Source organism: Stenotrophomonas sp. K-6, assembly GCF_056861555.1.
The window spans coordinates 568,702-626,372 of the sequence record NZ_JBSPUC010000002.1 but is presented as its reverse complement, the minus strand read 5'-3'; the positions used below and the strand labels follow the sequence as shown (position 1 = coordinate 626,372).

Below are 57,671 nucleotides of genomic sequence, written 5' to 3'. Positions count from 1 at the left end.
TCCTGGCGCCAGGCGCGCTTCTCGCCGTCTTTGCTCGGGCGTGCCGGCGGGATCAGCTTTTCCAGCTTGCCCAGGTCGGTGCCGACCAGTTCCTTGACGTCATCGGCGTAGGGATCGAACGGGTGACCGCTGAGGTAGAAGCCCAGCGTTTCGCGCTCGCCTTCCAGCAACTGGCCCAGCGCCCACTCTTTGGCTTCGGGCAGTTCCAGCTGCATCGCGGTGCTGACCGGATCGGGTGCGCCAAACAGCGAGTTCTGGCCGGAGGCCTTCTCGCGCGCCATCTGGTCGGTGGCCTTGAGCACTTCGGGCAGCTGCAGCATCAGCGAGGCGCGGTTCTTGCCCAGCCCGTCCATCGCGCCGCAGTTGATCATCGCTTCCAGCGTGCGGCGGTTGAGCTTGCCCGATTCGGCGCGCATGCAGAAATCCAGCAGCGACGCATAGCGGCCGCCACGCTGGCGTTCTTCCACGATCGCTTCGCAGGCGCCCTGGCCGACGCCCTTGATCGCGCCCAGGCCGTACACGATGGTGTCGGCGCTGGAGGCTTCGAACATGTACGCCGATTCGTTCACGCGCGGCGGCAGTACGGTCAGGCCGAGGTTGCGCACTTCGGCGAGGAAGCCGACCACCTTGTCGGTGTTGTCCATGTCCGAGGACAGCGTCGCGGCCATGAACTCGGCCGGGTAATGACGCTTGAGCCAGGCGGTCTGGTAACTCACCAGCGCGTAGGCGGCGGCGTGCGACTTGTTGAAGCCGTAGCCGGCGAACTTCTCCATCAGGTCGAAGATCGCGTCGGCCTTGGCTTCGACGACACCGTCCTTGGCCGCACCCTCGCGGAAGATCTCGCGGTGCTTGGCCATTTCCGCCGGCACCTTCTTGCCCATCGCGCGGCGCAGCAGATCGGCGCCGCCCAGCGAGTAGCCGCCGACGATCTGCGCCATCTGCATCACCTGCTCCTGGTACACCATGATGCCGTAGGTGTCTTTCAGGATCGCTTCGGTGCGCGGATCGGGATAGATGATTTCTTCCTGCCCGTGCTTACGCGCGTTGAAGGAAGGAATCAGGTCCATCGGGCCGGGGCGGTACAGCGACACCAGCGCGATGAGATCTTCGAAGCGGTCAGGGCGCGCGTCTTTCAGCAGGCGGCGCATGCCCGAGGATTCGAACTGGAACACCGCACCGGTATTGCCGTTGGCGAAGATGTCCTTGTAGGTGGGCACGTCATCCAGCGGCAGCGCGGTGATGTCCACCGGCGGAATGCCGGCGCGCTCGTGGCGCTTGTTGATCGCCTTGACGGCCCAGTCGATGATCGTCAGCGTGCGCAGGCCGAGGAAGTCGAACTTCACCAGGCCGATTTCTTCGACGTCGTTCTTGTCGAACTGGGTGACCGGGTTGCGGCCGCGGCCGCCTTCGTCATGTTCGGCGAACAGCGGGCAGAATTCGGCCAGCGGCTCGGGCGCGATCACCACGCCACCGGCATGCTTGCCGGCGTTGCGGGTAAGGTCTTCGAGCTGGCGCGCCAGATCGATCAGGTCGCGGACGTCGTCTTCGTTCTGGTAGCGCTGGATCAATTCCGGCGACGCCATTTCCGAATCCTTGCCTTCGCCCATCGCATCCTTGAGCGAGATGCCCAGGATGTTGGGGATCAGCTTGGAGACGCCGTCGACCAGACCGTACGGGAAGCCCAGCACGCGGCCGGAATCGCGCACTACCGCCTTGGCCGCCATGGTGCCGTAGGTGATGATCTGGCTGACGCGGTCGCGTCCGTATTTACGCGCAACGTAGTCGATGACTTCGTCGCGGCGGTCCATGCAGAAGTCGATGTCGAAGTCGGGCATCGACACGCGTTCTGGGTTGAGGAACCGCTCGAACAGCAGGTTGTACGGGATCGGATCCAGATCGGTGATCTGCAGCGCCCAGGCCACCAGCGAGCCGGCACCGGAACCGCGGCCGGGGCCGATCGGAATGCCCTGGTTCTTTCCCCACTGGATGAAGTCGGCCACGATCAGGAAGTAGCCGGGGAAGCCCATCTTGATGATGGTGGCCAGTTCGAATTCGAGTCGCTCGAAGTAGTCGGCGCGGGTCTTGCCCGGTGCCAGCGGATTCTTTTCGAGGCGGGCTTCCAGGCCCTTGCGCGATTCGCTGCAGATCCAGCTGTCGAGGGTTTCGTCCTCGGGCACCGGATAGTTGGGCAGGAAGTAGGTGCCCAGGCGCATCTCGACGTTGCAGCGTTCGGCCAGCGCGAGCGTGTTGTCGATCGCATCGGGGATGTCGGCAAACAGCGCGCACATGTCCTCGGCGGACTTCAGGTACTGCTGGTCGCTGTAGTCGCGTGGGCGTTTGGGGTCGTCCAGCACGCGGCCGGAGGAGATGCACACGCGCGCTTCGTGGGCGTTGAAGTCTTCCGGCTGCAGGAAGCGCACGTCGTTGCTGGCGATCACCGGCAGGCCGCGCTGGCCGGCGGCCTGCAGGGCGAACTGATTGAAGGCTTCTTCGCCGTCGCGGCCAGTGCGGGTCAGCTCCAGGTGGAGGCCATCACCGAACACGCGCTGCCAGTCGGCGAGCTGTTGCTCGGCCAGGTCATGGCGGCCGTCGCCGGCGAGGCGGCCGGCGAGGCTGTCGCGGCCGGCCAGTGCGAACAGGTTGTGGCAGCCGGCTTTGAGCCAGTCCGGGTGCACGGCGACGCCGCCTTCGGGGCGGTGGCCTTCCATCCAGGCGCGGGTCAGCAGCCGGGAGAGGCTCAGGTACCCTTCGCGGTCGCGGCAGAGCAGGGTCATGCGCCAGGGCGTCATGCCTTCTTCGGCGATCATGATGTCCGCGCCGGCGATGGGCTTGATGCCCACGGTTTCGGCGGCTTTGTAGAACTTGACCAGCGCGAACAGGTTGTTGAGATCCGTCACTGCCAGTGCGGGCAGTTTCAGTTCGACCGCGCGGCTGAGCAGGTTGGCCTGCTTGGCTTTTTTCGGGTCAGCCTGATCCGGCTTCGCCGGGACACGGATGGTCGAATCCGCCAGCGAAAATTCGGTGTGGACGTGGAGATGTACGAAACGGGAAGTGGACATGCCGAACCAATGTGATGCCCGGTCAGGGTAGCGGTGGCGGTGGTCGCTAACAAGGCTTGACAGGGGTGTTGCGGGGGCGCGGGTTGGCGGTGGGGTTCAGGTTTGCTTCGGCGGTTGCAGCGGTTGCAGCGGTTGCGGGGTTTGGCGTTGGTGAAGCAAGTGCAGGAGCGGTGGGCTCTGTGGTGCTGCGGGCTGGGACGGCGGGGGCAGAGTCGCGGGACGCGCTGTGAATACGTCCGTGTAAGCTCGTAGGCAGCATCCATGCTGCCTAACGGTCCCGCGCCTCTACCCCCGCCACCCCTCTGACACATGGCCGGTGCGTTGGGGCAGGCGACAGCGGCCCTTCGACAGATGGCCGGTGCGTTGGGGTTGGCAACGGCCGATCCTTCGATAGATGGCCGGTGCGCAGAGGCAGGCAACCGTCAGCCTCCGAGAGCGATCTGGTACACGGGGGCGAGGAAGCGCCGTGCTTGGTAGCCTTGGCTGATACGTAGCGGCGGCAGTCGCTGTGTGTTCGTTGGTGCCGTGCCGGGCACGTGCCGCGCTCAGGCGGGGAGGCTGTTGCGCTCAAGTCCCAGGCAGGCGCGGACGGGGGCGAAGCTGCGGCGGTGCTGGGGGCAGGGGCCGTGGTTGCGCAGCGCGGCGAGGTGGGCGGGGGTGCCGTAGCCTTTGTGCTGGTCGAAGCCGTATTCGGGGTGGGCGTCGTGCAGGGTCTGCATGAAGCGGTCGCGGCTGACTTTGGCGAGGATCGAGGCGGCCATGATGGCGCGGTCGAGGGCGTCGCCGCCGATCAGGGCTTCAGCGGGGCAGGGCAGGCCTTTGGGGACGACATTGCCGTCGATGCGGGCGAACTGGGCGACGTGGGCGACGCCTTCGACCGCGCGGCGCATGCCGAGCATGGTGGCCTGGTAGATGTTGAGGGCGTCGATCTCGCTGACATCCACCATCACTACGTGCCAGGCCAGGGCGCGGTCGAGGATCCTGTCGTAGAGCTGGTCGCGGCGGGCCGCGGTGAGCTGCTTGGAGTCGTCCAGGCCGTTCAGGCGCGGTCGGTCGGGGCAGAACACCACGGCGGCGACGGCGACCGGGCCGGCCAGCGGGCCGCGTCCAGCTTCATCCACGCCGGCCACGTAGCGCGGCGCGACGGTGGCCAGGGCGGCACCGTCGAACAGGGCCAGTGACGCGGCGGCGGCGTGGCGGCGGCTCATGCGGCGCGACGGCTGCCCGCGGTGCGTTCGAGCAGATCGGTGACGGCATCGGCGGCGCGTGCGGAGGCGTCACGGCGCAGTTGCAGGTGCAGGCGCTCGTACGTGTCCTGCAGGTCGATCACGCGCTGGGGGTGGTCGAACCACTGCAGAATGGCGGCGGCCAGTTTGTCCGGGGTGCAGTCGTGCTGCATCAGTTCCGGAGCGAGGTCCTTGCCGGCGAGGATGTTGGGCAGGGCGAAACGGTCGACCTTGAGCAGGCCCAGCGCTTTGACGATGCGGTAGGTGAGTTCGGCCACGCGGTAGCCGACCACCATCGGGCGTTTGACCAGCATGGTTTCCAGCGTGGCGGTGCCGGAGGCGAGCACGACGACATCGGCGGCAATCATCGCGGTGCGGGCGTTGCCGTCAAGCAGGTGCGAATGCGCAACCGGCAGCGCCGAGGCGGAGAGTTGCTCGCTGATCAACTGGCGACAGGCGGCGTTGGCAGCCGGGACTACGACGTGCAGGCCGGGGATACGTTCGGAGACCTGCCAGGCCGCTTCGAAGAACGGTTCGCCGAGCTTGCTGATTTCACCCAGACGACTGCCGGGCAGCACCGCCAGCACCTTCGCGTTGGAGGGCAGGCCGAGCTCGGCACGCGCCTGTTCGCGGTCGTTGTGCAGGGGGATGTCATCGGCCATCGGGTGCCCGACGAAGCGGGCGTCGATGCCGTGCTTGGCATAGATCGGTGGTTCCATCGGAAACAGGCACAGCACCAGGTCGGCGCTGGCCCCGATCTTCTCGGCACGTTTTTCGCGCCAGGCCCAGACCGAGGGGCTGACGTAATGGACGGTGCGGACGCCACGTTCTTTCAGCCAGCGCTCGACGCCGAGGTTGAAGTCGGGCGCGTCGATGCCGATGAACACGTCCGGCTGCCACTCCAGCGCACGCGCGCGGAACTCGCGGCGCAGTTTGAGCAGGCGCGGCAGGTGGCGCAGGATTTCGGTCAGGCCCATCACCGCCAGCTCGCTGGCATCGAACCAGGTCTGGCAGCCGGCGCTGCGCATGGCATCGCCGCCGATGCCGGCGAATTCGGCATTCGGGAAGCGCAGGCGCAGTTCGCGGATCATGCCGGCACCGAGCAGGTCGCCCGAGGCTTCGCCGGCCACCAGCGCGATGCGCACCGGCCGGTCGGAGGTGCGCAGCGCCAGCGTCTGTTCGACGCTGGTCGCCATCCCAGCGAGCGGAATGATCTCGGCGGTCGTCATGCCCGGGGTGTGCCCGCCTGGACCCGTCATCGCAGCAGAGGCCTCTCGGCGCTTTCGATGAAGTCCAGCAGATCCTTCACGTCGGCGCTGTGGCTGGCCTGTTCGACCAGCTGCACCTTGGCTTCGGCCAGCGGCAGGCCGGCCACGTACAGCGTGCGGTAAGCGCGTTTGATGCTGGCGATGCGCTCGGCATCGAAGCCGCGGCGCTTGAGGCCTTCGCTGTTGATGCCGCGCGGGCGGCCCAGGCTGTCGCTGCCGACCATGGTGAACGGCGGAACGTCGCCATTGGTCAACGCGCCCATGCCGAGGAAGGCGTGGGCACCGATACGACAGAACTGGTGGGCACCGGCGAAGCCGCTGATGATCACGTAGTCGCCCACGGTGACGTGGCCGGCCAGCGTGGTGTTGTTGGAGAACACGCAGTGGTTGCCGACGTGGCAGTCATGCGCCACGTGGGTGTAGGCAAGCATCCAGTTGTCGTTGCCGACCGTGGTGATGCCGCCGCCACCGGCGGTGCCGCGGTTGATGGTGACGAATTCGCGGATGACGTTGTCATCACCGATCACCAGTTCCGTGCGTTCGGCCTTGTACTTCTTGTCCTGTGGCTCGCCACCGATCGCGGCGTGGCCGATGAAACGGTTGTTGCGGCCGATCCGGGTCGGGCCATGGATCGAGCAGTGCGGACCGATCTCGGTACCGGCACCGATCTCCACGTCCGCGCCGATCAGGCAGAACGCACCCACGCGCACATCCGCAGCCAGCGACGCCGACGGGTCGATGACCGCGGTGGGGTGGATGAGAGGGGCGTTGTCACTCATTGCAGATCTCCTGCCTGGATCATTCGCGGGTGCCGGCGCACAGCACTTCGGCGCAGGCGACGACTTCGCCATCGACCTTGGCCACGCAGTCGTACACCGCCATGTTGCGGATCACGCGCTTGATCTCCACGTGCATTTCCAGCACGTCGCCGGGCACGACCTGCTTGCTGAAGCGTGCCTTGTCGACCTTGACCATGTAGAACAGCTTGGACTGCGCATCGCGACCCAGGGTGAGCTGGGTCAGTACGCCACCGGCCTGCGCCATCGCTTCGATGATCAGCACGCCGGGCATGATCGGCTGGCCCGGGAAGTGGCCCTGGAAGAACGGCTCGTTGATGCTGACGTTCTTGGTGGCAACGATCTTCCGGTTCTCGAAATCGAGCGAGATCACCTTGTCCACCAGCAGGAACGGATAGCGGTGCGGGATCAACTGCTGGATCTGGTTGATGTCCGGCAGATTCTGGTTGTTGCTCATTCCTTCTCCTTGCTCACAGACAGGATGCGCCGGGCGAGCGCATCGAGCTGCTTGAAGCGCGCGGCATTTTTACGCCACGTGCGGTTGTCGGTCAGTGGGGTGCCGGAGGAATACTCGCCCGGCTCATGAATGGAGTTGCGCACCACCGATTTGCCGGTGATGACGACCTTGTCGCAGATTTCGAGGTGACCGACGACGCCGACGGCGCCGCCCAGCAAGCAGTAGCGGCCGATCTTGGCGCTGCCGGCGATGCCGGTGCAGCCGGCGATGGCCGAGTGGGCGCCGATCTGGACGTTGTGGGCGACCTGCACGAGGTTGTCCAGGCGCACATCGTTCTCGAGGACGGTGTCTTCCAGGGCGCCGCGATCAACGCAGGTGTTGGCGCCGATTTCGCAGTCGTCGCCGATGCGCACGCCGCCGAGCTGGGGCACCTTGATCCAGTGGCCGGCATCCATGGCCAGGCCGAAGCCGTCAGCACCGAGCACGGCACCGGGATGGATGCGCACGCGCTTGCCGAGCTTGACGCGGGTGACCAGGGTCACGCGGGCAATCAATTCGCAGCCGGTATCCAGGGTGCAGTCTTCGCCGATGATGCTGCCGGGGCCGACGATGCAGTTCTCGCCGACGACGCTGCGGGCGCCGATGGTGACGAACGGGCCGATGTGGGCGCTGGCGGCGACCTGGGCGTCCGGATCGATGCAGGCGCTGGGGTGGATGCCCGGGGCGCGCGGCGGTGCGATGTCGAACAGGGCGGCGATCTTGGCGAAGGTGGTGTACGGGTCCTTGGCGACCAGGGCGGCGCCCGGCGCGGCCTCGGCATCCTCGGCGCGCAGTACGACGATGGCCGCCTGACTGTCGGCCAGCTGCGCGCGGTAGCGCGGATTGGCCAGGAAGGTGAGCTGGCCGGGGCCGGCATGGGCGAGCGTAGCCACGCCATGGATGGCTACGCTGCCATCACCATGGACCTGCAGGCCAAACTGCTCGGCGAGTTGCTGGGCGGTATAGGTAGGAGTGTTCACCGGGGGAGTTTACCGTGTGCTGCCGAAACGGTCATGCGGGGCGGGGGTTTTGGGGTGTCTTGGTCGGTTTGGTGCGGCGTGGCGCTTCGGTTGCCATCGCGCGGGGTCATGGCGGGCAGCCCCGTCCAGGACGCGCCGTGAACCCATCCATGGGGGCTCGTGGGCCGCATCCATGCGGCCCAACGGTCCTGGCCAGGGCTACCCGCCACGACCCCCGACGGTTCAACGCGCGCGCGGCTGGGTAGTGCCGGCCGCTGGCCGGCTCTAGATGATGTCGGTCGTTCGTACCGACCAACGGTCGGTACCTACCTGAAGCGGCACCGGGCAACGATCAGTCCCAACCGAAAGCAGCATCGGGCAACGATCAGTCTCAATCCCAAAACGAAAACGCCGGGCAATGCCCGGCGAATGCGTACCGCGTCTTGTGGAGAGCCCCCTTCTGTTGAAGGGGGCGCGCCGAAGGCGCGGGGATGAGGTGGAATGCGCGGACGAACTGCGAAGCAGTTCGTCAGAACTGACCGCCAAAGGTGAATTGCAGACGCTCGACTTCATCGCCATCTTCCTTCTTGAGCGGGAAGGCGTAGCTGATCGAGATCGGGCCGACCGGGGCGCGCCACAGCAGGGCCACACCGGTGGACACGCGCAGTTCGTTGGCCTTGAAGTTGTCCACGCCGGTATAGACGTTGCCGAAGTCCACGAAGGCCGAGATGCGGGCCGACGGGCTGTCGAACAGACGCGGGAAGTAGGCTTCGACCGAACCGACGGTCTTCAGCGAGCCACCCAGCGGCTGACCTCGGTTGTAGCTCAGGGTCGGTTCCGAGCGCGGGCCAAGCGTGTTGTCCTCGAAACCACGCACCGAATTGGTACCACCGGCGTAGAAGTTCTCGTAGAACGGCAGGCCCGAGGCGGTCACCACGCGGGTGCTGCCATCCGGGTTGGTGATTACGCGGGAGGTGTCATTGCCGTAGCTGTCACCGTAGCCGACTTCGGCGCGGGTGTTGATGACCAACTGCGGGATGATCGGCCAGTACTTGGAGAACTGGTAGTTCAGCTTGTAGTACTCGACGGTCGAACCCGGCAGCGTGGTTTCCAGACCGACGCGCTGGTAGGTGCCGCGGGTCGGCATGAAGTAGTCGTTACGGGTATCGCGCGCCCAGCCCAGCTCGCTGCGCCAGGAGTGGAACGTGCGCTGGCCGATGGCATCGATGTAATCGATGATTGCCTGCGGGGTCGAGCCCGGGTACGTGGTGATCTGGTTGCTGTCGATGCCCACCATCAGCGAGACGGTGTCGTTCTCGGTGATCGGCACGCCGAACACCACCTGTGCGGCACCGTTGGTGCTGTTGTACTGCGCGGTGTTGAAGTCGGAGTAATCCAGTTCGCGCCAGGACAGGTTGTAGCCCAGCGAGACGCCGTCATCGGTGAAGTACGGGTTGGTGTAGCTGAAGCCGTAACGCTGCAGGTAGCTGCTGCGCGAGGCCTCGACCGACACGCGGTTGCCGCCGCCCAGGAAGTTGTTCTGCGACAGCTGCACCGAGGTGGTCATGCCGTAGGACTGCGAATAGCCCAGGCCGAACACGAAGCTGCCGGAGGTGGTTTCCTTGACGTTGTAGACCACGTCGACCAGGTCGTTGCTGCCGGTGACCGGCGGCGTTTCCACGTCGACCGATTCGAAGTAGCCCAGGCGCTGCAGACGGATCTTGGAACGGTCGATCGCGGCCTGCGAGTACCAGCTGTTCTCGAACTGGCGCATTTCACGACGCAGCACTTCGTCGGAGGTGCGGGTGTTGCCCTTGAAGGTGATGCGGCGCACCGACACGCGCGGGCCGGGAACGACCTGCATGTTGATGGCCACCGTGCGGTCGGCACGGTTGCTGGTCGGAATCGGGTTCACCTTGGCGAAGGCGTAACCGATGTTGGACAGCGAATTGGTGATCTGGTCCGAGCTGAATTCCAGCAGGGCACGCGAGAACGTATCGCCGGACTTCTGGATCACCATGCGCTCGACATCTTCCTGCGGGAGGATGGTGTCGCCGGTGACCTTGATCTCGGAGATCTTGTACTGCTCACCCTCGGTCACGCCGGCGGTGATGAACATGTCGCGCTTGTCGGGGCTGATCGAGACCTGGGTGGAATCGATGCTGAAATCCACGTAGCCGCGGTCCAGGTACCAGGAGTTCAGCTTTTCCAGATCGCCGGACAGCTTTTCCTTGGAGTACTGGTCATCGCGGCGATACCACGACGCCCAGTTGTGCTCCTTCGATTCCCAGGTTTCCAGGATGTCTTCGGAGGCGAACTTCTCGGTACCGACCAGGTTGACGTGCTGGATCTTGGCGGCCTTGCCTTCCTTGATCGCGATGGCGATGTCCACGCGGTTGCGGTCCAGCGGGCTCACCGTCGGGGTGATGTCCACGTTGTACTTGCCACGGTCGTTGTACTGGCGGCGCAGTTCCTGCGTCACGCGGTCCAGGCTCAGGCGATCGAAGGTGCCACCCTCGGTCAGGCCGATGTCGCTCAGGCCCTTGAGGAGCTGATCGCTCTTGATGTCCTTGTTGCCGGTGACGGTCAACTTGTTGATCGCCGGGCGTTCCTTGACCGTGACGACGAGGATGTCGCCCTGGCGCTCGAGCTGAACGTCTTCGAAGAAGCCGGTCTTGTACAGCGCACGGATGGTTTCACCGACCTTGTTGTCGGTGATGGTGTCGCCACGTTCCACCGGCAGGTAGGTGAACACGGTACCGGAGGTGATGCGCTGCAGACCATCCACGCGGATGTCGCTGACGGTGAAGGGCTCGGCTGCCTGCGCCAGGGCGGGCGCGCCGAAACCGGCAACGAGTGCGAGGGCCAGCAGGCGGCGATTGGGGAGTCGCGTCATGTCACGTCCGGTTGGAGTCGATTTCAACATTGCGGGATGCCGGCGCATAAGACGACGACAAAAGGATAAAAGTTCATCGCGGGACCAGACCGAGGATGTCGTTGTAGAACGCCAATCCCATCAGTCCGGCCAGCAGGGCCAGGCCGACATACTGTCCGGCGGCCATGGCACGCTCGCTCAGCGGGCTGCCCTTGACCAACTCGATAAGGTAATACAGCAGGTGCCCGCCGTCCAAGATGGGGATGGGCAACAGGTTGATGATGCACAGGCTCAGGGACAGCAAAGCCAGGAAATACAGGAACCAGTCCAGGCCGCGCTTGGCCGAGACATTGGCGACCCGGGCGATCGTGACCGGCCCGGAAATGTTCTGCAGCGAGGCATTGCCGGTGACGATGCGTCGCATCATGCCCAGCGAATCGCCAGCCATGCGGGCGGTTTCACGCAGGGCGACCGGGACTGCCGCAAATGGCCCGAACTTGAGTTCGGCGTCATACGCCGGGGCATGGGTCTCCGGGAAGCCGATGCCGATCTGCCAGGTCGGCTGGCCGCGGCCATCCACGCCCTGGCGGGGGGTGATTTCCAGCGCCAGGCGTTCGCCGCCGCGCAGGACGTCGATCATCCCGGGGCCGCCACGCTGGCCCAATGCGGCGATCTGGGCCGGCACCTGGTCGGCGCCCTCGATGCGCTGGCCGTCCACGGCCACGATCAGGTCGCCCGGCACCAGCACGCCCTGGGCGGCGCCATCGGGCAGTACCTTGTCCACCAGGGCCGGCTGCAGCCAGAACTGCCAGCTCAGGCCGGCCAACTGCGGCACGCGGCGCTCGTCGAAGCCAGCCGGCAGTTGCGACAGCGGCACGGTGCGGGTGCGGGGCTGATCCAGCCCATCCAGGACCTCGACCTTGGCGTCCTGGCGGTCCATGGCCGCCGTGGTCAGGGCCATGCTGGCCTCACCGGCGGTGGCCACGCTGCGGCCGTCGACCTTCACCACGCGGTCGCCGGCCTGCAGCCCCGAGGTCTGCGCCATGCCGGTGGTGCGGCCGATGGTGGCCGAATAATCCTGTTTGCCGATCACGAACATCGCCCACAGCAGGGCGATGCACAGGATCAGGTTGGCGGCCGGACCAGCGGCAACCACGGCGATCCGCTGCCAGACCGTCTTGTGGTTGAACGCCTGGCCGCGCTCGGCCGGATGCACCTCAACCTCGCGCTCGTCCAGCATCTTCACGTAGCCGCCGAGCGGAATGGCGGCGATCGCGAACTCGGTGCCATCGCGGTTGCGGCGCGACCACAGCGGCTTGCCGAAACCAACAGAGAAGCGCAGCACCTTGACCCCGCAACGGCGGGCCACCCAGTAATGACCGAATTCGTGGAAAGTCACCAGCACGCCAAGGCTGACGATCATCCACCAGACGGATCCGATGAAATCACCCATGGTGATCAGCGCTGTAAGGGGACGTGTCGGGCATTCAGGCGTGGTCGATGGCGGCTTGGGTGATCTGGCGGGCGCGCTGATCGGCGGTCAGCAGGCCCTCCAGTGTATCGGCGGACTCGGTCGACAGTGTTGACAGAGCGTTAGCGACCAGCGCGGGAATGGCAAGGAAAGCTGCCCGCCCCTGAAGAAACGCTGAAACAGCTACTTCATTGGCCGCATTGAGGATGGCCGGGGCGGTGCCGCCGGCGGCCATGGCCTGCCAGGCGAGCGTCAGGCAGGGGAAGGCGTCGGTATCCGGCGCTTCGAAATCCAGCCGCCCCTGGGTGAGCAGATCCAGCCCGCCGACCCCCGAGTCGATCCGCTGCGGCCAGCCCAGGCCCACGGCCAGGGTGGTGCGCATGTCCGGCAGGCCCATCTGGGCCAGGGTCGAGCCGTCGACGAACTCGACCAGCGAATGCACCAGGCTCTGCGGGTGGACCAGCACGTCAATCCGCTCGCCGGGCACGCCGAACAGATGATGGGCTTCGATGACTTCAAGCCCTTTATTCATCAACGTCGCCGAATCCACCGAGATCTTCGGGCCCATGGACCACTTCGGATGGGCCACGGCCTGGGCCGGGGTGACCTCGGCAAGCTGCTCGCGGCTGCGGCCACGGAACGGACCGCCCGAGGCGGTCAGGATGATCCGGCGTACGCCGGCGCCCTCCAGGCTGGCATCGCGCGAGCGCAGGCACTGGAAGATCGCGCTGTGCTCACTGTCGATCGGGATGATCTCGGCACCGGCGGCAGTGGCCTGGCGCATCAGCAGTTCGCCGGCGAGCACCAGCGATTCCTTGTTGGCCAGCAGGATGCGCTTGCCCGCAGTGGCGGCCGCCAGCGTCGAGGACAGCCCGGCAGCGCCGACGATGGCCGCGACGAGGGTGTCGCAGAGATCGCTGGCAGCCAGCGCATCCAGCGCTGCGGCGCCTGCGTGGGCCTGGGTGGCCAGGCCGGCGTCACGCAGGCCATCGCGCAGGGCGGCGTACAGCGACGCGTCGGCGATCACTGCATGGGCCGGACGATGCACGGCGCACAAAGCGACCAGCGCATCGACCTGACGGCCTGCGGCCAGCACGGTGACCCGGTAGCGGTCCGAATGGCGCGCGATCACATCCAGCGCGGATGCGCCGATGGAACCGGTGGCGCCAAAGACGGCGACCTGGCGGGGGGCGGAAGCGCTGGACATGGTTAGAACCCGAAGATTTCCTTGCCGAGTGCGAACACCGGCAGGGCGGCGAGTACGCCGTCAATGCGATCCAGCACGCCGCCATGGCCGGGGATGATGTGGCCCGAGTCCTTGGCACCGGCATGGCGCTTGATCAGGCTTTCGTAGAGATCACCCAGCACCGAGGCGAATACGGTCACCACGGCGGTGATGACCAGACCGACCAGATGACCGCTGTCGATGCCGGCCAGCCAGCCGAAGCCCAGCGCCACGATCAGGCCGGCGACCATGCCGCCACCGAGGCCTTCCCAGGTCTTGTTGGGGCTGATGCGCGGGGCCAGCTTGGTGCGGCCGAAGGTGCGGCCGGCGAAGTAGGCGCCCGAATCGGCGGCCCAGACCACGGCCAGCGCGGTCAGCAGCCACAGGTGGCCGTTGTCACCGCTGGCATGGATGAGCACCAGCGAGGCCCAGGCCGGAACGATCGCCAGCGTGCCGGCCAGCAGCTTGAGCGCACGCGCCGGGCTGCTCGGGCTGGCGCCGAAGTTGAAGAAGCGCAGCCACAGCAGTGCCAGCAACCACCACCCGATGCCGACCAGCGCAGCAATCTGGTACAGCACCAGCGAGCCCGCATCAGCCCACACGATCAACACCATCAGCACCAGATTCAGCACCAGCAGGACGGTACGGGCGAGGGTGTCTTCGACGTCGGCCAGCTTCAGCCATTCCCACAGGCCGATCAGGAACACGGCGGCTGCGGCGGCAGCCAACCATTGGGTCGGCAGCATGAGGATGGCGAGGATGGCGACCGGCGCCATGATCAGCGCGGCGATGACTCGGGTCTTGGTCATGGGGAAGAGGTCTCGGTGGCCAAGGCGGCAATCTGGGCGCTGGTCAGGCCGAAACGGCGTTCACGCGCGGCATAGGCGTCGATCGCCTCCTGCAGGACGGCGGCATCGAACTCGGGCCACAGTACGTCGGTGAACCACAGTTCGGTATAGGCCAGCTGCCACAGCAGGAAATTGCTGATGCGGGTGTCGCCACCGGTGCGGATGAACAGGTCCGGCGGCGGCAGGTCGGCCAGCGCCACGCGGCTGCTGAGCATGGCTTCGTCGATCTGCTCGGGCAGCAGGCGACCGGCCGCGACCTCGACGGCCAGCTCGCGCGCGGCGCGGGCGATGTCCTGGCGGCCGCCATAGCTGGCGGCGATGCTCAGGGTCATCGCACGGTTGCCGGCGGTGCGCTGCTCGGCAAGCTGCATGCGGCTGACCAGCCCGGCGCCGAAGCGCTCACGCTCGCCGATGAAACGCACGCGCACGCCACGGCGATGCAGCTCGTCCACTTCGCGGTCGAGCGCATTGAGGAACAGCTTCATCAGCGCATCGACCTCATCGCTCGGCCGGCCCCAGTTTTCACTGGAAAAGGCGAACAGGGTCAACGCGGCAATGCCGTGGTCGAGGCAGAAATCGATGGTGCGGTTGACCGCGCGCGCGCCGGCACGATGGCCGATCACGCGCGGGCGACGACGCTTCTGTGCCCAACGCCCGTTGCCATCCATGATGATGGCAACGTGGCGCGGCATCGGCGCGGCAGAACTGCTGGTCGGGGCCTGGGACATAGGGCTCAGACCGCCATCAGTTCCTTTTCTTTCTCGGCAACCACACTGTCGACGTCCTTGATGGACTTGTCGGTCAGCTTCTGGATGTCGTCTTCGCCACGCTTCTTGTCGTCTTCGCTGATCGCCTTGTCCTTGATCAGGTTGGCGATTGCCTTGTTGGCGTCCTGGCGGATGTTGCGGATGGCGATCTTGGCGCCTTCGCCTTCCTTCTGCACCTGCTTGCCCAGCTCCTTGCGGCGCTCTTCGGTCGGCGGCGGCAGGTTCAGGCGGATGACGGTGCCGGCCACGTTCGGGGTCAGGCCGAGGTCGGAGGCGTAGATCGCCTTCTCCACGTCCTTGATCATGCCCTTGTCGAACAGGGTGATGACCAGCGAGTGGCCTTCGGACACACTGATCGACGCCACCTGGTTGAGCGGGGTGTCGGTGCCGTAGGCTTTGACGGTGATGCGATCCAGCAGGGCCGGAGAAGCACGGCCGGTGCGGATGGAGGTGAGGGTGTGCTTCAGAGCATCGATGCTCTTTGCCATGCGCGTCTGCGCGTCCTGCTTGATTTCGTTGAGCATCGCCCGAATCCTGGATGTCACTGGGAATCGGGCGATTATAGGCGAAGAAGGGTCTTCGCCGGGCCGTTCAGGGCGCAGGCGTGGGCCTGCGCTCAGGCTCAGGCGTTGTCGCGGCCCTGCACCAGGGTGCCGATATTGTCGCCGTGCAGGATCTTGAGCAGCTCGCCCGGCTGGCCCATGTCGAACACGCGCAGCGGCAGGTCGCTGTCGCGGGCCAGGGCGAAGGCAGCCGTATCCATCACTTCCAGCCCGCGGCGGATCACTTCGTCGTAGGTGAGGCTGTCAAAACGGACCGCGTCGCTGTACTTGTTCGGGTCCTTGTCGTAAACGCCGTCGACCTTGGTGGCCTTCAGCAGCAGGTCCGCGCCGATTTCGATCGCGCGCAGGGCGGCGCCGGAATCGGTGGTGAAGAACGGGCTGCCGACGCCGGCGGCGAAGATCACCAGGCGGCCCTTTTCCAGGTGGCGGATCGCGCGGCGACGGATGTAATCCTCGCAGACGTCGTTGATCTTGATCGCGCTCATCACGCGTGCCTTGGCGCCCAGCTTCTCCAGGGCGTCCTGCATGGCCAGCGCATTGATCACGGTGGCCAGCATGCCCATCTGGTCGCCGGTGACCCGGTCCATGCCGCCTGCGGCCAGGCCGGCGCCGCGGAAGATGTTGCCGCCGCCGATCACCAGCGCCACTTCGGCACCGGCAGCCTGCGCTTCCATCACCTCACGGGCGAGGCGGTGGATGACCTTCGGGTCGATGCCGTAGTCCTCGTCTCCCATCAGCGCCTCCCCGGAAACTTTCAACAGGATGCGGCGATAGGCGAGCTTTGACATGGCGATCTCTGGGTGCGTGGAAAACGCCCGGATTCTACTGGAAGCCGGGTCATCGGGCAGCATAAATCTGCTGCACTGCGGCGAACCGTGTCCGCGACGCCGGGCCATCATGCCGCGCCGGCGGGGTCGGGGTTCAGGCCGGGGTCGTACTCGGCGAGCGCGCGATCACGCGGTTGCGGCCCAGATTCTTGGAGCGGTAGAGCACGTCGTCGGCAGCCTTGAGCAGGTCCTGAACATCGGCGAAACGCTCGTAGCCGCCCTGGGTCGCCACACCGGCCGAGAAGGTTACGAAGAGGGGGCCGCTGGGCACTTCGGCCATCGGGGTGTTGACGATGTTGGCCAGGACCCGGCGCACCACTTCCAGTGCCACCGGTTCGGTGGTGTTGGGCAGCAGGGCGATGAATTCCTCCCCGCCAAAGCGGGCCACGGTGTCGCTGTTGCGCAGCTGTTCCTGCAGTTTGCTGGCGAACATGCGCAGCACCTGGTCGCCCATCAGATGGCCGTGGGCATCGTTGATCTTCTTGAAATCATCCAGATCGATGAACGCGACCGACAGCGGCCAGCCATGCCGGGTCGCGCGCAGGAACTCCTGCTCAAGCACGGCTTCCAGTTGGCGGCGATTGAGTACGCCGGTCAGGGCATCGCGGTGGGCCTGTTCGGCCAGCCGGTTGGCCCGGGCCTCGAACTCATCGGCACGCTGGCGGGCCAGTGCGGCGTCCTGCACTTCGCGCAGATTGCGCAGGGTCGCCAGTTCCTGGGCGTGATCGATCAGCTGCTGCACGCGCGAGGGCGAGAACAGCGGGGTCTCGAACAGGGCACTGATGTCCGGCAGGGATTCGCCGATCCGGGTCAGCACCTGGTCGAACTGGGCGCTGTCCAGCCCGAGGGTGTCATGTACCTGCTGCAGTGCGCGTTCGCGCGCGGCATCGGCATCGGCGCTGAGCCAGATATCGGCCACGGCACCGGACAGCGCAACGCAGGCCTGGAAGGTGTCCTCGCCATCGACCGGCGATTCGCTGCGCGCGATGCTGTCCACCAGGTAGCGGGGCAGGCCCCACTCTTCGGTGATCCATGCGCCGACATCGGCATGCGTGCACTGCAGCTGTTCGCGCTCCAGTGACACAAGGGCGGGGTTGTCGCTCGCCTGGCGCAGCAGGGGCAGGTAGGTGTCCGGTTGGGTCTGGGCCAGGGCAAGGATGCCGATGTCCTGCAGCAGCCCGGCCAGCATCAGCTCTTCGGCCTTGCGCAGGCCGCGGGCCTGGCCGAGCAGGCTGGCGGCCAGTGCGCTGAGGATGCTGCGGCGCCACGCGCGCTCACGCAGGTCCTGGCCATCGCCGGCGGCGGTCAGTCCCTGGGTCACGGTGAAGCCCAGGGCGAGGGTCACGGTGGCGTTCAGGCCGAGCATGGTCAGTGCCTGGCCGAGATTCTCGATCCGTCGGCGGCTGGCATACAGCGGCGAATTGGCGATGCGCAGCATGCGGGCGCTCAGCGCCATGTCGATGGCGATGATGTCGGCGGCGGTGGTGATGTCCGCTTCCGGGTCCTGCGCCAGTTCGATGATGCGCAGGGCAATACCGGGCGGGGAGGGCAGGTTGCGGCAGAGCGCCAGGGCGGCTGTCAGCTCGGGAGGCATGGCGGGGCTTTCAGTATGTTGAGGCAAGAATACCTGAGGCGCATCACAGTTTTGTCCCTGATTTCTTGCGTCGAAGCGGCAGATCGGTTTGGAAGTATTGCCCTGATCCGGCACACAAAGCAAAACCAGCGGGCAAAAAAAAGAAGCCGCGGAATCCGCGGCTTCTCTCGTACCACCTTCAAGCGGTGGGAATCAGGCCAGACCGGCCTGCTTCATCACTTCGGCGGCGTAGTCTTCCACCACCTTCTCGATGCCTTCGCCGACGGCCAGGCGCTGGAAGCCGACCACATCGGCACCGGCGGCCTTCAGGACCTGCTCGACCGACTGGTTGGTGTCCAGCACGTACGGCTGGCCGTACAGGGTCACTTCGTTGACGATCTTGGCGATCTTGCCGCTGATGATCTTTTCCAGGATATCGGCCGGCTTGGACTTGTCCTTGTCGGACATCTTGGCCAGTTCGATTTCCTTTTCCTTGGCAACGAACTCGGCCGGCACATCGGCCGCCTTGTTGTGCGGCGGGTTCATGGCAGCCACGTGCATGGCCAGGCCACGGGCCAGCTCTTCGTTGCCGCCGGCCAGCTCGACCAGCACGCCGATGCGGCCGCCGTGCACGTAGGCAGCGACGTTGTTGGTCGATTCCAGACGCACGATGCGACGCACGTCGACCTTCTCGCCCACCTTGGCGATGACGGCGGCGCGGGCTTCTTCGATCGTCTCGCCGGTCGGCAGCTTGGCAGCCTTCAGGGCGTCGATGTCGGCAGCGCCCGAGCTCAGGGCGGTGGCGGCAACGGCCTTGGTGAAGTCCAGGAAGTTGCTGTCCTTGGCGACGAAGTCGGTTTCGGAGTTGACTTCGACCAGCACGGCCTTGCCGCCGTCCTGGGCTGCCACGATGATGCCTTCGGCAGCCACGCGGTCAGCCTTCTTGTCGGCCTTGGCCAGGCCGGACTTGCGCAGCCATTCGGCCGAGGCGTCGATGTCGCCGCCGTTTTCGACGAGTGCCTTCTTGCACTCCATCATGCCGGCGCCAGTGCGCTCGCGCAGTTCCTTGACCAGGGAAGCAGTGATTTCCACGGGATTTCCTCACGAAAGAAAGGGGTTGGGCCGGCATGGTGGCCGGCCCGTGTGACAGTGTCCTGTCGTCGCGCCATCGGCAGCGGACAGGAACGGTGGGCGCGTTGCGCCCACCGTGGGCCTGGATCAGGCCTGGGCTTCGCCAGCGGCCGGAGCGTCGGCAGCCGGAGCGGCAGCAGCCTTCTTGGCCGGAGCGCGGCGGGCCGGCTTGGTTTCTTCGGTGGCAGCAGCGTCGGCGAACTCTTCTTCACGGACGGTGGCAGCGTGCGGAGCAGCCGCCTTGCCTTCCAGCACGGCGTCGGCAGCGGCGCGGGCGTACAGCTGCACAGCGCGGATGGCGTCGTCGTTGCCCGGGATCGCGTAATCGACCAGTTCCGGGTTGTAGTTGGTATCGACGACCGCGATCACCGGGATGCCGAGCTTCTTGGCTTCCTTGATGGCGATGTCTTCGTGGCCGATATCGATGACGAAGATCGCGTCGGGCAGACGGTTCATGTCCTTGATGCCGCCCAGCGAGGCTTCCAGCTTGTCGCGCTCGCGACGCAGGCCCAGCACTTCGTGCTTGACCAGCTTGTCGAAGCTGCCGTCGGTCTCACCGGCTTCCAGTTCCTTCAGGCGGGCAACCGACTGCTTGACGGTACGGAAGTTGGTCAGGGTGCCGCCCAGCCAACGCTGGTTCATGAAGGGCATGCCGCAACGTTCGGCTTCTTCACGGATCGACTCGCGGGCGCTGCGCTTGGTGCCCAGGAACAGGATGGTGCCGCGCTTCTGGGCAACGCTGGAAATGAAGTTCATCGCGTCATTGAAGAGCGGAACGGTCTTTTCCAGGTTGATGATGTGGATCTTGCCGCGGGCGCCGAAGATGTACTGGCCCATCTTGGGGTTCCAGTAACGGGTCTGGTGGCCGAAATGGACGCCGGCTTCCAGCATCTGACGCATGGTGACCTGGGGCATTGCAGTAACTCCTGATAGGGAACCGGCCGCCACGGGTAATAGTTGGGCGGTCCGCCGCAAGGCGAGTGGTTCCGGGGTTTGGCTTCCCTGTCGCTTCCGTGACCGAACTCCTTGCGGAGCACCCCGGCACGGATATGGGCGGCAGGTGTGAATTCACCGGTGACGTCCGGTGTTGACGTGCTTCACGCGAAAGGACGCGGGAAATCCAGTCGATTATAGCCTGGCCTGGGCCGGCGCTGCAATCTCGGGTGCTGCGGGGGGCAGGGTGACCGCTTCTGCAGGGTCCGGGTGGGCCCGGAAGCGGACGTTGGCATCGCCGTCATTATAAAGCCTGCCCAGGCACCGGATGGCCTGCGCTGCCGTGCAGATCCGCAGGCAGCGACGTCACGCGGGCATCGAGCATCGGACGGACGGGGAAGCGACTGTCAGCGGCCAGGACGGGCGTCTTGAGGGCTCGCCCCTTCAATAGGTGATGGTCACCGTGATCAGGTCGTTGTAGCTGCCTTGGGCGGGAATCGCACCCGTCGTCGGCGGGGCCCGACCATAGACGGTGAGCGTCTGCGCGCTCCCGTTGCCGGTGCCGGCCTGGGTGTCGGTGTTGATCGTGTTGCCCCAGCGCTGCGAGCGCGCTGCGTCGCGATACAGCTCGTAGGGGATGTAGTAGACGCTGCTGTCCGGGGCGGTGAAGCGCATGCGCCGGACGTTGCCGAGCGCGTTCTGCCCGTTGTTCAGACCGATGCTGTAGGCGGTACGGTTGATGCAGGTCAGGCCGATCGTCGAGGTGCGATCAAGATTGGCGGTGATGGCGCCAGCGTTGCTGCCGAAGTCCATGTCGGTGGTGACGTAGGTGCTGCACTGGGGCAGGACGTTGGCGCTGACCGTGAACGGGAACGCGCCGTCGGCGGTCTTGTGGCCAGTGACGCCGCTGCTGCTGGTGCACAGCGCCGGGGGCTGGGCAGTGCCGATGATGCTTTCGTTGTAGGCGTATTCCAGGCTCACGTTGGCGGCATTGAAGCTGCTGGAGAAGGCGCCGGCCGACAGCACCTGGGCGGCGGGAATCTGGCCATAAAGCGTGACTGTCTGCGCGCCGCTGCCGCCGGTCAGCAAGGGCACGCCGTAACTGAGCGTCACCACCGCTGCCGCCGGTGAAGCGCCGGGTACGGCACCCCACACTGTGGTGCGGCCGGCATTGCTGTAGAGCTGGAACGCCATCGGATCGGACGTGGCATTGGTCATGCTGCGGCTCGGCAGCAGCGTGCTGCCGGTGCTGCCCGGGCCGATCTTCAGGCAGGCGCGCACGCTGGCACTGCCCAGAACGCTCAGCGCGGCGGTGTTGCAGGTAATGGTGAAGCTGGTCATGGCGTTGGTCGGGCTCGCCGCGCCATTGGTGATGGTGCCGAATGCCAGTGCGGTCGGCGCCGTCGCCGTGCACGTGGTATCCGCACGTGCTGTTGTCACCCAGCACAGCGCCCCCAGCGCCAGCATCATCGCGAGCAGCCGGGGAGCGATCATGGCGCGGGTGTCGGCAGGCAGCGCAGTGGGCCGATCCGGGGCATGCCGGGGGAGGTGGCGGTGATGGGCGGTGCCAGGCGCACGCTGCAATGCCCGTCAGGCAGTTCGACCTGCAGTTGGGCCGGTGTGAGGACATCCTCCAGGTAGGTTTCCCCGTCGTAGCCCACCGTGGCGGCCCGTCCGCCGGGCAGCCGCACGCTGCTGCCGACGGGCAGCGCGACCCCGTCGGAATCGTGCAGGATCACCCGCATGGCCTGGGTGCGGCGCAGGCCGAAGTCGACGCCCAGCCCGGCGCTCTGTCGTGGCGTCACCCAGGTGTCCACGCGGTCGGCGCGCATGTCGGCCGGCAGATCCAGCGTATCGATGGAGAGCCGGTTGCGCTGCCAGGACAGCAAGGGGGTCACCAGCAGCAGCCCGTTTTTGTCAGTACTGCCGATCAGCCGGTTCTCCAGCCTCACCGGGATGCCGGCGTAGCCATCGGTGGACACCACGGCAAAGGCATCGGGGACCTCGCGCGCGGCAAAGACGTGTCCGCCCATCCAGACCACGCTGCCACTGGCACTGGCGTAGCCATAATCCAGATCCCCTTGGCGCGCGTATCCCATCGAGTAGCGCCCGACCCGGTTGAGCCAGCCCAGTTCGGCCAGTCCGCCGGTACCGTCGTCACCGCCGCGCGCCTGTATCCGCCAGCCATGGCCACCCTGGCTGCCGTCGCCCGGTACGGGCTGGGACAGATCGGCGACATAGGTCAGTCGCTCGCCGTTGCGCTGCGCCGACAGGCTGCTCTGCCGGTTGCGCCCCAGGGCGGCCGATACCGACAGATAGACGCTGCGGTCATCGTTGTCTGCCAGATTCTGGTTGAAGGACAGGTAGGCGGACCAGCGATCGCCGAAGCTGCGCGACCAGAACAGGCTGGCGTAGCGGTTGTCCTCGCCATCGGGATAGCGCAGGCGCAGGTAGCTGGCGCTGAGCGATCCGGCGCGTTCCAGGTTCAGGCCCAACGTGGCCTGCTCGCTGATGTCCGGGGGCAGGGTGTCCTGCAGTGCACCGAGGTCGCGGTAGGCGCCGTGGGTCCGCCGGGTCAGCAGGTTGATGTTGAAGCGGCGGTTGTTCCAACTGTAGCCCACGGCATATTGGCCGCCCTGCAGACCCTCGAAGCGGCTGTGTGCATAGGCGGCGTTGACCACACCGGCGCCACCCAGCAACCACCAGCCCCCGGCACCACCGTTGAGCACGCCGCCACCGCCTTCCAGGTGCGCCTCGGCGGTAAACCGGTCGCTGGCGCCATAACGCCAGGTGGCGCTGCCGATCACCGGCGTTTCATAGGCGAACGAGCGCAGCCCATAGTCCTTTCGCATCCGGCCCACCCCGGCCGACCAGTCGGACAGACCCTTGGCCAGCAGCTGCTGCGTGCCGTAGAAGGCAAAGTCCAGCGTCTGCATCCGGCCGAATGCATCGGTGATCACCACCTGTGCGTTGCCGGTGCCGTTGATGCCCGGCTGCGCGGCCAACTGGAAGGGGCCGATCGGTACCTCGCCGTTGTATTGGCGCAGGCCATCCACATACAGCTCCACGTTGGACGGGACCACCGCTTCGCCGAGGAAGGTGGGGGTGGGGGTCAACACGCGGTAGGGCTGCAGGCCGTAGTTGCGCCCGATCTGCACACCGCCCATGCGGACAGGCCGGCTCCAGTCGACAAAGCCACTGTAGAAATCGCCGACCGTCAGCGACACGGCCGATGCCGGAAAATCCAGGCGCCATGCGGTGTCCAGACGCACGCTCTCCCCGCGCCACTGCCGAGCGGCGGGATCCTGGTAGGTGCGCAGCAACGAACCGGTCTCCAGGACGCCCTCGCCCAGCCCGAACAGACGCAGCTCGGTAGTCAGGGCAAGGTTGCCGCCGCCCTCGTTGTGGCTGCCATAGACGTCATAGTTGAGCACCATGCCGGGCGAGGTGGCCGCTGCCGGTGCAGCGTCAGCCGCCCGTTCGAGCCGGGTGGTGGGCAGCGACAACTGCTCCAGCGGCACATCCAGGGCCAGCGTCTGCAGCGCCGCGTCATAGCGCACGACCACCCCGCTGAGGTGCTCCAGCGCGACCGGCTGCTCGCCGCTGGCCGAAAAGCCGAGTTGGCGCAGCGTGGCGCCGGAGGCCATCAGTCGGCCCTGCAGTTCGGTAAAGGGCAGCAGTCCGCGCGGGGTCTGGTTGAGCGTCACCTCCAAGTACAGGGTCTGCGCGGCGGTCAGCGGCGTCGGTGGCGGCAGCATCGCATCGCCCGAAGCGCCAATGTCCGCATCGGCTGCCATCGCGGCGCACGGGGTCAGCGTCGCGGTGAGCAGCATCCGCATGCAGGCCTCAGCGAGCCGGCAGCGCGGCGGGCAGTGGCGTCTGGGCCGACTCGCCATTGATCTTTGCCGAGAACGTAGCGCCCGCCAGGCGCGCGGCCGGAACGTCCAGTGGCCAGCGCATGGTCTGTCCGCCAAGGACGTAGCCGAGCAGGCCGGGATGGATGATCTGCGGGCGGTTGGCCGGGCCGAGGCCAAGGTCGGCCAACTGGGCATAGCTGTTGCCGCTGTTGTGCACCTCCAGGGCCGGTCGCCCGTCATCGAGGCGTGTCAGCCGCGCCTGCAGGGCGTGTTCCAGGGCGGTGCCCGCATCGGGTTGGACGAACACCGGCATCGAATAGCGCAGCACGAATTGCATACCGGTACGACGCGGATCCACCGTGGGCAGTTCATCGACCACCACCCGGTAGGCACGTTGCGAGGCAGGCGTGGCCGGTTCGCTGCGCACCACGCGGATCAACTGCTGCTGGCCGGCGGCCAGCGACTGCATCGGGGGGCTGACCTGCAGATCGGTGGTAGGCACGAGCTGGTCCTGGCCAGCGTCCTGGCGCCACTCGTAAACCCGCACCTGCACCTGTACCGGGGTGGTGCCGCTGTTGGTGAGCCACAGGGCATCGGCATTCTGCCGCGGCGTCAGCTGCAAAGACGTAGGGGCGACCTGCAGACTCGCGGCGGTGGCGCTCCCCATCAGCAGCCACAACCAGCCCAGCGCCGCGCACCCGAACAACCGCCCAGGGCGACGCCCTGCGGAAATCGGCATGGCGGACCTCAATAGGTGATGGTGGCGGTGATCGTGTCCTGATAGTTACCGGCAGCGGCATTGTTGACGCTGGGGTTGGCGATCTGGCCGTAGACATTCAGTGTCTGCGCCAGGCCGGTGCCGGTGCCGGCCACTGTATTGGTGCCGGCGGTGGCACCCCACACATTGGTATGCCCGGCATCGCGGTAGAGCTGATAGCCCACGAAATTGTTGGCGGTCACGCTGGCGTCGGTGTTCTTCATGCGCCGGGTGGTCACATCGTTGGCCGTCCCGGCATTGGAGCCGGCATTGAGGGCCACGGTATACGGCGTCAGGGCCGAGCACTGCGCGGTGATCGTGCCCTGTGCATTGGACGGGGTCGTGGCGGTGGACAGTGCCGAGCCGAAGTCGACGTCCGTGGCCGCAGCGGCCGTGATGGTGCAGGCCTTGGTGATGATGACCTTGACGTTGAACGTGGTGGTATCGGCCGCGAGGGCCGGGGTGACGAGGCCGGTCAGGGCCAGGGTGAGCAGGGCAGGGCGGAAAAATCGCATGGGCATGCTCCTTGGACGGGGGTCCTTGCTGAACAACACGATGCTGCCGGACTGTGAAACGGTCTTCACTCGGTTATAGGTGCCGCCTTGTTTGGAGGCCGTGAGATTTGACGGAATCAATGGCCGTTTTCGGCATGAAACTGCGTTCTGCGACGGCCATCCCATTCATTCATGCACCTGACTGCGGGTCGCTGCCCAAACCGCGGCTGTCAGCGTTCCACCCCATCCCGTTCAGATTGGCTCCGGATCGGCGATAATGGCCTCCATGAGCGTGAATCTGAAAACCCCCGAGGAAATCGAACTGATGCGCATCGCCGGCCGCCTGGCCAGCGAGGTGCTCGACGTTGTCACCCCCTACGTCAAGCCGGGCGTGACGACCGAAGAGCTGGACCGCATCTGCCACGACCACATCATCAATGTGCAGAAGGCGACGCCGGCCAATGTCGGTTACCGCGGCTTCCCCAAGACGGTCTGCACGTCGGTCAACAACGTGATCTGCCACGGCATCCCCAGCGAAGCCAAGGTCCTCAAGGACGGCGACATCGTCAACATCGATGTCACGGTGATCAAGGATGGCTGGCACGGCGATACCAGCCGCATGTACTACGTCGGCACGCCGTCGGTCATGGCCAAGCGCCTGGTCGATGCGACCTACGAAGCCATGTGGCGCGGCATCCGCGCGGTGAAGCCGGGCGCGACGCTGGGCGATATCGGCCATGCGATCCAGAGCTATGCCGAAGCCGAGCGCTTCAGCGTGGTGCGCGAGTACTGCGGTCATGGCATCGGCAAGGTCTACCACGATGAACCGCAGGTGGTGCATTACGGCCGTCCGGGCCAGGGCCTGGTGCTGCAGCCCGGCATGACCTTCACCATCGAGCCGATGATCAATGAGGGCACCCGCTACAACAAGGTGCTGCCCGATGGCTGGACCGTGGTCACCAAGGACCGCAAGTTGTCGGCGCAGTGGGAGCACATGGTCGCGGTCACCGAGACCGGCGTCGACGTGCTGACCCTCTCGCCCGGCGAATCGCAGGTCTGAGCATGCTGCCGGCGAGCCCGATGCTGGACGCGCCGGCCGATTCCGTCGCCGACCCGGACTGGGCGGGGTTGGCGCGCCAGTCGCTGCAACAGACCGACGCGCGGCTGTACCGCCGCTTCGACCAGAACGACAATATCGAACGCCTGCTCGCCCTGCGCGCGCGGGCGGCCGATCACCTGATCCGGCTGGCCTGGCACCGCTGCCTGCCCGGCGGGTCGGGGATGGCGCTGTTCGCGGTGGGCGGCTACGGGCGCGGCGAGTTGTTCCCTCGCTCGGATATCGACGTGCTGGTGCTGGGCACGCCCGAGCAGCAGCGACGGCACGAGTCCGGGCTGGCGCGTTTCTTCGCCCTGTTGTGGGATTGCGGCCTGCCGGTCAGCCACGCGGTACGTTCGCCGGCCGAATGCACCCAGGCCAGCGCCGATCAGACGGTACTGACCGCGCTGATCGAATCGCGCCCGGTGGTCGCCGATGACGCGGCCCGCCATGCGTTGAAGGCGGCGGTCAACGTGGAGGGCCTGTGGCCGCCACGCGAATTCTTCCTCGCCAAGCGCGAAGAGCTGCTGGCGCGGCATCAGCGCTTCGGCGACACCGCCGACAACCTTGAGCCGGACATCAAGGACGGTCCCGGCGGCCTGCGCGACCTCAATACGCTCGGCTGGATGGCGCTGCGCGCGTTCGGCGTGCGCGATCTGGAAGCGCTGGTCGGCCTGGGCCATCTCGGCCCGGATGAAGCCGCCGCGCTCAAGCGCGAACGCTGCGCGCTGGCACGGCTGCGCTTCGGTCTGCACCTGGTGGCCAACCGGCCCGAAGAACGCCTGCGGTTCGATTACCAGAAGACGCTTGCCGCCCGCCTGGGTTTCGAAGACGACATCGAAAGCCTGGCCGTGGAAAAGATGATGCAGGGGTTCTACCGCAGCGCCACCGTGGTGCGGCGGATCAGCGACCGACTGCTGCAGCGCTTTGAGGAACAGTTTGATGGCGAAGCGGTGCCCGAGCCGGTCAGTGTCGGTTTCTCGCTGCGCCGCGGTTACCTGGCCGCCAATGATGCCGCGTGGCCGCAGGGCGACATCGAGCAAGTGTTCGCGCTGTTTTCCAGCTGGGCCTACAACCCGGATGTGCGGGGCCTGCACTCGCTGACTGCCCGCGCGCTGGCCGAATCGCTGCCGGAGCTGGCGGCGTATACCGAGGCCAGTCCCGCGGCACGCGATCAGTTCCTGGGCCTGCTGCGCAGCCCGCGCGCGGTCGACACCCTGGCGCGGATGGCGCGCCTGGGCGTGCTCGGCCAGTGGATCCCCGCGTTCGCGCAGGTCTCCGGGCGCATGCAGTTCGATCTGTTCCACGTCTACACCGTGGACCAGCACACGCTGATGGTGCTGCGGAATATCGGCCTGTTCGCCACCAGTCGCGCCGACGAGCGCTTCTCCATCGCGCATGAGGTCTGGCCGCGCCTGCGCAAGCCGGAGCTGCTGCTGTTGGCCGGGCTGTTCCATGACATCGCCAAGGGCCGCGGCGGCGATCACTCCGAACTCGGTGCGGTGGATGCGCGCGAATTCTGCCAGGCGCTGGCGCTGAGCAGTTCCGATACGGAGCTGGTGGCCTGGCTGGTCGAGCAGCACCTGCGCATGTCGGTCACCGCGCAGAAGCAGGACATCTCCGATCCGGACGTGATCCATCGTTTCGCTACGCTGGTGGCCAGCCGCGACCGGCTCGATTATCTCTATCTGCTGACCTGCGCCGACATTGCCGGGACCAGCCCCAAGCTGTGGAATGCGTGGAAGGACCGGTTGCTTGCCGACCTGTATTTCGCCGCGCGCCGCGCGCTGCGCGACGGGCTGGAGAACCAGATGCCGGCCGCCGAGCGTGTCGCCGAAGCGCGCGAATCGGTGCGCCAGCTGGTGCGCGAGCGCGGCTACGACGATGCCACCATCGAGCGCCAGTTCACGGTAATGCCCGATGAGAGCTTCATCCGGCTGCGGCCCGAACAGCTGGCCTGGCAGGCCGCAGCGCTGGTACCGGTCAAGCAGGGCCAGACCTTGGTGAAGGTGCGCCGGATCACCCCGGACGACCACGCGCTGGAGGTGTTCGTGCACTCGCCGGATCGCGACGGCCTGTTCGCCGCGATCGTGATGACGCTGGACCGCAAGGGCTACGGTATCCATCGCGCGCGCGTGCTGGACGGCCCGGTCGATACCATCTTCGATACGTTCGAAGTGACCCCGGCCGACAGCTTCGCCGATGGCGATGCGCTGCGCCTGGAGGCCGGCCTGCGTGAGGCGCTGGCCGGTGATCTGACCCGGCTGCGTCCGTCGCGCCGCGTCATTCCGCGCCAGCTGCGGCACTTCCGTTTCGCGCCGCGCATCGAATTCCGCGATGTCACCGATGGCCAGACCACCAGCACCCGTTTCAGCCTGGTCGCACCCGACCGCCCCGGCCTGCTGGCCGACGTGGCGTTCGTGCTGCGCAACCAGCGGCTGCGCGTGCATGATGCGCGCATCGCTACCTTCGGCGAGCGCGCCGAAGATATGTTCGTGATCAGCGATGAGCATGATCACGCCCTGACCGAATCCGCCAGACAGCAGCTGCAAGACGCGATGCTCGCCTGCCTGGACCCTGATCGAAACGCCGGAGACCCCCACTGATGGCCACCAAGCCTGCCAAGAAGACCGCCGCGAAGACCGCGGCGGCCAAGACCCCTGCTGCCGCGCCTGCGGTGAAGAAGACCGCTGCCGCAGCCAAAAAGTCCGCACCCGCAGTGAAAAAGGCGGCCGTGAAAAAGGCATCGGCACGCAAGGTGGCCGCCACCCCGGCCGAGAGCGCTGCCAAGCGCAGTGCCAGCCGTGATGCCACCATCGCGCGCAAGTCGCTGCGCAAGCCGGCCACGCCGGGTGTGGAAGAGCTCAAGTTCGGCATTGAAAGCGCGTTCGAGCGCCGCGCCACGCTGACCCTGCATGAAATCGAAGGCTCGACCAAGCCGCTGGTCGGCCGCGTGATCGACGGCCTGGAAACCGGTGAATTCCGCGTTGCCGAGCCCGATGGCCACGGTGGCTGGAAGGTCAACGAATGGCTGAAGAAGGCCGTGCTGCTGTACTTCCGCGTCAACGACATGGCCGTGGTCGATGCACGTCCGGCGCCGTTCTGGGACAAGGTCGAATCGCGGTTTGCCGGCTTCGATGAAGCCAAGTTCCGCCGCGCCGGCGTGCGCGTGGTGCCCGGTGCGATCGCGCGTCGCGGCAGCTACTTCGGCAAGGACGTGGTGCTGATGCCGAGCTTCACCAACATCGGCGCCTACGTGGGCGAGGGCACCATGGTCGACACCTGGGCCACGGTCGGTTCGTGCGCCCAGATCGGCAAGCACTGCCACCTGTCCGGCGGCGCCGGCATCGGTGGCGTGCTCGAGCCGCTGCAGGCCAGCCCGACCATCATCGAAGACCATTGCTTCATCGGTGCGCGTTCGGAAGTGGTGGAAGGCTTCGTGGTCGGCCACCACAGCGTGATCGGCATGGGCGTGTTCCTTGGCCAGAGCACGCGCGTGTACAACCGTGCCACCGGCGAGATCAGCTACGGCTCGGTACCGCCGTACAGCGTGGTGGTGTCCGGCCAGCTGCCGTCCAAGGACGGTTCGCACTCGCTGTACTGCGCCGTGATCGTCAAGCAGGTCGATGCCAAGACCCGCAGCAAGACCAGTGTCAACGAGCTGCTGCGCGGCCTGGCCGACTGAATCCTGCGATGACCACGACCGTTTATGGATTGAAGAACTGCGACACCTGCAAGAAAGCCACCAAGTGGCTGGACCGCTTCCAGGTGCCGTACACCTTCGTCGACTACCGCGATCACCCGCCGACGCCGGAGACCCTGATCGACTGGGCCGGCCAGGCGGGTGGCTTCGCCGCGTTGATCAACAGATCCTCCACCACGTGGCGGCAGCTGCCGGAGAACCGCAAAGCGGCCGATTCGGAGGCCGAATGGAAGCTGCTGCTGCGCGAGCACCCGCAACTGATCAAGCGGCCGGTGGTGGTGAGCGCCGATGGCGTGATGACCCAGGGCTTCTCGGACAACGGCTTCAAGCAGCGGTTCGGAGTGGGCGCGTGAACGACGTCGTTGCCTTGACCTGCGACCTGATCGCGCGCGCCTCGGTCACGCCCGAGGATGCTGGCTGCCAGGCACTGCTGGCTGGCCGTCTCGAGCAAGCGGGCTTCGAGTGCGAACACCTGCGCCTGGGCGAGGTCGACAACCTGTGGGCCACCCACGGGCAGGGCGCGCCGGTGCTGGTGCTGCTCGGGCATACCGACGTGGTACCGACCGGCCCGGTCTCGGCCTGGACCAGCGATCCGTTCGATCCGCAGATCCGAGATGGCGTGCTGTACGGACGTGGCGCGGCCGATATGAAAGGCAGTGTGGCCGCGTTCGTGGTGGCCGCCGAGCAGTTCGTCGCCGCCCATCCGGACCATCCCGGCACCTTGGCCGTGCTGCTGACCAGTGACGAGGAAGGCGATGCCATCGACGGTGTGCGTCGCGTGGCGGACATCTTCCGCGAACGCGGCCAGGCCATCGACTGGTGCATCACCGGTGAGCCGTCCTCGACCGCGGTGCTCGGCGATCTGCTGCGCGTGGGCCGCCGCGGCAGCCTGTCGGGAACGCTCACGGTGAAAGGCGTGCAGGGCCATGTCGCGTATCCGGACAAGGCGCGCAATCCGATCCATCTGGCCGCCGCGGCGCTGGCCGAACTGACCGCGCGGCACTGGGATGACGGTTTCGAGAGCTTCCCACCGACCAGCCTGCAGGTCTCCAACATCCATGCCGGGACCGGTGCCAACAACGTGATTCCCGGCGAGCTGCAGGTGCTGTTCAACCTGCGCTACAACCCGCACTGGAATGCGCCGGCGCTGGAGCCGGAGATCGCCGCGTTGCTGGAGCGTCATGCGCTCGAGTACACGCTCACGTGGCATCGCAGTGGCGAGCCGTTCTACACCCCGGAAGGTACGCTGCGCCGTGTCGCGCGTGACGTGCTCGGCGAGTTTGCCGGTGCGCCACCAGAAGAGAGCACCGGCGGTGGCACCTCCGATGCGCGCTTCATCGCGCCACTGGGCGCGCAGTGCATCGAAGTGGGGCCGGTCAACGCGAGCATCCACCAGGTCGACGAGAACGTGCGCGTCGCGGATCTGGAAGCGCTGCCGGGGTTGTACCAGCGGTTGATCGAGCGTTTGCTCGCCTGACTCCATCGGGTTGAATCTACCGTCGCTCGATGAGGGTAGTGCCGGCCGCTGGCCGGCACCTACCGCGTCACTGACGAACGACCGCGTCAGGCAGGAACCGACCGTTGGTCGGTTCGCCCTTACGCCACGATCAACCCGAACGACGCCAAGGCGGCCGCCGCCTGACGCTGTGAAATCACCGCCTTCTTGAACAGCTTGGCGTCCATCACATTGAGCCCGCTGATGTCGGTGCCGCGCAGGTCGGCGCCTTCAAATCGCGTCAGCCGCGTCTGTGCGTTGCGCAGGCTGCCGCCGTTGAACACCGCATCGCGGAAATCGCAGCCGGACAGCTCGGCCTCGGAGAAATCCATACCCTCCAGCTGCGCCTTGCGGAACGACATCCCGCGCAGGTCCGCGCTGACCAGCAGGCAATCGCGGAATTCCAGCGCCCAGCCGGTCACTTCCTGCAGGTGCGCGCCGGTCAGCTTGCAGTCCTGGAACTGCACCGAGGACAGCGTTGCGCGGCGCCAGTGACTGTTGTTCAGATCGCAGTGCGAGAAACGCGCATCGCTGAGCAGGGCCGAGCTGAAATCGCATTGGCTGCCGCGGCACTTCGTCCACTGGCTTTCTTCCAGTGAGGCCGCCAGCCAAGAGGCACCGTTGACCGAGCATTGGTTGAACTGGAATCCATCCATGTCCAGCCGCGAGAAGTCGCCGTGATCGAACGTGCAGTTCTCGAACACCGCCGCGCTCGGATGCGCGGCGATAATGGCCTGCATGCGCTCGCGGGTAAGGGTTTCATTGCGGAAGGTAGCGGTCTTCATGCCGTCATTCTGGGCGATGTTCCGGACCATAGGCAGACTTGAAGCGTGTTGCCGAATGTGTACAAAACGGAGCGACGCCAATTCCGGCACTAACCGAAGGTCCAGAACGGCGCTTTGATCCGCTCGCGCCAGTACGTTTCCCCGGCCAGGTAGAACTTCTGCGCGTAGGCCTTGGCGAACCAACCGGCGGCCGCGTCCAGATCACGCGTCACGCCGGCGCGGCCGCGGCCCAGCAGCAGGCCGCTGAAATACTGGCCATACACATTGCCCTGGTCCGCCGCCAGCCGATACCAGCGCAGTGCCTCGATGCCATCGCGCGGCAGGCCCATCCCGAGTTCGTACATCGCGCCGAGATCCACCTGGGCGTCGGCATCGCCACGCTGCGCACGGCGCTGGATGTCGACGACCAGCGGATGCAGGGTGCCATCCGGCTGCGGTTCGATCGCCTGCGGCAGCCGCGAGGATTCGGACGGCATGTGGTGGTAGATGGTGGCGCGCAGGTCCCAGCGCAGCGCACTCGCCGCGTCACCGCGTTCGCGATGGAACTTGGCCAGCATCAGCATGGCCATCGGGTTGCCGTGCTCGGCCGCGGTGCGATACCAGCGCTCGGCCTTCCGCGGCGAGGCACGCAACGCCGTGCCCTGGACGATGTTCGGGCCGGTGCCGTGCAGCAGCTCACCGTGGGTCCAGATCCGGCCCAGCGCCTCTTCGGCCTGGGGGTTGTGGAAGCTCCACGGGGTGACGGCGGCGGCACGCTCGTACCAGGTCACGGCGCGCGGGTCGTTGAAGGTCTCGTAGGTCCTGGCTGCCTCCCAGGCACTGTCGAAGCTGCCATCGGCCGCCTTGGTCTCCACCGACTTCACGATGCTCGCAGGCGTCCGTGAAGGGGTGCTGCTGCAGGCGATGAGAGAAAGGGCCAGGGCGATGCCGCCCAGGCGTGTCGCGATGCGTCCAATACGAGCGGTCATGCCAGCCAGATGGTGCAGAAGGACCGTGATTATCGCCCGGCTCCGAAGCGCGGGGTTGTCCGCGGCGGTCGGTTTGGTTGCCATCGCAACAGTTGCACCGCCGCCCAAACCCGGTTACGGTCGACCCATGTCCTCGTTCCCGGCCACCGCTGTCAACAATACCAACCGCACCAATCTGCGCGCGAATAATCGTGCGCGGCCGATGCGGGACTGCGACCAGGGCTAGTACAAGCAACACGCCCGGACCCCAGAAAACCCGCATCGACCGATGCGGGTTTTTTTGTGGCCCGGGTTTACCCCTTCCGGGCCTGGGTGGCCGGTCGAATGCCTGCAATACGTGTATTCCCCCATCACCAGGAGCTGTTCCCATGTGTTCGATTTTCGGTATTTTCGGCCTCCAGGCGGGCGATGACCTCGCCGCATTGCGCCGCCATGCGCTGGACCTGTCGCAGCGCCAGCGCCATCGCGGCCCGGACTGGAGCGGGGTGTACGTCGATGACGGCGCCATCCTGGTCCACGAGCGCCTGGCCATCGTCGACCCCGCCGGTGGGTCGCAGCCGCTGCTGTCCGAGGACGGCGGGCTGGCACTGGCGGTCAACGGCGAAATCTACAACCACCGCGAACTGAAGGCCGAACTGGCCCAGCCGTACGCTTTCCAGACCGGTTCGGACTGCGAGGTGATCAACGCACTGTACCGCGAAGACAGCCCGGCCTCCTTCCTGAACCGCCTCAATGGCATCTTCGCCTTCGCGTTGTGGGACCGCGCCGCGCAGCGCGTGCTGATTGCCCGTGATCCGATCGGCGTGGTGCCGCTGTACTGGGGCCACGACAAGGACGGCCGCCTGGTGGTGGCCTCCGAGCTGAAGTCGCTGGTGGACATCTGCGCCGACGCGGCGCAGTTCCCGCCGGGCCATTGGTACGACAGTGCCACCGACACGCTCACCCGTTACTACGAGCGCCCGTGGCGCGACTACGCTGCGGTCGAAGGCGTTGAGGCCGACCGCGTGGAACTGCGTGAGGCCTTCGAGCGTGCGGTGCATCGCCAGCTGATGACCGATGTGCCGTACGGCGTTTTGTTGTCCGGTGGTTTGGACTCGTCGCTGGTTGCGGCGGTGGCCGCGCGTTACGCCCGCCACCGTGTCGAAGATGGTGATCAGAGTGAAGCGTGGTGGCCGCGTCTGCATTCCTTCGCGATCGGCCTGAAAGGCTCGCCCGATCTGGCCGCCGCCGCCATCGCGGCCGAAGCACTGGGCACCGTGCACCACGGTTTCGAGTACACCTTCGAAGAAGGCCTGGATGCCCTGCCGGAAGTGATCCGCCACGTGGAGACCTACGACGTCACCACCATCCGCGCTTCCACGCCGATGTTCCTGCTGGCGCGCCGGATCAAGGCGATGGGCGTGAAAATGGTGCTGTCCGGTGAGGGCAGCGATGAGATCTTCGGTGGCTACCTTTACTTCCACAAGGCGCCGAACGCGCGTGAGTTCCATGAGGAGCTGGTGCGCAAGCTCGATGCACTCAACAACTACGATTGCCTGCGCGCCAACAAGTCGATGATGGCCTGGGGCGTGGAGCCGCGTGTGCCGTTCCTGGACCGCGAGTTCCTCGATGTCGCCATGCGCATCGACGCCAAGCACAAGATGGTCGGGCAGGGCCCTGCCGGTACGCGACGTATCGAGAAGGCGGTGCTGCGCGACGCCTTCGAAGGCTACCTGCCGGACTCGATCCTGTGGCGCCAGAAAGAACAGTTCAGCGATGGCGTCGGCTATGGCTGGATCGACGGACTCAAGGCGCATGCCGAGGCCCAGGTCAGTGACCGGGTGATGGCCGCAGCGGACAAGCGTTTCGTGCACAACCCGCCGCAGACCAAGGAAGCCTACTTCTACCGCCACGTCTTCGAGCAGTACTTCCCGACCCAGGCGGCGGCGGAGACCGTGCCGGGCGGCAAGTCCATCGCATGCTCCTCGCCAGCGGCGATTGCGTGGGATGCCAGTTTTGCCGCGATGGCCGATCCCTCCGGGCGTGCCATCGCCGGCGTGCACGAACAGGCACTGGCCTGATCGATGCGCCACACCGCCGCGTCGTCCGCGGTGGTGTGGCGACGCATGCAGCCCGTAGAATCGCCCCTTCAATCGATGGGGATCGGTCATGGACTCTGACACCACCGGCATGCGCCGCAGTGGGCTGGCTTGGCGCTATCTGGGCTGGGTGGCACTGCCGCTGTTGATCGGCCTGGGCCTGGCACGGTTTGCCGGCCCGGCCGTGACCGCACAGGTGGTCCGTGCAGAGTCGTCGCTGGGGGCCGACTGGGCCGCGCATCTGCATGCGCCGCTTGGTCTGTTCTTGTTGCAGTTGCTGGTATTGCTGATGGTCGCCAAGGGCGCGGGCTGGGTGTTCCGCCGGCTGGGCCAGCCGGCGGTGATCGGTGAGATGGCGGCCGGCCTGATGATGGGGCCGCTGGTGCTGGGCGCCGTGTTGCCCCAGGTGCATGGCGTGCTGTTCCCGGCAGCCTCGCTTGGCTCGCTCGGCCTGCTCAGCCAGCTCGGCGTGCTGATGTTCCTGCTGGTGGCCGGGGCGGAACTGGATCTGGGCGGACTGCGGGGGCGACGGCGTTTCGCCTTCGTGGTCAGCCATGCCGGAATTGCCGTGCCGTTCGTGCTGGGCGTGGGGCTGGCGATCTGGCTTTATGGCGCGCACGCGCCGCCGGGTGTGGGTTTCACCGGCTTTGCGTTGTTCGTGGGTATTTCATTGAGCATCACGGCGTTCCCCGTGCTGCTGCGCATCCTGGCCGACCGGGGCATGACCGGCACGCCGCTGGGCCAGACCGCCATCGCCTGCGCCGCGCTCGGCGATGCCACCGCGTGGTGCCTGCTGGCCCTGATCGTCGCCGCCGCACAATCGCAGGGTTGGGTGCCCGCGACGATCAACCTGGTCTGTGTGGTCGCCTTCGTTGCACTGATGCTCGGTGTGGTGCGTCCGTGGTTCTCGCGTCTGGTGATCGCCCCGGGCCAGGAAGGGCGCTGGTTGCTGATCATGCTGTTGATGGCGCTGGGTTGCGCGCTGGTTACCGAGATGCTGGGCATCCACGCGCTGTTCGGTGCCTTCGCGGCCGGCGTGGCGGTCTCCGGCAACGCCACCCTGCGGCATACCGTGGCCGAGCGCGTCGAGCCGTTCGCGGTCACCTTGCTGCTGCCGCTGTTTTTCGCCATGACCGGCCTGCGCATGCGCGCCGATGCCCTGCAGGCCAGCGACTGGGTGCTCTGCCTGATCGTGATCGCGGTCGCCACGCTGGGCAAGCTGATCGGCACCTGGAGTGCAGCGCGCAGTGCCGGCATGGGCAGCCATGAGGCGTGGAAGCTCGGTGCCCTGATGAATACCCGCGGCCTGATGGAGCTGATCGTGCTCAACCTGGGCTACGAGTTGGGCTTCCTCGGCGATCGCCTGTTTGCCGTGCTGGTGATCATGGCCCTGGTGACCACGGCCATGACCGGGCCGCTGCTCAACGCGATGGAGCGCTGGAGGCGGCAGTAAAGCGTTGACCCCGTGATCATTCCGCGGGGACCAACGTCAGCGTGTACGCGGTTTTGCCCGGCAGGAACGGGGTGGGTGTTCCCTTCACCCAGGCGTCGTGTCCTGCGCCCCAGAACGGTGACAACGGGTGACCGCTCTGCCCACCGGGCATGTGGATCAATCCCTCGGCTTCGTGGCCGGGCGAGACCACCATCCGCTGCGACGCCCCGAACGCGGGCCCCTGCACGCGGGGCATGTCGCGGTCGCCGGGCAACGGATCGCCGGGCATGCACAGCCATCGTCGGGCGACGTTGGGCAGCGCGCGACTGACCGGGTGACAGATCGCGGCGGTGTTGCGTTCGCCCCACGTACGCGCGTCCAGCGGCCCCAGACTGCTCAGGTCTGCCTCCAGCGTCTTGGCGGTATCGGTCAACAGCGCATTCCAGCTGGAGTACGAAGGCGGCAGCAGATGCGCCGGGCGCTCGCTCACCAATGGCCACAACACGCCTTCGAACTGCCCCAGCCGCGGCTCCAGATACGCTTGTCCGAGCTGTGCTTTCGCTGGCGCGAGAAGCCCCTCGCCAACACGGTCGATCAGCATGCCGCGGAAACCGCGGGTGATCCGGTAGCTGACCGAATCGACGGCCGCATGGCCCTCCCATCGCCGGGTTGCGACCTCCAGTCGCTGCAGGGCAGGGTCGTCGCTGGCGGTGACGACCTCGCGCAGCAGGTGCCACCAGCGCGTGAGCAACAGGGCGCGATCGTCGAGCTGGATCGCCAGCAGGTCGGCTTCGGTGAAGCGCTCCTTTGCCATCAGGCCATCGCGGATCTGCCGCCCGCGTGCACCGAGGTCGTAGCCACCGTTCCCGGCAATGGCCAAGGCATCCCCATCGAGGACGCGTCCGTTGGCGGTCCACAGCCGATGCATGGGGGGATCGATCAATGCCGGCGCGCCATCGCTGCGGATCGCCCACGGCGCACAACTGGCAGGGGCCGCGATCGTGTTGCCGCTTGGCGGGCAGTCCGCAGCACGGTCCGGTCGTGTGCCGATCAACCGCCAGGCGATGCGTCCGCTGCGGTCGGCGATCACCAGATTCTGCGCGGGAATACCGCTGCGGTCGGCCACGTGGAAGGCCTCCTCAAGCGTCGCCGCGCGCGCCATCTCGGCAAAGTCCAAACGGACCGCACCGGGAAGCTGCGCCACCCAGCGCAGCGCCTCGCCACTGCCGTCCGGCCGTTCGTGGAGTATTGGACCCCAGGCGGTCTCACGCACGCGCAGCGTCACCGGTGCTTGACCGGCGACGCGGATACGCTCTTCATGCGTGGTGATGTCCTGGGCATCGGCAGGCACGCTGCGGAAATCGGCGGTGTCGATGTAACTGTTGGTGAAGCCCCAGGCCACGTGTCCGTTGCTGCCGACGACGATGGCCGGCAGGCCGGGCAGCGAGAAGCCGCTGACATCGACGCGGCCGTCGGGCGCCTGCGGATCGGGATAGCGCAGCCGTACGCGGAACCAGAGATTCGGCGCGCGCAGCGCCAGGTGCATGTCGTCGGCCACGATGGCGCGCCCGTCCGCGGTCAGTGCGCCGGAGACGGCGAAGTTGTTGCTGCCCAGCACGTCGGGGTCCAGATGACCGGCGGTGGCACTGGTTGCCTGCGCCGCATCGGGCTGTCGCAGGTCGAGCGCAGTGGCGTCCGGTAGCGGTGCGTTGCCGCGCGCCCCGCCAAACAGGGGGGCGTCCCATTCGCTGCCATCGTGGCTGAGCAATGCATAGAGCGCCGGTGGCGCCACCGCGCGGATCCGCGCCATCGCCAATTCGTTCTGATTGGTGGGGTCCTGCAGGTCCGCATACATCGCCAGCCCGGTCAGCACGCTGTCTTCGGCACGCCACGGGGCGGGGGTCTGGCGCAGCAGCAGATAGGGCCAAGGCCGTACCCGAAGATCCGCGACGCCCTGGTTGATGCCGTCCACGTAGGCCTGCAATGCAGCGGCGCTGCTGCCCGTGGCCACATCCAGATGCGCCTCGGTGCGCGCCCGCAGCCGGTGCACCCGCATGCGCTTGTCCATCTCGATCGCCGCCGGCCCGAACAGCTCGGCCAACTCGCCGGCTGCCGTCCGGCGCATCAAATCCATCTCAAAGTAGCGCTCCTGCGCATGCACCAGACCCAGTGCCCGCATTGCATCAGCCTGGCTTCCGGCGTCGATGGTGACCACGCCCAAGACGTCACGGCTGATGCTGACCGGCGTCGCCAGTCCGGTCATGGCCTGCTCGCCTTCCAGAGTGGGCAGACTGCCGCGAAGCAGCCACCACACCATGAAAAACGCCGCCAGCGTCAGTATCAGTAGTCCCCAGACCAACCGCTTCAGCCAATGCCGCATCCTGCGCATCCCCCGTGTAGGTGTGGTTCGATTGTAGGGGAGGCGTGAACGCCCTGTGCACACCGAACGAAGCGCAACTGCAACTGATTCCGATTAGATCACCGGATTTCCAGATAGGGCACCATGCGCGCATTGATTCATCAGGAGCCCCCCCCATGAAAGGCAACCCGGACGTCATCGCCTGCTTGAAGGAACTGCTGCGTGGCGAGTTGGCCGCGCGCGACCAGTACTTCATCCATTCGCGCCGCTACGAAGACCAGGGCCTGTTCGCGCTCTATGAGCGCCTCAACCACGAAATGGAAGAAGAGACCCAGCACGCCGATGCGCTGCTGCGCCGGATCCTCTTCCTTGGCGGCGACCCGGACATGCGCCCGCACGGGTTCGAGCCCGGCGTGACCGTGGAAGAGATGCTGCAGAAGGATCTGGAGACCGAGTACAGCGTCCGCAACAACCTGGCTGCCGGCATGAAGCTGTGCGAACAGCACCAGGACTATGTCAGCCGCGACATGCTGCTGGTCCAGTTGAAGGACACCGAAGAAGACCATGCCTGGTGGCTGGAACAACAGTTGGGGCTGATCAAGCGCATCGGCCTGGCGCTGTACCAGACCAGCAAGATGGATGCGAAGGGCACGGCTGCGCACTGAGTGCAGCATCGGGTTCCGCCTGCCAGCCAGCCTTCGCCAGCCAGCTGCTGAACCCTCGTCCGCCCGCCAGCCTCTGCCAGCCAGCTGACGTTGATTCGAACAGAGAGGCCGGGGAAACCCGGCCTTTTCTGTGGGCGCAACAAAACGGCCGGGTTTCCCCGGCCGTTCCGATTCACCTCGACACCGCGACGTTTACTCCACCGCCAGGCCTTCTACCTTCTGCCAGCCACGCGGCAGCAGATGGCCACGGGTGGCGCGGGTCCCCAGGTAGGTGTCCAGGTCCTTGAAGGACAGGTTCATCGTGCGCTGGCCGCTGCGCACCAGCAGCGTGTTGCCCGGCGCCACCGACACCACCGCGACCACGCGCTCGGTGGCAAGCTTGGCCTTGGGGATGTCGATGATCTTGTTGCCCTTGCCCTTGTCCAGTTCCGGCAGGTCGCTGGCGGCGATCGCCAGCAGATTGCCCGAGCTGGTCACGGCGACGATGCGGTCCGTCTCTGGATTTGCGACCACGGCCGGGGTCAGCACCTTGGAACCGGAGGTCAGGTTGAGCATCGCCTTGCCGGCCTTGTTGCGGCCGGTAAGGTTCTCGAAGCGGGTCACGAAGCCATAGCCGTGGGTGGAGGCCAGCACGAAGCGCGTGTTGTTCTCGCCGCTGGCCAGTGTCATGAAGGCGCTGCCCGGGGCCGGCGAGAAGCGACCGGTCAGCGGCTCGCCGTTGCCACGGGCCGAGGGCAGGGTGTGGATCAGGGTCGAGTACGCACGGCCCTCGCTGTCCAGGAATGCCACCTGCTGCGTGCTGCGTGCGCGCACGGAGCCGAGCAGCGCATCGCCATCGCGGTAGGACAGGGTGGACGGGTCCATGTCGTGGCCCTTGGCCGCACGGATCCAGCCCTTCTCCGAGAGCACCACCGTCATCGGTTCGCTCGGCACCAGCTCGGTCTCGTCGATGGCCTGCGCCGCGCCACGCTGCACCAGCGGCGAGCGACGGTCATCGCCGAACTTCTTGGCATCGGCCACCAGCTCGTCGCGGATCAGCTTCTTCAGCTTGGCCTTGCTCTCCAGGATGCCGACGATCTTGTCGCGCTCCTTGGCCAGCTCATCCTGCTCGCCGCGGATCTTCATCTCTTCCAGGCGGGCCAGCTGCTTCAGCTTGGTTTCCAGGATGTACTCGGCCTGTTCCTCGCTCAGCGCGAAGCGCGCGATCAGCGCCGGCTTGGCTTCGTCCTCGGTGCGGATGATGTGGATCACTTCATCCAGGTTGAGGAAGGCGACCAGCAGGCCGTCCAACATGTGCAGGCGACGCTCGACCTTCTGCAGGCGGTGGTTGAGGCGGCGGGTCACGGTGGTGCCGCGGAACTGCAGCCACTCACTGAGCAGGGTCTTGAGGTTCTTGACCTGCGGGCGGCCGTCCAGCCCGATCACGTTGAGGTTGACCCGGTAGCTGCGCTCCAGGTCGGTGGTCGCGAACAGGTGGCCCATCAGCTGCTCGGCGTCCACGCGGTTGGAGCGCGGCACCAGTACCACGCGCACCGGGTTGGCGTGGTCGGACTCATCGCGGATGTCTTCCAGCCACGGCAGCTTCTTGGCGCGCATCTGCGCGGCGATCTGCTCGATCACCTTCGACGGCGATACCTGGAACGGCAGCGCGTTGATCACGATGTTGCCGTTCTCCTTCAGGAAGGTGGAGCGCGCCCGCACGCTGCCGTAACCGGTCTCGTACATGGTGCGCAGATCGGCGATCGGCGTGATGATCTCGGCGAAGCTCGGGTAGTCCGGACCCTTCACGTGCTCGCACAGGTCGGTGACCGTCGCATCCGGATCGTCGAGCAGGTGCAGCAGCGCGCTGACGATCTCGTTGAGGTTGTGCGGCGGCACATCGGTGGCCATGCCCACGGCGATGCCGGTGGTGCCGTTGAGCAACAGGTGCGGCAGGCGTGCCGGCATCCAGGTCGGCTCTTCCAGCGTGCCGTCGAAGTTCGGCGTCCAGTCGGTGGTGCCCTGGTTGATCTCGCCCAGCAGCACTTCGGCGATCGGGGTCAGCTTGGACTCGGTGTAGCGCATCGCCGCGAACGACTTGGGATCGTCGGTCGAGCCGAAGTTGCCCTGGCCTTCGATCAGCGGGTAGCGGTATGAGAACGGCTGGGCCATCAGCACCAGTGCTTCGTAGCAGGCACTGTCGCCGTGGGGATGGTACTTACCAATCACGTCACCGACGGTACGCGCGGACTTCTTCGGCTTGGAGGCGGCATTCAGGCCCAGCTCGCTCATCGCATAGATGATGCGGCGCTGCACCGGCTTGAGACCGTCGCCGAGGAACGGCAGTGCGCGGTCGAGCACCACGTACATCGAGTAGTCCAGGTACGCCCGTTCGGCGTACTCGCGCAGGGGCAGCTGTTCAAAGCCGTGGAACGCGGGGCGGGCAAGATCGGTCATGCGGGATTGTTACCTGTGGCAAGGGACGGCGACGGCTGTCGCCCTCGCAGGCGGACGATTATCCGGATGCGGCCGGGGATGCCAAGCCGCGTGATGGGTTGAGGGGGTGTCCACTGCGCGCCAGATAGCGCCCGGGCGGGCTGCCGAAGTGGCGGCGGAACACCGTGACGAAGGCGCTGGGACTGCTGAACCCCAGTTCGTGCGCGATATCGGACACGCTCTGGCCGTCGGAAAGCCGGCGCAGCCCCTCGGCCAGCCGGGCCTGTTGGCGCCACTGCGCAAAGCTGAGCGTGGTTTCATCGCGGAAGTGCCTGGTCAGTGTACGCGGCGACAGCCCCGCCCACTGGGCCCACTGGTCCAGGCTACGCGCGTCGGCCGGGTTGGCGATCAGCTGCGAGGCGATCCGCAGCAGGCGCCGGTCCTGCGGCATCGGCAGGTGCATGCGCTGCCGCGGGGCATTGCGGATTTCGTCCAGCAGCACCTCGATCATGTGCTGCTGGCGCAGGGTGGGCTCGGCCGCTGGCACCCATGCGGTGACGCGCAGCGAGAGCGCCTGCAGGAGATCAGAAATGGCCAGCACGCAGGGTTCGTCGGGCAGATCGCAGGCCATTGCCGCGCTGACGATCACGCCCCAGCCACGCAGCGGCCCGCAGATATCCACGGTGTGCGGCTCCCCGGGCGGCATCCAGCCAGCGCAGCCGGGCGGCAGTGACCAGGTGCCGTGGCGGGTGCGGGTGGTAAGCAGCCCGGCCTCCACGCAGATCAACTGGGCGCGCCGGTGCTGGTGCCAGTCGATCTCGCGTTCCAGTCCCTTGGGGCTCTCGATGCGGAAGCCGAGCACGCCCAACCCGTCATCCCGCTCGAACCAGTCCAGCACCTGGTTGCGGATCATCTGGGTGGCCTCTGTCTCCAGCGCTGGCCTGAAAGTGTTATCCATTGTCCAAATTGTAATACCGGGCCAGTCGGGCGCGCCATTAAGGTAGCGGCCTGCCCACTGTTCTGAATGTTGCAACACAGCATTTGATTCCGGATTGAATATTTCTATTGAGAAATATATTTTTTGGAAGAGAATGCTCACCCATGATCTGTCCTGATGCCCATCCCCCCAGCTTCGGACTCCTGTTGCGCCAAGTGCGCGATGGCCTGGTCCGTCAGCTGGACACGTCGATGGCCGAGGAAAACCTCGGTATCGGCTTTACCCACTATCTCGGCCTGAAGGTGCTCGCGGCCCGTGCCCCGTGCACCGCCAACGAGCTGGCCCAGGCTCTGGACCAGGTGCCAAGCGCGGTCACCCGCCTGCTGGACAAGCTGGAAGCCCTGGATTGCGTGCGGCGCGAACCGCATGCCCAGGACCGACGGGCCCTGCAGATCGTGCTGACCGAGCCGGGCCGCCAGTTGTGGGCACGCCTCAAACAGCGGGGAGACCAGACCATTGACGATGCCATGCGTGATCTGTCTCCGGACGAACGCGCGCAGCTGCTTTCCCTCATGACCCGTGTACGCGACTCACTGTAACCCCATGACTTCGACGTTTGAACCCTCTTATTCGCTGCGCCCGCTGCGGCCGGTACTGGTCTCCGTGCTGGCGCTTGCGCTGGCCGCGTGTGCCAGCAGCCGCGGCCTGGAGCCGCAGGGCCGCCTGCTCGACGCAGACAGCCTGCAGACCCAGCGCACCCTGGCCGCCAACGGTCTGAGCCAGCCCGGCTGGCCGGCCACCGACTGGTGGCGCGCGCTGGGCGATCCCCAGCTGGACACCTTGATCGCCGAAGGCCTGCAGCGCAATCCCGGGCTGGACGCGGCCGATGCGCGGCTGCGCCAGGCACGTGCCCAGATTGGCACTGCACGCGCTGATCGCCTGCCCAGCGTGTCCGCTTCTGGTGGCTACACTGGCGTGCGTCTGCCCGAATCGATGGTCGGTGACGAGCTCGGCGGGAGCTACGCCGGCAGTGGCCAGGCCTACCTGAGTTTCAGTTACGGCATCGACCTGTGGGGCGGCAAGCGCGCCGCCTGGGAAGCGGCCGTGGACAGCGGCCACGCCGCCGAAGTGGACGCCCAGGCCGCACGCCTGAATCTCTCGGCCGCCATCGCCGAGGCGTACGCGCAGCTGGGCTACGCCTGGACGTTGCATGACGTGGCCAGCGAAGAACTGGCGCGGTCGCAGAAGACGCTGGAGCTGACCCGCCAGCGGCGTGCCGCCGGCATCGACAGCGACCTGCAGACCCGCCAGGCCGAAGCCCGCATTCCGGCCGCGCAGCAGCAACAGCAGGCCGCGCAGCAGCAGATCGACGAAGCGCGCACTGCGCTCGCCGCGCTGGTCGGGCAGGGCCCGGATCGCGGTCTGCAGATCGACCGCCCGAAAGTGCTGAATCCGCTGGCGCTGCAGCTGCCCGGCGTACTGCCGAGCGAGCTGCTCGGCCGTCGCCCCGACATCGTCGCCGCGCGCTGGCGCGTGGAAGCGGCCAACCGCGAGATCCACGCGGCCAAGGCCGCGTTCTATCCCAGCCTCAACCTCACCGCTCTGGGCGGCGTGGTCTCCAGTGAAGTGGACCAGCTGCTCAAGAGTGGCTCCACGTTCGCCTTCCTCGGCCCGGCATTGAGCCTGCCGATCTTCGATGGCGGCCGCCTGCGCGCCAACCTGGGCAAGACCGACGCGCAGTACGACCTGGCCGTGGCCGATTACAACCAGTCCGTGCTCAACGCGCTGCGCGATGTCGCCGACCAGGTCAATGCGGTGCGCTCGCTGGCCGACCAGGCCAGTGCCCAGGCCCAGGCGGTCAGCACCGCGCGTGCCGCTCACGACCTGGCCGAGCAGCGCTACCGCGCCGGCATCGGCAGCTACCTGGATGTGCTCAGCGTCGAAGAGCAGTTGCTGGTCGCCCAGCAGCGGCTGGCCAGTCTGCAGTCGCGTCAGATCCTTGTTTCGGTCCGCCTGAGCCAGGCGCTGGGCGGTGGTTTCACCCCGACCCGCGATGCCGCCACGGTCGCCGCCACCCCCGAATCCTCGCATTCCTGAGAGTCATCCCCATGAGTCAGACCTCCGCCCCCGCTGCCGAGAAGGCAGCTCCCTCCCGTCGCGGCAAGCTGCTGCGCGGCCTGCTGGTCATCGTGGTGCTGCTGCTGGCCGCGCTGGCCCTGTGGTACTTCATGTTCGGCCGCTGGTTCGAAGAAACCGACGATGCCTACGTGCAGGGCAACCAGGTCCAGATCACGCCGCTCATCAGCGGCACCGTGGTCGGGATCAACGCCGATGACGGCATGCGCGTCGAACGCGGCCAGCTGCTGGTCCAGCTGGATCCGGCCGACACCGAAGTCGCTCTGCAGCAGGCCGAAGCCAACCTCGCCAAGACGGTCCGCCAGGTGCGCGGTCTGTACCGCAGCGTAGAAGGCGCGCAGGCCGAATTGAATGCGCGCCAGGTGACCCTCAAGCGCGTGCGCGAGGACTTCAACCGCCGTAAGGATCTGGCCAGCACCGGCGCGATCTCCAACGAAGAGCTGGCACATGCCCGCACCGAACTGGCGGCTGCCGAAGCGGCCGTGGCCGGCTCGCGCGAAACCTTCGAGCGCAGCAACGCGCTGGTGGATGATACCGTGATCGCGACCCAGCCGGACGTGCAGGCCGCCGCCGCGCAGTTGCGCCAGGCGTACCTCAACAATGCCCGCGCCGGCATCGTCGCGCCGGTCACCGGTTACGTGGCGCGTCGTTCGGTGCAGGTCGGCCAGCGCGTGCAGCCGGGCAATGCCCTGATGGCCGTCGTGCCGACCGAGCAGATGTGGGTGGAAGCCAACTTCAAGGAAACCCAGCTGCGCCACATGCGCCTGGGCCAGGAAGTGGAGCTGCGTTCGGACCTGTACGGCGGCGACGTCACCTACAAGGGCCGCATCGACAGCCTCGGCCTGGGCACCGGCTCGGCGTTCTCGCTGCTGCCGGCGCAGAACGCCAGCGGCAACTGGATCAAGATCGTGCAGCGCGTGCCGGTGCGCATCGCCATCGATGCCAAGCAGCTGGCCGAACATCCGCTGCGCATCGGGCTGTCGATCAAGGCCGAAGTGAGCCTGCGCGACCAGAAGGGCACCGTGCTGCCGACCGAAACCGCCAAGGGCCAGGTGTTCGATACCGACGTCTACGCCAAGCAGCTGCACAGCGCCGACGATGTGATCCACCAGATCATCCAGAGCAACCTGCCGCAGCAGGCCAAGGCGAGCTGAGGCCACCATGTCCGCACAAGCACCCGCCGCGCCGGGCGCCCCCGCGGCGCCAGGCATGGCCTTCCGGCCGGCCAACGTCGCCCTGTGTACCGCAGGGCTGGCGATGGCCTCGTTCATGCAGGTCCTGGACACCACCATCGCCAATGTCTCGCTGCCGACCATCGCCGGTAATCTCGGCGCCAGTTCGCAGCAGGCCACCTGGGTCATCACCTCGTTCGCGGTGAGCACCGCGATCGCACTGCCGTTGACCGGCTACCTCAGCCGCCGCTTCGGCGAGACCAAGCTGTTCGTGTGGGCCACGCTGGCCTTCACCCTGGCCTCGCTGCTGTGCGGCCTGGCCCAGAGCATGGGCATGCTGGTTGTCTCGCGTGCGATCCAGGGCTTCGTTGCCGGGCCGATGTACCCGATCACCCAGAGCCTGCTGGTCTCGCTCTATCCGCGTGAGAAACGCGGGCAGGCGCTGGCGTTGCTGGCCATGATCACCGTGGTCGCGCCGATCGCCGGCCCGATCCTCGGCGGCTGGATCACCGACAACTACAGTTGGGAATGGATCTTCCTGATCAACGTGCCACTGGGCATCTTCGCTGCGCTGGTGGTGGGCAACCAGCTCAAGGGGCGCCCCGAACATGTTGAAAAGCCGAAGATGGATTATGTCGGCCTGATCACCCTGGTGATCGGTGTGGGCGCGCTGCAGCTGGTGCTCGATCTGGGCAACGACGAAGACTGGTTCAGTTCGACCAAGATCGTCGTGCTGGCCTGTGTGTCGGTGGTGGCGCTGGCGGTGTTCCTGATCTGGGAACTGACCGACAAGGATCCCATCGTCGACCTGCGCCTGTTCCGGCACCGCAACTTCCGCGCCGGGACGCTGGCAATGGTGGTGGCCTACGCGGCGTTCTTCAGCGTGGCCTTGTTGATCCCGCAGTGGCTGCAGCGTGACATGGGCTACACCGCGATCTGGGCCGGTCTGGCGACCGCGCCGATCGGCGTGCTGCCGGTGATCATGACGCCGTTCGTGGGCAAGTACGCCTCGCGGTTCGACATGCGCATGCTGGCCACGATCGCCTTCATCTTCCTGTCCTTCACCAGCTTCCTGCGCTCGGGCTTCAACCTGCAGGTGGACTTCGGCCACGTGGCCGGCATCCAGCTGATCATGGGCATCGGTGTGGCGTTGTTCTTCATGCCGGTGCTGCAGATCCTGCTGTCGGATCTGGACGGACGCGAGATCGCCGCAGGCTCAGGTCTGGCCACTTTCCTGCGCACGCTGGGCGGCAGCTTCGCCGCCTCGCTGACGACATGGTTGTGGGCACGTCGTACCCAGGAGCACCACGCGCATCTGACCGAGCACATCTCCGGCTACACCCCGGGCATGCAGGACCAGGTGACCGCGATGGGGCAGGGCGACCTGCAGCATGGCGCGGCCGCGCTCAACAACATGATCAACCACCAGGCCTCGCAGATGGGCTTCAACGACATCTTCTTCCTGCTGGGCTGGATCTTCCTGGCCATCATCGCCTTCCTGTGGCTGGCCAAGCCGCCGTTCGGTGCAGGGGCAGGCGCTGCCTCGGCCGGTGGGCATTGAGAGCCTGATGTGTTGAAACGAAAAACCCCGCTGAAAGGCGGGGTTTTTTTTTGTTACCGGACGGTAGAAACGAAAAAACCCGCTTGCGCGGGTTTGATCATTTTCTGAGTCATGGTGCCCAGGAGAGGACTCGAACCTCCACGAAGTTGCCCCCGCTAGCACCTGAAGCTAGTGCGTCTACCAATTCCGCCACCTGGGCGACTCAGGAGGAGAATTCTGCGGGAGAACCGGGAATGTGTCAACAGGATCGCGTGGGAAATTTTCCGTCAGTCGCCAGTCGTCGCGTCATCGTCGTGTTGATGCCACGCGCCTCGCGCGTTACGCACTGCGCAGGGCAGAGCCACGCAGTGACGAACCGCAGAAACGAAAAAACCCGCTTGCGCGGGTTTGATCATTTTCTGAGTCATGGTGCCCAGGAGAGGACTCGAACCTCCACGAAGTTGCCCCCGCTAGCACCTGAAGCTAGTGCGTCTACCAATTCCGCCACCTGGGCGACTCAGGAAGAGAATTCTGCGGGAGAACCGCGAGTGTGTCAACAGGATGTCGCAGGAATTTTTGTTCGTCGCTCGATGCAGCGCCATCGCCCACGGTGACGCGCGAATCGTGCGTGGCGGATGCAGGGCGCCAGAAACGAAAAAACCCGCTTGCGCGGGTTTGATCATTTTCTGAGTCATGGTGCCCAGGAGAGGACTCGAACCTCCACGAAGTTGCCCCCGCTAGCACCTGAAGCTAGTGCGTCTACCAATTCCGCCACCTGGGCGACTCAGGGGGCGAATTCTGGGCATGTCTCCGCGGGTTGTCAACGGTTTTGTGAAATTTCTTCACAATCCTGCACAGGCGCGCCGCTGACCGGTTCTGCACACGCGCAGCGGTTACTATTGAGGTCAATGAAACCAAAGAAACCGACCCAGGGCGCGAAAGCCCCCAAGTCCCCGGCGCCCAAGAAGGCAGCCGGTCCGTCGGGCAAGCCCCGCGCTGCCGCCAAGAAGGCCGGCAAGCTGCCACCCTGGATGCCCGAATCCCTGAACACGCCTGAGCCGTCGCGCGGCAGCAAGCGGGGTCCCAAGCCCGCGCATGCCGGGCCGATCCCGACCCGTCGCCGCCCGCACCCGACGCCGCTGGACGGTGAGGTCCAGGTGGACCCGTTCGCCGCCCGCGAGGCCGAGCGCTATGCGCAGCCGATCGCCAGCCGTGAGGCGATCCTGCAGCTGCTGGACCGCTGCGATGGCCCGCAGACCGCCGAAGAGATCGCCATCCACCTCGGCCTGACCGAGCCGGACCGCGCCGATGCCCTGGGCAAGCGCCTGGGGGCGATGTGCCGTGACGGCCAGCTGGTGCAGAACCGCCGTGGCGGATTCGCGCCGCTCCAGGCCGTCAATCTGATCACCGGCGTGGTGATCGCCAACCCGGAAGGGTTCGGCTTCCTGCGCCCGGTCGAGGGTGGCGACGATCTGTTCCTGCCGCCGTTCGAAATGCGCAAGGTGCTGCATGGCGACCGCGTGCTGGTCAACGTGACCGGCATCGATCGTCGTGGTCGCCGCGAGGCGAGCATCTCGCGTGTGCTTGAGCGTGGCATGAGCCGCCTGATCGGTCGCTTCAGCGTCGAGTTCGGCATCAACTACGTGGTGCCCGACGACAAGCGCGTGCAGCGCAACGTGCAGATTCCCCCCGACCAGACCGGCGATGCCCGCGATGGCCAGCTGGTGGTCTGCGAGCTGACCCAGGCGCCGGACACCCGCCGCCCGCCGATCGGCCGCATCATCGCCGTACTCGGCGACAAGCTGACGGCCTCGCTGGTGGTGGAAACCGCCATCCACGGCCATGAGCTGCCGTTCGAGTTCCCGGCTGAAGTGCTGGCTGAAGCCACCGCCGTGCCGATGGTGGTCACACCGGAACAGATCGGCCACCGCGAAGACCTGCGCAATACGCCGCTGGTCACCATCGATGGCGAGGATGCCAAGGACTTCGACGACGCGGTCTACTGCGAACCCAATGCCGAAGGCTTCCGCCTGGTCGTGGCGATCGCCGACGTCTCCAATTACGTGCGTCCCGGTACGCCGCTGGATGATGAAGCGCAGAAGCGCGCGACCTCGGTCTACTTCCCCGGGTTCGTGGTGCCGATGCTGCCGGAGACGCTGTCCAACGGCATCTGCTCGCTGATGCCGAAGGTCGACCGGATGTGCTTCGTCTGCGACATGCAGGTGAACCGTGAAGGCGAGGTCATCCATTCGCGCTTCTACGAAGCGGTGATGAACTCGCATGCGCGCCTGACCTACAACCAGGTCTGGGAAGCGGTGGGCGAGAACGACCCGGCCGCGCGCAAGGCGATCGGTCCGTTGATGCCGCAGGTCGACCGCCTGTACCAGCTGTATCACGTGCTGGCCAAGGCGCGTACCCGCCGCGGTGCGATCGAGTTTGAAACCTCCGAAGTGCGCTTCGTGCTGGACAACACCGGCGAAGTCACCCAGGCCGGGATGATGGTGCGCAACGATGCGCACAAGCTGATCGAAGAATGCATGATCGCGGCCAACGTGCAGGCCGCGCGTTACCTGCTGGCCAAGCAGGTGCCGGCGCCGTTCCGTGACCATGAGCGCCCGCCGGAATCCAAGTACGCCGATCTGCTGGAGTTCCTGAAGGAATTCAAGCTGAGCCTGCCGCCGTGGTCGAAGGTGCAGCCGGCCGATTTCACCAAGCTGCTCAAGAAGGTGCGTGATCGTCCGGACGCAGCGCTGCTGGAATCGGTGCTGCTGCGCAGCCAGAGCCTGGCGGTGTACTCGCCGGACAACCTCGGCCACTTCGGCCTGGCGCTGGATGCGTACGCCCACTTCACCTCGCCGATCCGCCGCTACCCCGATCTGCTGGTGCACCGTGCGATCAAGCACGCGCTCAGCGGGGCCGCGCCGGAGAAGTTCACCTACTCGCCGCGTGAGATGGCCGCCTTGGCCCTGCAGTGCTCCGAGCGTGCGCGCCGTGCCGATGAAGCCGAGCGCGAAGTGGACGAGCGTTACCGCGCCGCGTGGATGGAGAAGCACGTGGGGGGCCAGTTCGATGGCGTGATCAGCGGTGTGACCAGCTTCGGCCTGTTCGTGGAACTGGACGAATCCAAGGTCAACGGCCTGGTCCACGTGACCCAGCTGCCGCACGACTACTACCAGTTCGACGCGGTGCGCAAAACGCTCAACGGTGAGCGCCGCGGCAAGATCTACCGACTCGGTGACCGGGTGCGGATCCTGGTGCTCAAGGCCAGCATGGAAGAGCGCAAGATCGACTTCCGCCTCGTCGAAGAGAAGGATGATTCGGTGCCGGAACTGCCGCCGCGCGGCCAGCCGGCCAAGCGCCAGAAACAGAAGTACTGATCGACGCGTACCGGCCCACGGCCGGTACGCGGCCGGTGCCGACCCTGGGTCGGCACGCTGGCTACCCGCCAACGCTTGCTGGACGGGCTGTCCCTTGGATCTCATCGGAGCAATCCCATGCCGTCCCTCCCCGAATACAGCGGCGGCTGCCAGTGCGGCGCGATCCGCTTCCATTTGGTCGGCGCGCTGACCCACAGTTCGATCTGCCATTGCCGGATGTGCCAGAAGGCCTTCGGCGCGTACTACGCCCCCTTGGTCTCGGTCCGTGGCAGTGACTTCCGCTGGACCCGCGGCGAGCCGCGGCGTTTCCAGTCGTCCAACATGGTCAGGCGTGGCTTCTGCGCCGCGTGCGGCACCCCGTTGACCTATGAAGCCCCGGATGGCATGGCCGTCGCGGCCGGCGCCTTCGACGAGCCGGCCCGCGTGCCGCCGACGATCCAGTACGGGATCGAGGCCAAGCTTGCGTTCGTGGATGCCTTGGGCTCGCTCAGCGCGCTGCGCAGCGAGGAGGACGCCGAGGCCGGGGACTTCCTGCTGCACATCGTCTCCCGCCAGCATCCGGACCACGACACCGCGGAGTGGCCGCCGGGCTGAACGCCCGGCAGGGCAGGGTGGGCCTTGATGCTCTACCATTACCAACCCCTTTACCGGTCCCGCCCCCCGCAATGAGCAAGCAAAGCCAGTGGATCGTCGGCGTCAACGCCGTCGCCTCTTCGATCGAGAATGATGCCGAGAACGTCCGCGAGGTCCTCATCGAGGCTGGTGCGAAGAACCCGCGTCTGACCGAGATCGAGGAAAACGCACGCCGCAAGGGCATCGACGTGCGCAAGGTGAACACCCAGGCGCTGGACGGTGTGGGCGGTTCGGTGCGTCACCAGGGCGTGGCGGCGCGCTACCAGGCCGCTCGGACCTGGGGCGAGAACGAGCTGGAAGGGCTGGTCGAAGCGGCCGAGGGCAAGGCCCTGCTGCTGATCCTCGACGAGGTCCAGGACCCGCACAACCTCGGCGCCTGCCTGCGCAGCGCGGCGGCGGCCGGTGCCACGGCGGTGATCATTCCCAAGGACAAATCGGCCTCGGTCAATGCGACCGTGCGCAAGACCTCGGCCGGCGCGGCCGACCGCATCCCGGTGGTGCAGGTGACCAACCTCTCGCGCTGTCTCAAAGACCTGCAGAAGCTGGGGGTGTGGATCTACGGCCTGGCCGGTGAAGCCACCGAGTCGCTGTATGCGATCGACCTCAAGGGCAACGTAGCGCTGGTGCTGGGCGGCGAAGCCGACGGCCTGCGCCGCCTGACCCGCGAAAACTGCGATGGCCTGGTCAAGATTCCGATGCCGGGTGATATCGAGAGCCTGAACGTCTCCGTCGCCACCGGCGTGAGCCTGTTCGAAGCCGTGCGTCAGCGCGGGCTGTAAGCCGCGCGCTTGCGGGTAGAGCCGACCAACGGTCGGCTCTACGGGGAGATCATCCTGCGCTTCCGCCCAGCGCCTTGAACAACGTCACATCGTTGATCAACTGCCGCTGCCTCACCGAGGCCAGTGACAGCTCGGCATCGCGCCGGGTCTGCTGGGCTTCCAGCCAGGTGCGCAGGTCGGTGGCGCCGACCCGGTAGCGTACTTCGTACATCCGCTCGATCTCCACCGCTTCGTCGTAGGACGCCTGCGAGGCCGCCACCTGCGTGGCGAACTGGGTGCGCGCCGAGAGGGCGTTGTCCACTTCCGACAGCGCGGTGTACAGCGTGCGGCGGAACCCGTTGGCCGCGATCTGATAATCCGTGCCGGCCAGGCGGGTGTTCAACTGCGCCTGGCGGACGTTGAGGAAGGGCAGCGACAACCCCGCACCCAAGGTGGCGACCGGATTCTTCAGCACGTCCGAAAGCGAGGTGGCACCGGTACCGACACGGCCGGTCAGGCTCAGCGCCGGGTAGTACTGGGTGGCGGTGACCTTGATGGTCTTCAGGCTGTTGCGCAGGCGCAGTTCGGCGGCGCGCAGGTCCGGCCGGCGGCCGAGCAGATCGGCCGGCAGGCCTTCGGCCACGACCGGGCTGCCCGCGCGCTGCAGCTGCTGCGGCTCGTCGGCCAGTGCCAGCGGCTGCCCATCCAGCAGCACCGTCAGTGCATTGCGCGCGGCCACACGCTGCTGCTCCAACGCGCTCTGCGCGGCACGCTGCGCCTCCAGGCTCTGTGCGGCCTGGCGCACTTCCAGGCGCGAGACCGCACCGGCATCGAAGCGCGCCTGGACCAGCTCGCGGGTGCGCTCCAGGCGCTGCAGATTGGCCTGGCCGGCGGCGATGGACTGGTTGAGGAAGGCCAGCGTCCAGTACTGCGTGGCCACGTCGCTGATCACCAGCAGCGCGGTGTTCTGCAGGTCTTCCTGGCTGGCCTGGGCTTCCCACTGGGCGATGTCACGCTGGGTGCGCAAGCGGCCCCACAGATCGATCTCCCACTGCAGGGACACGCCGGCCGAGCTGCCGCGGTTCCAGTCCGCGGTCTGGTCGATGGGGCGATTGCCGCTGCTGCTGACGCTGCCGGAGGGCTGCGGCCACAGCGCGTTGTCGGCCAGCCCGGCCTGCAGGCGCGCGCGCTGCACGGCCAGCCCCGCCGAGACCAGGTCGGTGTTGGCAGCCAGGGCGCGATCGATCACGCGGTCCAGGCCGGGGTCGCCGAACTGGGTCCACCAAGCATCACTGCGGACATCCGCTGGTGCCGCATGCGGTTGTTCGCTCACGGCCTCGGTGGGGGTGTTCAGGGTGGCATCGCCGCGGCCATAGGTGGCCGGCACTGCCGGCGCGTCGACCTGGTAGCGGCCGGTGCTGACACAGGCGGACAAAGCCAGCGCGCTCATGCAGGCCAGGGCCAGCGGACGCAGCGAAGCAGGGTGCAGCAGAGCAGGAGAAATCTTCATTCGCGCGCCAGCGCCTCCACGGGATCAAGTTGGGCGGCATTGCGGGCCGGCAGGAAACCAAACGCCACGCCGATCAGGCTGGAGCAGGCAAAGGCGGCCACGATGGATGCGGTCGAGAACAGCATCTGGAAGTCCGGCGCGAATTTGCCGAACAGCCAGCCGACCACCAGCGACAGGCCGACGCCGAGCAGGCCACCGAGCAGACACACCAGCACCGCCTCGATCAGGAACTGCTGGCGGATATCGCTCTGCCGCGCGCCGACGGCCATGCGTACGCCGATTTCGCGGGTCCGCTCGGTCACCGAGACCAGCATGATGTTCATCACCCCGATCCCGCCGACCAGCAGCGCGATCGCGGCGATCGCACTGATCAGCAGCGTCATGGTGCGGGTGGTCTGTTCGATGGTCTGGCGGATCTCGGCGCTGTTGCTGAGGAAGAAGTCCTCGGTGCCGTGGCGCATGATCAGCAGCTTGGATATCGCAGCCTGTGCGGCATCCATCGGGGTGGCGTCATCCACGCGGACGGTGATGCTGGAGACATGGCTCTGGCCGAGCATGCGGGACATCACCGTGGTGTAGGGCACCCACACGCTCAGGCTGGTACTGCCACCAAAGCCGAAGCTCTGACGCTGGGCCACGCCGACCACGCGCACCGGCACGTTGCCGAGCAGGATCACCTGGCCGATCGGATCCTCGCCATTGGGGAAGAACTGGGTGCGGGTGTTCTCATCGATGATCGCCACCTGGGCCAGGCTGCGCACTGCATCGGTATCGAAAAAGCTGCCGGCGATCAGGGTCACGCCCTTGACCCGGAAGAACTGCTCGCCCACGCCGTTGACCTGGGCGGTGGCCGATTGGTTGCGGTAACGCGCGGTCACCGAGGAGGACACGCTGGGCGTGGCGCTGTCGATGTAGCTTTGGCGGCCCAGCGCATCGGCGTCGCTGGCCTTGAGGGTCTGCACCCGGGCCGAACGCATGTCGCCGAAACCGCGGCCGGGATAGACATCGATGGTGTTGGTGCCCAGCGCGCTGATGTTCTGCAGGATCTGCTGCTGGGAGCCATTGCCCATCGCCACCACCGAGACCACCGAGGCGATGCCGATGATGATGCCGAGCATGGTCAGGAAGGTGCGCAGGCGGTGGGCGTTCATCGCCAGCAGGGCCATGCGGAATGCTTCAGTGAAACGATCCCGCGCGGCCCGCCAGCTGTGGCCCTTGCCGGCCGCTACGGTCGGCTGGCGCTGCGCGCGGTAGCTCGGCGCATTCGGATTGATACGGTCGGCGATGATCTCGCCGTCGCGGATCTCGATGATGCGCTGGGCGTGTTCGGCCACGCTCATGTCGTGGGTGACGATGATGATGGTATGGCCCTCGGCATGCAGCTCGCCGAGGATGCCCATCACCTCTTCGCCGGATTTCGTGTCCAGTGCGCCGGTGGGTTCGTCGGCGAGGATCACCTCGCCACCGTTCATCAGCGCCCGTGCGATTGACACGCGCTGCTGCTGGCCACCGGAGAGCTGGCCGGGTTTGTGGTTCATGCGGTCGCCCAGGCCGAGCCGCTGCAGCAGCTGTTCGGCCCGCGCGGTGCGGACCGGGCCCGGGCTGCCGGCGTACACGGCCGGCACGGCGACGTTGCCGCGTGCGTCCAGGTCGCCGAGCAGGTGGTAGCGCTGGAAAATGAAGCCGAAATGTTCGCGGCGCAGTTCGGCCAGTTCGTCCGGCTCCATCTGGCCGGTCTCGCGGCCGGCGACCTGGTAGCTGCCGCGCGTCGGTCGGTCCAGGCAGCCGAGGATGTTCATCAGCGTAGACTTGCCCGAGCCGGACTGGCCAACGATGGCGACCATCTCGCCGGCCGCGATGTCCAGGTTGACGTCGCGCAGCACCGCGATGGTGTCATCGCCTGCCGGGAACTCGCGGCGCAGGTCGCGCAGCCGCAGCAGCGGCGTGCCCGTGGCGGCGCTGCTCATCGGCGCGGCCCGCCCATGCCGGGGCCGCTGATCCGCACGCTGCCACCGCCGCGGTTGCCGCTACCGGCTCCCTGCGCGCCGCCGCCTTCGCCGACGATGACCTTGTCGCCTTCTGCCAGGCCGGACAGTACCTCGGCATTGGCACCGTTGTTGATGCCGATCTTGACCTTGCGCGGCGTGGGCATGCCATCGGCATCGGCCACACGCACCATGTACTGCCCGTCGCGGGTCTTCGGCCCGAGCGCAACGGCCGGGATGATCAGCACGTTCCTGGCCTGCTTGAGCATGACCGAGACCTGCGCGGTCATGTCGATGCGCAGCGTGCCGTCGGGGTTTTCCACGTCGAACAGCGCGTTGTAGTAGACCGCAGTGCTGGAGCTGGAGCTGGACGAACTGGAACTGCTGGAACTGTCGTTGGCGATCGAGGAGGGCGCCGGGTTGATCTGGCGCAGCGTGGCGTGGAACTTGCGGTCCGGCTCCCCGAGCGTGGTGAAGTACACCGGCATGCCGGCCTTGATCTTGACCACGTCCGCTTCGGAGACCTCGGCATTCACCGTGACCAAGTCCAGGCGGGCCAGCATCACGATGGTCGGTGCGGTCTGGTTGGCGTTGACGGTGCGGCCCTCTTCGGCCACCACCGCCACCACGGTGCCGTCCATCGGCGCGGTGATGCGCGTGTAGGCCAGGTTGGCACGTGCGGTGCCCAGCTCGGTTTCGCGGCCGGTGATCTGCGCATCGAAGGACTGGATCTGGGCGCGCGCCGTCTTGAGCTTGGCGTCGGCCGCATCGAACTCGGCGCGCGAGGTGGCCTCGGCGGCCAGCATCTGCTGCTGGCGGGCGAACTCGAGTTCGGCTTCGCGCAGGCTCGCCTGCTGCACCGCGCGCTGGGCTTTGACCTGATCCAGTGAGGCCTGGGCGTTGAGTACCTGGTTCTGCTGGGTGGTGGCGTCGATCTCGGCGATCAGGTCGCCTTCCTTGACGGTATCGCCCAGCTGGACCTTCAGCGATTTGATCTGACCGGAGGCCTGCGCACCGACGCTGACCAGCTTGTAGGCGTCGATAACACCGGTGGCTTCCACCGTCTGTTCGATATCGCCACGGCTGACCGGCGAGGTCGCCAGGGCGGGCGCGGCCGGCTTGCGCAGCATCCATGCCACAATCGCGGCGATCAGGACGAGCACCACCAGCAACAGCAGGAGGCGAGCACGGCGGGTTCTGGGCAAACGGGGCTTCACGATGATCGTCAACTCGGCAGGCCGGTGCATCGGCGTTGTCAGCATTGTGAAGATCGTTCACTGCCGGCTCAATGCTCGCCGTGTACCAAGATGTATCCCTGCGGGCCACAGCGCATTTCGTTGTGTATCTGCATCACCCTTTGAAACAGACGTACGCAAACCAGGAGATGCGGTTCAGCTCCCGACAGGGGATGATCACTGCATGGAGACAGCCAACAGCATGCACAGACTGCTGATCGTCGATGACGACAACGATATCCGCCAGCTGCTCGCCGAGCAGCTGG

At 66.5% G+C, this 57,671-nt stretch carries 43 protein-coding genes, 3 tRNA genes and 1 pseudogene (2 of these 47 only partly in view); 16 read left to right on the top strand and 31 right to left on the bottom strand.

What is annotated here, in order from left to right; all coding sequences use genetic code 11:
- From dnaE to AC13F7_RS08155, 20 genes and pseudogenes are all read right to left on the bottom strand, one after another.
- Positions 1 to 3,059, bottom strand: the 5' portion of a protein-coding gene (gene dnaE, locus AC13F7_RS08250; RefSeq protein WP_482999812.1) for a DNA polymerase III subunit alpha. Its footprint begins 523 nt before the window's first position; the window shows 3,059 of its 3,582 coding nt (coding positions 1-3,059); the start codon lies at positions 3,057 to 3,059; the stop codon falls past the left edge of the window.
- Between the two features lie 545 nt (positions 3,060 to 3,604).
- A complete protein-coding gene (locus tag AC13F7_RS08245) occupies positions 3,605 to 4,267 on the bottom strand; it encodes a ribonuclease HII (RefSeq protein WP_482999811.1) in 663 nt (220 codons plus the stop codon).
- Positions 4,264 to 5,436, bottom strand: a pseudogene (gene lpxB / locus AC13F7_RS08240) (lipid-A-disaccharide synthase); the annotation flags it as partial. The pseudogene lpxB and the gene AC13F7_RS08245, both read right to left, overlap by 4 nt.
- A 104-nt stretch (positions 5,437 to 5,540) precedes the next feature.
- Positions 5,541 to 6,332, bottom strand: a complete 792-nt coding sequence (lpxA, locus tag AC13F7_RS08235; RefSeq protein ID WP_482999810.1) for an acyl-ACP--UDP-N-acetylglucosamine O-acyltransferase — start codon at positions 6,330 to 6,332, stop codon at positions 5,541 to 5,543.
- A 19-nt stretch (positions 6,333 to 6,351) separates the two neighbouring features.
- Positions 6,352 to 6,807 (bottom strand): 3-hydroxyacyl-ACP dehydratase FabZ, encoded by a 456-nt coding sequence (fabZ, locus tag AC13F7_RS08230; RefSeq protein ID WP_482999809.1) that lies wholly within the window; start codon positions 6,805 to 6,807, stop codon positions 6,352 to 6,354.
- Positions 6,804 to 7,826, bottom strand: a complete 1,023-nt coding sequence (gene lpxD / locus AC13F7_RS08225; protein ID WP_482999808.1) for a UDP-3-O-(3-hydroxymyristoyl)glucosamine N-acyltransferase — start codon at positions 7,824 to 7,826, stop codon at positions 6,804 to 6,806. Before lpxD ends, fabZ begins: the two co-directional genes overlap by 4 nt.
- 508 nt (positions 7,827 to 8,334) lie before the next feature.
- Positions 8,335 to 10,701, bottom strand: a complete 2,367-nt coding sequence (gene bamA / locus AC13F7_RS08220) for an outer membrane protein assembly factor BamA (protein WP_482999807.1) — start codon at positions 10,699 to 10,701, stop codon at positions 8,335 to 8,337.
- 73 nt (positions 10,702 to 10,774) lie between these two features.
- On the bottom strand, positions 10,775 to 12,133 hold the full coding sequence (rseP, locus tag AC13F7_RS08215) for an RIP metalloprotease RseP (RefSeq protein ID WP_481470580.1): 1,359 nt from the start codon (positions 12,131 to 12,133) through the stop codon (positions 10,775 to 10,777).
- Positions 12,134 to 12,167: 34 nt separating this feature from the next.
- Positions 12,168 to 13,358: a 1-deoxy-D-xylulose-5-phosphate reductoisomerase gene (locus AC13F7_RS08210; RefSeq protein WP_482999806.1), complete on the bottom strand. Its 1,191-nt coding sequence runs from the start codon at positions 13,356 to 13,358 to the stop codon at positions 12,168 to 12,170.
- A 2-nt stretch (positions 13,359 to 13,360) separates the two neighbouring features.
- Complete coding sequence (locus AC13F7_RS08205; RefSeq protein ID WP_123728763.1) at positions 13,361 to 14,185, bottom strand: phosphatidate cytidylyltransferase; 825 nt, start codon at positions 14,183 to 14,185, stop codon at positions 13,361 to 13,363.
- Positions 14,182 to 14,952 (bottom strand): polyprenyl diphosphate synthase, encoded by a 771-nt coding sequence (gene uppS / locus AC13F7_RS08200; RefSeq protein WP_481470582.1) that lies wholly within the window; start codon positions 14,950 to 14,952, stop codon positions 14,182 to 14,184. Before uppS ends, AC13F7_RS08205 begins: the two co-directional genes overlap by 4 nt.
- Before the next feature lie 5 nt (positions 14,953 to 14,957).
- Complete coding sequence (gene frr, locus AC13F7_RS08195; RefSeq protein WP_046272044.1) at positions 14,958 to 15,515, bottom strand: ribosome recycling factor; 558 nt, start codon at positions 15,513 to 15,515, stop codon at positions 14,958 to 14,960.
- A 98-nt stretch (positions 15,516 to 15,613) separates the two neighbouring features.
- The gene (pyrH, locus tag AC13F7_RS08190; protein WP_019184398.1) at positions 15,614 to 16,342 is read right to left on the bottom strand and encodes a UMP kinase; all 729 of its coding nucleotides are present in this window, start codon (positions 16,340 to 16,342) and stop codon (positions 15,614 to 15,616) included.
- Between the two features lie 133 nt (positions 16,343 to 16,475).
- Positions 16,476 to 17,975 carry a sensor domain-containing diguanylate cyclase gene (locus AC13F7_RS08185; protein WP_481470583.1) on the bottom strand — a complete coding sequence of 500 codons (1,500 nt, stop codon included), beginning with the start codon at positions 17,973 to 17,975 and terminating at the stop codon, positions 16,476 to 16,478.
- A gap of 192 nt (positions 17,976 to 18,167) precedes the next feature.
- Complete coding sequence (tsf, locus tag AC13F7_RS08180; RefSeq protein WP_123728767.1) at positions 18,168 to 19,046, bottom strand: translation elongation factor Ts; 879 nt, start codon at positions 19,044 to 19,046, stop codon at positions 18,168 to 18,170.
- 126 nt (positions 19,047 to 19,172) lie between these two features.
- The gene (rpsB, locus tag AC13F7_RS08175) at positions 19,173 to 20,000 is read right to left on the bottom strand and encodes a 30S ribosomal protein S2 (protein WP_481470585.1); all 828 of its coding nucleotides are present in this window, start codon (positions 19,998 to 20,000) and stop codon (positions 19,173 to 19,175) included.
- A gap of 462 nt (positions 20,001 to 20,462) precedes the next feature.
- Positions 20,463 to 21,512: a Csu type fimbrial protein gene (locus tag AC13F7_RS08170; RefSeq protein WP_481470586.1), complete on the bottom strand. Its 1,050-nt coding sequence runs from the start codon at positions 21,510 to 21,512 to the stop codon at positions 20,463 to 20,465.
- Complete coding sequence (locus AC13F7_RS08165) at positions 21,509 to 23,857, bottom strand: fimbria/pilus outer membrane usher protein (RefSeq protein WP_482999805.1); 2,349 nt, start codon at positions 23,855 to 23,857, stop codon at positions 21,509 to 21,511. Before AC13F7_RS08165 ends, AC13F7_RS08170 begins: the two co-directional genes overlap by 4 nt.
- 7 nt (positions 23,858 to 23,864) lie before the next feature.
- Positions 23,865 to 24,614, bottom strand: coding sequence for a fimbrial biogenesis chaperone (locus tag AC13F7_RS08160; protein ID WP_482999804.1), 750 nt, complete (start codon positions 24,612 to 24,614; stop codon positions 23,865 to 23,867).
- An 8-nt stretch (positions 24,615 to 24,622) separates the two neighbouring features.
- Positions 24,623 to 25,147 (bottom strand): Csu type fimbrial protein, encoded by a 525-nt coding sequence (locus tag AC13F7_RS08155; protein ID WP_481470589.1) that lies wholly within the window; start codon positions 25,145 to 25,147, stop codon positions 24,623 to 24,625.
- A gap of 265 nt (positions 25,148 to 25,412) precedes the next feature.
- Between AC13F7_RS08155 and map the strand changes: the two genes are divergently transcribed.
- Genes map through dapE form a run of 5 tightly spaced genes read left to right on the top strand, consistent with a single transcriptional unit; the run spans position 25,413 to position 31,402 of the window.
- Positions 25,413 to 26,186: a type I methionyl aminopeptidase gene (map, locus tag AC13F7_RS08150; protein ID WP_481470601.1), complete on the top strand. Its 774-nt coding sequence runs from the start codon at positions 25,413 to 25,415 to the stop codon at positions 26,184 to 26,186.
- A gap of 20 nt (positions 26,187 to 26,206) precedes the next feature.
- Complete coding sequence (locus tag AC13F7_RS08145; protein WP_483000126.1) at positions 26,207 to 28,828, top strand: [protein-PII] uridylyltransferase; 2,622 nt, start codon at positions 26,207 to 26,209, stop codon at positions 28,826 to 28,828.
- Positions 28,828 to 29,907, top strand: coding sequence for a 2,3,4,5-tetrahydropyridine-2,6-dicarboxylate N-succinyltransferase (dapD, locus tag AC13F7_RS08140; RefSeq protein ID WP_481470590.1), 1,080 nt, complete (start codon positions 28,828 to 28,830; stop codon positions 29,905 to 29,907). The genes AC13F7_RS08145 and dapD overlap by 1 nt, the downstream gene beginning before the upstream one ends.
- 8 nt (positions 29,908 to 29,915) lie before the next feature.
- Positions 29,916 to 30,278, top strand: a complete 363-nt coding sequence (locus AC13F7_RS08135) for an arsenate reductase (RefSeq protein WP_481470591.1) — start codon at positions 29,916 to 29,918, stop codon at positions 30,276 to 30,278.
- Positions 30,275 to 31,402, top strand: a complete 1,128-nt coding sequence (dapE, locus tag AC13F7_RS08130; protein WP_482999803.1) for a succinyl-diaminopimelate desuccinylase — start codon at positions 30,275 to 30,277, stop codon at positions 31,400 to 31,402. Before AC13F7_RS08135 ends, dapE begins: the two co-directional genes overlap by 4 nt.
- 119 nt (positions 31,403 to 31,521) lie before the next feature.
- Here the strand turns inward: dapE and AC13F7_RS08125 are convergent, their stop codons facing one another.
- Positions 31,522 to 32,205 carry a pentapeptide repeat-containing protein gene (locus AC13F7_RS08125; RefSeq protein ID WP_482999802.1) on the bottom strand — a complete coding sequence of 228 codons (684 nt, stop codon included), beginning with the start codon at positions 32,203 to 32,205 and terminating at the stop codon, positions 31,522 to 31,524.
- 89 nt (positions 32,206 to 32,294) lie between these two features.
- Complete coding sequence (locus AC13F7_RS08120; protein ID WP_482999801.1) at positions 32,295 to 33,173, bottom strand: tetratricopeptide repeat protein; 879 nt, start codon at positions 33,171 to 33,173, stop codon at positions 32,295 to 32,297.
- Positions 33,174 to 33,541: 368 nt separating this feature from the next.
- Here AC13F7_RS08120 and asnB point away from each other — a divergent pair, with 368 nt between their 5' ends.
- Positions 33,542 to 35,233: an asparagine synthase B gene (asnB, locus tag AC13F7_RS08115; RefSeq protein WP_482999800.1), complete on the top strand. Its 1,692-nt coding sequence runs from the start codon at positions 33,542 to 33,544 to the stop codon at positions 35,231 to 35,233.
- 88 nt (positions 35,234 to 35,321) lie between these two features.
- Entirely contained in the window at positions 35,322 to 36,704 is a 1,383-nt protein-coding gene (locus AC13F7_RS08110) for a cation:proton antiporter (RefSeq protein WP_482999799.1), read from the top strand.
- 16 nt (positions 36,705 to 36,720) lie between these two features.
- Here the strand turns inward: AC13F7_RS08110 and AC13F7_RS08105 are convergent, their stop codons facing one another.
- The gene (locus tag AC13F7_RS08105) at positions 36,721 to 39,072 is read right to left on the bottom strand and encodes a penicillin acylase family protein (RefSeq protein ID WP_482999798.1); all 2,352 of its coding nucleotides are present in this window, start codon (positions 39,070 to 39,072) and stop codon (positions 36,721 to 36,723) included.
- Positions 39,073 to 39,218: 146 nt separating this feature from the next.
- Here AC13F7_RS08105 and bfr point away from each other — a divergent pair, with 146 nt between their 5' ends.
- Positions 39,219 to 39,707: a bacterioferritin gene (bfr, locus tag AC13F7_RS08100; RefSeq protein ID WP_346473102.1), complete on the top strand. Its 489-nt coding sequence runs from the start codon at positions 39,219 to 39,221 to the stop codon at positions 39,705 to 39,707.
- 192 nt (positions 39,708 to 39,899) lie between these two features.
- On the opposite strand, the gene parC is transcribed toward bfr, so the two are convergent.
- Together parC and AC13F7_RS08090 are read right to left on the bottom strand one after the other, a co-directional pair.
- Positions 39,900 to 42,143, bottom strand: coding sequence for a DNA topoisomerase IV subunit A (gene parC / locus AC13F7_RS08095; protein ID WP_481470598.1), 2,244 nt, complete (start codon positions 42,141 to 42,143; stop codon positions 39,900 to 39,902).
- A gap of 58 nt (positions 42,144 to 42,201) precedes the next feature.
- On the bottom strand, positions 42,202 to 43,080 hold the full coding sequence (locus tag AC13F7_RS08090) for an AraC family transcriptional regulator (protein WP_481470599.1): 879 nt from the start codon (positions 43,078 to 43,080) through the stop codon (positions 42,202 to 42,204).
- Between the two features lie 143 nt (positions 43,081 to 43,223).
- Here AC13F7_RS08090 and AC13F7_RS08085 point away from each other — a divergent pair, with 143 nt between their 5' ends.
- The 4 genes from AC13F7_RS08085 to AC13F7_RS08070 are packed head-to-tail and all read left to right on the top strand — an operon-like array spanning position 43,224 to position 47,928.
- Positions 43,224 to 43,658 (top strand): MarR family winged helix-turn-helix transcriptional regulator, encoded by a 435-nt coding sequence (locus AC13F7_RS08085; RefSeq protein ID WP_482999797.1) that lies wholly within the window; start codon positions 43,224 to 43,226, stop codon positions 43,656 to 43,658.
- A 4-nt stretch (positions 43,659 to 43,662) separates the two neighbouring features.
- Positions 43,663 to 45,156: an efflux transporter outer membrane subunit gene (locus AC13F7_RS08080; RefSeq protein WP_482999796.1), complete on the top strand. Its 1,494-nt coding sequence runs from the start codon at positions 43,663 to 43,665 to the stop codon at positions 45,154 to 45,156.
- 11 nt (positions 45,157 to 45,167) lie between these two features.
- The gene (emrA, locus tag AC13F7_RS08075; protein ID WP_019184371.1) at positions 45,168 to 46,349 is read left to right on the top strand and encodes a multidrug efflux MFS transporter periplasmic adaptor subunit EmrA; all 1,182 of its coding nucleotides are present in this window, start codon (positions 45,168 to 45,170) and stop codon (positions 46,347 to 46,349) included.
- Positions 46,350 to 46,356: 7 nt separating this feature from the next.
- A complete protein-coding gene (locus tag AC13F7_RS08070) occupies positions 46,357 to 47,928 on the top strand; it encodes a DHA2 family efflux MFS transporter permease subunit (protein ID WP_346473109.1) in 1,572 nt (523 codons plus the stop codon).
- A 112-nt stretch (positions 47,929 to 48,040) separates the two neighbouring features.
- Here the strand turns inward: AC13F7_RS08070 and AC13F7_RS08065 are convergent.
- The 3 genes from AC13F7_RS08065 to AC13F7_RS08055 all read right to left on the bottom strand — a co-directional run bounded on the left by AC13F7_RS08065 (position 48,041) and on the right by AC13F7_RS08055 (position 48,688).
- Positions 48,041 to 48,127, bottom strand: a tRNA-Leu gene (locus tag AC13F7_RS08065).
- A 207-nt stretch (positions 48,128 to 48,334) separates the two neighbouring features.
- A tRNA-Leu gene (locus tag AC13F7_RS08060) sits at positions 48,335 to 48,421 on the bottom strand.
- A gap of 180 nt (positions 48,422 to 48,601) precedes the next feature.
- A tRNA-Leu gene (locus tag AC13F7_RS08055) sits at positions 48,602 to 48,688 on the bottom strand.
- A 127-nt stretch (positions 48,689 to 48,815) separates the two neighbouring features.
- Here AC13F7_RS08055 and rnr point away from each other — a divergent pair.
- The 3 genes from rnr (at position 48,816) to rlmB (ending at position 52,696) form a co-directional block, all read left to right on the top strand.
- Positions 48,816 to 51,284: a ribonuclease R gene (rnr, locus tag AC13F7_RS08050; protein ID WP_482999795.1), complete on the top strand. Its 2,469-nt coding sequence runs from the start codon at positions 48,816 to 48,818 to the stop codon at positions 51,282 to 51,284.
- A 117-nt stretch (positions 51,285 to 51,401) separates the two neighbouring features.
- Positions 51,402 to 51,878 carry a GFA family protein gene (locus tag AC13F7_RS08045; RefSeq protein WP_482999794.1) on the top strand — a complete coding sequence of 159 codons (477 nt, stop codon included), beginning with the start codon at positions 51,402 to 51,404 and terminating at the stop codon, positions 51,876 to 51,878.
- A 71-nt stretch (positions 51,879 to 51,949) separates the two neighbouring features.
- A complete protein-coding gene (gene rlmB / locus AC13F7_RS08040) occupies positions 51,950 to 52,696 on the top strand; it encodes a 23S rRNA (guanosine(2251)-2'-O)-methyltransferase RlmB (RefSeq protein ID WP_019184367.1) in 747 nt (248 codons plus the stop codon).
- Between the two features lie 49 nt (positions 52,697 to 52,745).
- On the opposite strand, the gene AC13F7_RS08035 is transcribed toward rlmB, so the two are convergent.
- The 3 genes from AC13F7_RS08035 to AC13F7_RS08025 are packed head-to-tail and all read right to left on the bottom strand — an operon-like array spanning position 52,746 to position 57,417.
- Complete coding sequence (locus AC13F7_RS08035) at positions 52,746 to 54,185, bottom strand: efflux transporter outer membrane subunit (RefSeq protein WP_482999793.1); 1,440 nt, start codon at positions 54,183 to 54,185, stop codon at positions 52,746 to 52,748.
- Positions 54,182 to 56,152, bottom strand: coding sequence for a MacB family efflux pump subunit (locus AC13F7_RS08030; RefSeq protein WP_481470461.1), 1,971 nt, complete (start codon positions 56,150 to 56,152; stop codon positions 54,182 to 54,184). The genes AC13F7_RS08035 and AC13F7_RS08030 overlap by 4 nt, the downstream gene beginning before the upstream one ends.
- Entirely contained in the window at positions 56,149 to 57,417 is a 1,269-nt protein-coding gene (locus tag AC13F7_RS08025) for an efflux RND transporter periplasmic adaptor subunit (protein WP_483000122.1), read from the bottom strand. Before AC13F7_RS08025 ends, AC13F7_RS08030 begins: the two co-directional genes overlap by 4 nt.
- Before the next feature lie 172 nt (positions 57,418 to 57,589).
- On the opposite strand from AC13F7_RS08025, the gene AC13F7_RS08020 reads away from it, so the two are divergent.
- A protein-coding gene (locus AC13F7_RS08020) for a response regulator (RefSeq protein WP_123728792.1) crosses the window boundary here: on the top strand, positions 57,590 to 57,671 show its beginning. 647 nt of this gene lie beyond the right edge of the window; the window shows 82 of its 729 coding nt (coding positions 1-82); its start codon is at positions 57,590 to 57,592; the stop codon falls past the right edge of the window.

Excerpts from the sequence above, each read along its gene's own strand:
- AC13F7_RS08245 (WP_482999811.1), bottom strand. The coding sequence starts at position 4,267 with ATGAGCCGCCGCCACGCCGCCGCCGCGTCACTGGCCCTGTTCGACGGT.
- lpxA (WP_482999810.1), bottom strand. The coding sequence starts at position 6,332 with ATGAGTGACAACGCCCCTCTCATCCACCCCACCGCGGTCATCGACCCG.
- fabZ (WP_482999809.1), bottom strand. The coding sequence starts at position 6,807 with ATGAGCAACAACCAGAATCTGCCGGACATCAACCAGATCCAGCAGTTG.
- bamA (WP_482999807.1), bottom strand. The coding sequence starts at position 10,701 with ATGACGCGACTCCCCAATCGCCGCCTGCTGGCCCTCGCACTCGTTGCC.
- rseP (WP_481470580.1), bottom strand. The coding sequence starts at position 12,133 with ATGGGTGATTTCATCGGATCCGTCTGGTGGATGATCGTCAGCCTTGGC.
- AC13F7_RS08210 (WP_482999806.1), bottom strand. The coding sequence starts at position 13,358 with ATGTCCAGCGCTTCCGCCCCCCGCCAGGTCGCCGTCTTTGGCGCCACC.
- AC13F7_RS08205 (WP_123728763.1), bottom strand. The coding sequence starts at position 14,185 with ATGACCAAGACCCGAGTCATCGCCGCGCTGATCATGGCGCCGGTCGCC.
- uppS (WP_481470582.1), bottom strand. The coding sequence starts at position 14,952 with ATGTCCCAGGCCCCGACCAGCAGTTCTGCCGCGCCGATGCCGCGCCAC.
- frr (WP_046272044.1), bottom strand. The coding sequence starts at position 15,515 with ATGCTCAACGAAATCAAGCAGGACGCGCAGACGCGCATGGCAAAGAGC.
- pyrH (WP_019184398.1), bottom strand. The coding sequence starts at position 16,342 with ATGTCAAAGCTCGCCTATCGCCGCATCCTGTTGAAAGTTTCCGGGGAG.
- AC13F7_RS08185 (WP_481470583.1), bottom strand. The coding sequence starts at position 17,975 with ATGCCTCCCGAGCTGACAGCCGCCCTGGCGCTCTGCCGCAACCTGCCC.
- rpsB (WP_481470585.1), bottom strand. The coding sequence starts at position 20,000 with ATGCCCCAGGTCACCATGCGTCAGATGCTGGAAGCCGGCGTCCATTTC.
- AC13F7_RS08170 (WP_481470586.1), bottom strand. The coding sequence starts at position 21,512 with ATGATCGCTCCCCGGCTGCTCGCGATGATGCTGGCGCTGGGGGCGCTG.
- AC13F7_RS08165 (WP_482999805.1), bottom strand. The coding sequence starts at position 23,857 with ATGCGGATGCTGCTCACCGCGACGCTGACCCCGTGCGCCGCGATGGCA.
- AC13F7_RS08160 (WP_482999804.1), bottom strand. The coding sequence starts at position 24,614 with ATGCCGATTTCCGCAGGGCGTCGCCCTGGGCGGTTGTTCGGGTGCGCG.
- AC13F7_RS08155 (WP_481470589.1), bottom strand. The coding sequence starts at position 25,147 with ATGCGATTTTTCCGCCCTGCCCTGCTCACCCTGGCCCTGACCGGCCTC.
- map (WP_481470601.1), top strand. The coding sequence starts at position 25,413 with ATGAGCGTGAATCTGAAAACCCCCGAGGAAATCGAACTGATGCGCATC.
- AC13F7_RS08145 (WP_483000126.1), top strand. The coding sequence starts at position 26,207 with ATGCTGGACGCGCCGGCCGATTCCGTCGCCGACCCGGACTGGGCGGGG.
- dapD (WP_481470590.1), top strand. The coding sequence starts at position 28,828 with ATGGCCACCAAGCCTGCCAAGAAGACCGCCGCGAAGACCGCGGCGGCC.
- AC13F7_RS08135 (WP_481470591.1), top strand. The coding sequence starts at position 29,916 with ATGACCACGACCGTTTATGGATTGAAGAACTGCGACACCTGCAAGAAA.
- AC13F7_RS08125 (WP_482999802.1), bottom strand. The coding sequence starts at position 32,205 with ATGAAGACCGCTACCTTCCGCAATGAAACCCTTACCCGCGAGCGCATG.
- AC13F7_RS08120 (WP_482999801.1), bottom strand. The coding sequence starts at position 33,173 with ATGACCGCTCGTATTGGACGCATCGCGACACGCCTGGGCGGCATCGCC.
- asnB (WP_482999800.1), top strand. The coding sequence starts at position 33,542 with ATGTGTTCGATTTTCGGTATTTTCGGCCTCCAGGCGGGCGATGACCTC.
- AC13F7_RS08110 (WP_482999799.1), top strand. The coding sequence starts at position 35,322 with ATGGACTCTGACACCACCGGCATGCGCCGCAGTGGGCTGGCTTGGCGC.
- AC13F7_RS08105 (WP_482999798.1), bottom strand. The coding sequence starts at position 39,072 with ATGCGCAGGATGCGGCATTGGCTGAAGCGGTTGGTCTGGGGACTACTG.
- bfr (WP_346473102.1), top strand. The coding sequence starts at position 39,219 with ATGAAAGGCAACCCGGACGTCATCGCCTGCTTGAAGGAACTGCTGCGT.
- parC (WP_481470598.1), bottom strand. The coding sequence starts at position 42,143 with ATGACCGATCTTGCCCGCCCCGCGTTCCACGGCTTTGAACAGCTGCCC.
- AC13F7_RS08090 (WP_481470599.1), bottom strand. The coding sequence starts at position 43,080 with ATGGATAACACTTTCAGGCCAGCGCTGGAGACAGAGGCCACCCAGATG.
- AC13F7_RS08085 (WP_482999797.1), top strand. The coding sequence starts at position 43,224 with ATGATCTGTCCTGATGCCCATCCCCCCAGCTTCGGACTCCTGTTGCGC.
- AC13F7_RS08080 (WP_482999796.1), top strand. The coding sequence starts at position 43,663 with ATGACTTCGACGTTTGAACCCTCTTATTCGCTGCGCCCGCTGCGGCCG.
- emrA (WP_019184371.1), top strand. The coding sequence starts at position 45,168 with ATGAGTCAGACCTCCGCCCCCGCTGCCGAGAAGGCAGCTCCCTCCCGT.
- AC13F7_RS08070 (WP_346473109.1), top strand. The coding sequence starts at position 46,357 with ATGTCCGCACAAGCACCCGCCGCGCCGGGCGCCCCCGCGGCGCCAGGC.
- rnr (WP_482999795.1), top strand. The coding sequence starts at position 48,816 with ATGAAACCAAAGAAACCGACCCAGGGCGCGAAAGCCCCCAAGTCCCCG.
- AC13F7_RS08045 (WP_482999794.1), top strand. The coding sequence starts at position 51,402 with ATGCCGTCCCTCCCCGAATACAGCGGCGGCTGCCAGTGCGGCGCGATC.
- rlmB (WP_019184367.1), top strand. The coding sequence starts at position 51,950 with ATGAGCAAGCAAAGCCAGTGGATCGTCGGCGTCAACGCCGTCGCCTCT.
- AC13F7_RS08035 (WP_482999793.1), bottom strand. The coding sequence starts at position 54,185 with ATGAAGATTTCTCCTGCTCTGCTGCACCCTGCTTCGCTGCGTCCGCTG.
- AC13F7_RS08030 (WP_481470461.1), bottom strand. The coding sequence starts at position 56,152 with ATGAGCAGCGCCGCCACGGGCACGCCGCTGCTGCGGCTGCGCGACCTG.
- AC13F7_RS08025 (WP_483000122.1), bottom strand. The coding sequence starts at position 57,417 with ATGCACCGGCCTGCCGAGTTGACGATCATCGTGAAGCCCCGTTTGCCC.